Below are 56,756 nucleotides of genomic sequence, written 5' to 3' on the forward strand. Positions count from 1 at the left end.
GCCACCCGCTACGACAAGACAGCCGAGTCCTACCAAGCAGCCATCACCCTCGCAGCGCTCCTGATGTGGGCGTGACATTTGAAGACAACTCCTAGGGCCTTCGGCCGACACTGGCGACCGGCCCTGGGCGACCCCTTAAGGGAATTCTCACCGCTTCCTCATTCGGAGCATATTGTGGGCGCTCGTCGATCAGCGGCACGCTGCTTGTTCGTGTACCTCTCTGCTCCCCCGCACGGAAACGTGCCCACACCTGCCTGGCACTCCGGCATCTCGCTCCTGGACGGCTGGCTGCCGCTGACGCTCCAGATCGTCGCCGGCGTACTGCTCGTCCTCGTCATCGGTTGGCGCACCCGGCGTTGGCGACTGGTCTGGTTGCCCGTCGCCGCCGCCGTCGGACTCCTCGCCGCCCTCCTGGCCATGTGGTACGTGAACGCCAACGCGCTCGCCACCGACCCGGCGCCCGCCTCGCTGTGGGTGTGGATCGGGGTCACCGCGGCGGCGCTGGCCGTCGCCGTGTTGGGTTGGCGCAGCGCACGGTGGTGGCGTCGCCTGTTGTCGGTGCCGGTGATCCCGATGGGCCTGCTGTGCACGGGACTGGTGCTGAACCAGTGGGTGGGCTACTTCCCGACCGTGCAGGAGGCGTGGTCGCAGATCAGCGCCGGACCGCTGCCCGACCAGGTCGACGCGTCACAGTTGAGCGCCCTGCAGAACAAGGGCGGCACGATGACCACCGGTCGCGTGGTGGGGGTCAACGTCCCCGACACCGCCAGTCACTTCACGCACCGCGAGGAGTACGTGTACCTGCCGCCCGCCTGGTTCGAGGGGGCGCACCATCCGCGCCTGCCGGTGCTGATGATGGTCGGCGGTGAGTTCAACACGCCCGCCGACTGGATCCGCACCGGGGGCGCGATCTCCACCATCGACTCCTACGCCAAGGCCCACCGCGGCCAGGCACCCATCCTGGTGTTCGCCGACTCCGGGGGCAGCTTCAACAACGACACCGAGTGCGTCAACGGCCCGCGCGGCAACGCGGCCGACCACCTCACCAAGGACGTCCGGCCCTATGTCGTCTCGCACTTCGGGGCCTCGCCCGCCGCGGCCGACTGGGGCGTCGTCGGCTTCTCCATGGGCGGTACCTGCGCGGTCGATCTCGCGGTCCTGCACCCGGAGCTGTTCGGCAGCTTCGAGGACATCGCGGGGGACGAGGGCCCCATCGTCGGCACCAAGCAACTGACCATCAAGGAGCTGTACGGCGGCAGTACGGCGGCCTGGGCGCGGTTCGACCCGCTGACCGTGCTGGCGCACCACCCGCGCTACGTCGGCACCGCCGGCTGGTTCGACAACAGCAGCTCCGGCGGTCCCGGCGGACGGGGCGGCTGGGGTGGCAACGGCCCGGGTGGGCATGGCGGCAACGGTGGGCGGCAGGGCGGCCACCAAGGGCACCCGCACGGTCACGGCGGCAGCATGACCCGCCCGGGCCCGGTGGGCTTCGGCGGGCGCGACATCCCCGGCGACGGCATGGGCAACCAGACGGCCGACGCGCAGAAGCTCTGCGCAGCCGCCGCCAAGAAGGGCATCTCCTGCACCCTGCACGCCCAACCCGGCGGCCACACCTGGCAGTTGGCCTCCGCCGCCTTCTCCGACGCGCTGCCCTGGCTCGCCGAGCGCGTCCACACCCCGACCGCGTCCGCCCACACCTGACCGACCCGGTTGTCCCACCGCGGACAACGCGACACCGCCCCCGCCCGTGAACGCACGGGCGGGGGCGGTTGCCTGTCACAGGCGCCCTAACGAACCGGGGCGCACCGGTAGAGCGTCTGGGCGCCGCCGCCCTCTCGGGCAAGGGTGGCCGACGGTGCCTGCGCGCCCCCGTACGCCGAGGCCGGGACGCGGGTGCAGTCGGACCGTACCCAGGCGGTGATCCGGCCGGTCGGCGTCGTGCCGTTGCCGCTCCCGCCGCCGAACATCGCGCCCGTGCCGCGACCTTGGCCCAGCAGGACGTAGCGGACCTGGCCCGCGTTGACCAGTTGCCGGAAGCCGGCCTCGGTGGGGAACGGGACCTGGCCGCTGAAGCCGCCCAGGGCGAGGACATGGGCGCCCGCGGCGAGGATGTACGGGGACGCGCTGCTCCAGCCGTTGGTGGCGAAGGCGTACTCGGCCGAGCCCTGGTGGGCGGTGGTGTACGCGAGCAACGTGCGCTGTTCCGCGGTGAGTTGACCGTCGGACTCGCCGAACCCGCCCTTCGGGTGCCCACCGCGCGACGACTTCCCCGTCCCGTGGCCGCCGCCGTCCGTGCCGGACGGGCCGACCGCGCCCATCCCGGAGGAGCCGTACGCCGGGTTGAAGACCTGCACCGCCCAGGCACTCGGCGCGAGCAGCACCGCGGCGAGCGACACACCGATCCCGGCCAGGGCCAGTCGCCCGCCGCGCCGGGGGTCGCCGGGCCGGGCGAGGGCCAGCAGGACGACGGCGGCCAGCCCCAACGCGCCCACCGCCGGCGCCAACCACGGCAGGAACGACGGGAATTCGCCGGCGAGGTACGCGCCCCACGCCGCCGTCGCGGCGACCGCGCCGGGCAGCGCCCAGGCGCGCCGCCCACCGGTCCGGTACGCCCGCCACAGCGTCGTCAGGCCGCCGCCGGTCAGCGCGGCGAGCGGCACCGCGATCACGCCCATGTAGTACGTGTGCCCGCCGACGCTGCCCGCGCTGAAGACCAGGAAGTACGTGACCAGCCAGGTGCCCCAGAGGACGAGGCCGGCCCGGAGGCGGTCCGTGCGCGGCCGGCCGCGGCGCCAGAGGAGGCCGCAGACGAGGGCGACGGCGGCGAACGGGTAGAGCCAGCCGGTCTGTGACGCCAGCGAGGGGCCGAACATCTTCGACCAACCGTCCTGGCTCCGGCCGCCCCCGAAGCCGTTGTGGCCGCCGGTGCTGCTGTGTCCGTTGGCTCCGAAGTGATGGGCCGCACCGGGCAGTTGGGCGGTGCCGGGCGTCGCGGCGGCGGACGACGCCGCGCCATCACCGTGCCCCTGCCCCTTCCCCCTGCCGTGGCTCCCGGTGGGACCGTCGCCATGGCCCTGGTCATGACCCCCGTGATGGCCGCCCCCGCCCCGGGTCGCGCTGATGCTGCCGGTGGAGGCGGCGCTGATGCCCAGCGACGAGAAGCGGTTGAGGAAGTTGTAGCCGACCACCATGCTGAACGCGGAGTTGTTGGTGGTGCCGTCGACGTAGGGACGGTCCTTGGCCGGGGTGAGGGCGACGACCACCATCCACGAGGCCGAGACGGCGCACATCACCACCGTGGAGATCCCCAGCCGCGCCAGTCGCCTGCGCAACGGGACCGGCGCCGAGAGCAGGTACACCACGGCGAGTGCGGGCAGGACCGCCCACGCCTCCAACATCTTCGACTGGAAGCCGATGCCGACCCAGACGCCGGCCAGCACCAGGGGGCGCAACCGGCCGGATTCCGCGGCCCGTTGGGTGGCTTCGGCGGCGAGCAGCACGCACAGCGTGAACAGCGGGTCCTCGACGGAGGTGCGGAACAGCCCCACCGCCACGGGCGTCAACAGGAACGCGACGGCCGCGAGCAGCGCCGCCTTCTCGCCGGCCCATTGGCGCACCACCCGATACAGCACCAGCAGGCTCGCCACCCCCTCCAACACCTGAGGGAGCGTCACCGCCCAGGGGTGGAAGCCGAATATCCGGGCCGAAAGGGCCTGCGGCCAGAGGAATCCCGGGAGTTTATCGAGGGTGATGGAATTGCCCGGGTCGAAGGAACCGTAGAAGAACGCCCGCCAGCTCTCCGTCATACTGCGCGCGGCGTTGGCGTAGAAGGTGTGGTAATGGCTGTGGTTGATCCCCCACGCGTAGAGCACGGCGGCAAGCACGGCGATGACCAGGAGTGCCGGGCGCGCGTACGCAGGCTGACCCACCGGTGATCGCCAGGGCGCGCGGCGGTCGGTGCCGCCGGTGGGGACGGTTCTGTCGAGGATCGTGGTAGCCATGCGCAGAAGTCTTCGGCATGTTCGCGGGCCCCTACGCCGCAGTCGGCCTTTTCAAGGAATTTCTCACCGGATGCGGGGAAACCCTTTACCGACCTGATTCCGCCTTTAATCCGCACGGCGCGATTCATTACCCGTGCCGAAGGCCGCCGGACTCATCGCGCACTTCGGCCCCTCGGGGCCCATGCGTTCCCCTACCGTGGGCCCATGACGCTGCTGCACGTTCGTGATCACGGGGGCGACGGCCCGGAGTTGGTGCTGTTGCACGGTGCGGGCCGGTCGCACGCGGACTGGGACGCCGTCGCCGCGGAGCTCACCGCGGGGCACCGGGTCCTCGCCCTCGACCTTCCCGGGCACGGCCGTTCCCCCGAGGTCTCCCCGTGGACGATGCCCGCCGTGGTGCACAGCATCGCCGAGACCCTGGCGGCGCACGGCGTCTCGGCGCCGGTCATGGTGGGGACCTCGCTCGGCGGGCTGGTCGCGGTCGAGTACGCGCGGGCCCATGACGACGTTGTCCGCGCCGCCGTGAACCTGGACGGCTTCTGGTGGGGCCGGCCCGGCGAGTACCCCGGCGCCGAACGGGTCGGGGAACTGCTCCGGGCGGCCACCGGGGTCGTCGCCCCGCCCGAGTACCTCGCGGACGAGGTCGCCCACGCCGCCCGGTACGGGATTCCCGCGGACCGTGCGGAGGCCGCCGCCCGTGCGGCAGCGCGACCGATGCCCGGCGGCGGTTGGCAGACGCTGCCCGAACGGCCGGCGGCACAGCAGATGTTCGACGAGCTGGACCGGCTCGGCGCGCTCGGCGTCACGGCCTGGCTGGCGGGGGTGACCCGCCCGCTGCTGCTGGTGCGGGCCGGCCGGCCGCACGGGCCGACGCCGGTGGCGGGGTGGTTCGCCGAACTGACCGAACGCTTCGCGCGCGGACTCGCCGCGGAACTGGCCGAACTGGCCCGCGTCCGGTCGACGATCAGCGTCGCCCGGGTCGAGGCCGGTCACGCCATGGTCCTGGAGGCCCCGGAAGCGGTGGCGACGTTGGTCGCCGGCTTCGTCCGGGACCTGCCCGCCTGATCCACCCGGCGCCGAGGTACGCCGCCGGCACCACAGCGGGACACGCCAACGGGCCGGCCCGACACCCTCGGTGTCGAGCCGGCCCGTGGGGAACGGGAAGTGGGTCAGTCCGTCCCGGACTCCATAGCGGCGCGGTCCAGCAGCTCGTCGGCGTCGGACGCCGCGCCACGGGAGGCGATCGCCTGGGCGCCGCCCTCCGGCATGGTGCCGATCAACCCGGTCGCGGCCGCCTGGGCGGCGCCGATGGCGGGGTTGGCGGTGCCGATCAGGCCGATGCCGGCGTACTGCTCCAACTTGGCGCGCGAGTCGGCGATGTCGAGGTTGCGCATGGTGAGCTGGCCGATCCGGTCCACCGGGCCGAACGCCGAGTCCTCGGTGCGCTCCATGGACAGCTTGTCCGGGTGGTAGCTGAACGCGGGACCGGTCGTGTCGAGGATCGAGTAGTCCTCGCCGCGCCGCAGCCGCAGCGTGACCTCGCCGGTGACGGCCGCGCCGACCCAGCGCTGGAGCGACTCGCGGACCATCAGGGCCTGCGGGTCCAGCCACCGGCCCTCGTACATCAGCCGACCCAGGCGCCGCCCCTCGTTGTGGTACTGGGCGAGGGTGTCCTCGTTGTGGATCGCGTTGACCAGGCGCTCGTAGGCCGCGTGCAGCAGGGCCATGCCGGGCGCCTCGTAGATACCGCGGCTCTTGGCCTCGATGATCCGGTTCTCGATCTGGTCCGACATGCCCATGCCGTGCCGACCGCCGATGGCGTTGGCCTCCATGACCAGGTCGACGGCGGAGGCGAACTCCTTGCCGTTGATCGTCACCGGGCGGCCCTGGTCGAAGCCGATCGTCACGTCCTCGGGGAGGATCTCGACCGCGGGGTCCCAGAACCGCACGCCCATGATCGGCTCGACGGTCTCCACGCCGGTGTCCAGGTGCTCCAGCGTCTTGGCCTCGTGGGTGGCGCCCCAGATGTTGGCGTCGGTGGAGTACGCCTTCTCCGTGCTGTCGCGGTAGGGCAGGTCGTGGGCGAGCAGCCACTCCGACATTTCCTTGCGGCCGCCGAGCTCGGTCACGAAGTCCGCGTCGAGCCAGGGCTTGTAGATCCGCAGCTTGGGGTTGGCGAGCAGGCCGTAGCGGTAGAACCGCTCGATGTCGTTGCCCTTGAAGGTCGAGCCGTCGCCCCAGATCTGCACGTTGTCCTCAAGCATCGCCCGCACCAGGAGCGTGCCGGTGACCGCGCGGCCGAGCGGCGTGGTGTTGAAGTACACCCGGCCGCCCGAGCGGATGTGGAACGCCCCGCAGGTGAGCGCCGCCAGACCCTCCTCGACCAGCGCCGCGCGGCAGTCGACCAGGCGCGCGATCTCGGCACCGTAGGTCTTCGCGCGGCCGGGCACCGAGGCGATGTCGGGCTCGTCGTACTGGCCGATGTCGGCGGTGTAGGTGCACGGGATGGCGCCCTTGTCGCGCATCCACGCGACGGCGACCGAGGTGTCGAGGCCGCCCGAGAAGGCGATTCCGACGCGCTCGCCGCCGGGGAGAGAGGTGAGGACCTTAGACATGGGAAGAGTATGCATCATCTCGCATGGTCATGCAATCCGGGTTCGGGGCCGGTGTCTGGGCGGGGTGTCCCGGCGGTGTCTGTGGGGGAGTCCGCGCGGTGTCGTGTGGCGCCCGTCGGCGTGCCGGAACCGCGGCTCGGGCCGTCACCGTGGGCCGGGATCGTGCCGGTCGGTCCCGCGTGCGGTCAGTCGGTCTGCGCTCGCGTCAGCGCGGCGAACGCCGGCCTACGGGCCCCGTGCCCGGTTGCCCGCTCGTAGGCGTGGCCGACCCGCAGCACCTGGAGGTCGGCCCGGTGACGGCCGACGATCTGCAGGCCCACCGGCAGCCCGCCGGCGGTGAAGCCGGCCGGCACCGACAGCGCGGGATTGCCGGCCGCGCTCACGAAGTAGCAGGACCGCATCCAGTCCAGATAGGTCTCCTGCGCGACCCCGTCGATCTCCGTCGGGTACTCCGCCGACGCGTCGAACGGCGCGACCTGGCTGACCGGGAGCAGCAGCACGTCATAGCGCGCGAAGAACTCCCGCACCCGGTGGTACAGCGCGGTGTGCAGCGCCTCGGCCCTTCCGACGTCCGGACCGGAGAGCCGCCGTCCGCACGCCACGTTCCACCGCAGCGCCGGCTTGACCAGTTCGGGGCTGCGGTCCACCAGTCCGCCCAGCGCCCGCTCGAACTGCCAGGCGCGCAGCGTGCGGAACACCTCCTCCGCGCCGGCGAAGTCCGGGCAGTCCTCCGCGACCAGGCAGCCGAGCCGCTCGAACACCGGCACTTGGGCGGCCACCGCCTCCCGCACCTCGGGGTCGACCGGCACCGCGCCGCCGAGGTCCGGCGACCAGGCGACCCGCAGCCCGGTGAGGTCGCTCGACAGCGGCCCGGCGAACGAGGAGCCCGGCTCGGACAGCGCGATCGGGCTGCGGTCGTCCGGGCCCGCCAGCACCGACAGGGCCAGCGCGGTGTCCGCCACGGTGCGCCCCATCGGCCCCTGCACGGTCATCGTCGACCAGGCCGCCTCGCCCGGCCAGCTCGGCACCCGGCCCGGCGAGGGGCGCAGCCCGACGACGTTGCAGAACGCGGCCGGATTGCGCAGCGAGCCGCCCATGTCGCTGCCGTCGGCCAGGGACTGGAGACCGCAGGCCAGCGCCGCGGCCGCGCCCCCGCTGCTGCCGCCCGCGGAGCGCGTCGGGTCGTAGGGGTTGCGGGTGGCCCCGAAAACGGGGTTGAAGGTGTGTGAACCTGCCCCGAACTCCGGCACGTTGGTCTTGCCGAGGGTGATCGCGCCGGCCGCCCGCAGTCGTTCGACCACCAGGTCGTCGTCGTCCGGCACGTGCTCGGCCAGCGCCGGGGAGCCGAAGGTGGTGCGGATGCCGGCCGTGAGGTGGGTGTCCTTGTGCGCCATCGGCAGCCCGTGCAGCGGCCCGACCTCCTCGCCGCGGGCCAGTCGCTCGTCGGCCGCCCTCGCCTCCGCCATGGCCCGGTCCGGCACCAACGTGACGATCGCGTTGACCACCGGGTTGAGCCGTTCGATCCGGTCCAGGTGGGCCCGGAGCAGTTCCCGGGCGCTGACGTCCCCGCGCCGCAGGGCCGCGGCCTGCTCCAGCGCGCTCAACAGACAGAGTTCTTCGGTCACATGGGGTCCATGCCCGGAGCCTGGGGTTTCGACACGGAACCCGGCGCACGCCTTGGCGATCGCCCCAGGGTCCGCTCCGACGCCGGCGGCGGCACCAACGTCATCAAGAGGCTGCCGGTGGCGGTCACACCGGCCTGACCGGCATCCGGCCGGCCCCCTCTCCCCGCTCCGGCTTCCGCGCCAGGCACGTACCGACCCTTCGCCCGCCACCGCCGCCGCCCGCGTCGCCGACGGTCTGCTCCAGCCGCGCGGTGACGACGAACCCGGCCCGACCCAGCAGCTCCGCGATCCGTTCCAACGGCAGCCGATGGGACTCGTAGGACACCGGATGGCCGCCGTACGCATGCGTCGGACGACGACGCTCGTGGTTGCCCACATGACCGGCCAGCATCATCTGACCGCCGGGCGCCAGGGTGCGATGGAACTCGGCGAACACCGTCGGTAGCGCCTCGGGCGGCGTGTGGTGGGTCGAGTAGTACGCCAGGAGGCCGCCCAGTCCGTCGTCCGGGAGCGGCAGCGCGGTCATCGACCCCACGGCGAACCCCACGCCCGGATGGGCCCGCCGCGCCAACTCGACCATCCCCGCCGACAGATCGACACCGAACGCGGGCACCCCCAACCCCACGAGATGCGCGGTCACATGACCCGGCCCACACCCCAGATCCGCGACCGGACCACGCTCGCCCGACCGCACGAACTCGGCGAACGCGCCGAGCACCGCGCGGGACACCGGGTCCAACTCCACCGGCTTCTTGACCACTTCGGCGTAAGCACCGGCAATGCTGTCGTACGACTCCCGGACCGCGGCGAGATAGTCAGGCTCAACCATGCCGGCGACTCTAGGCGACGCCGCGTGATTCCGAAGGAGGCCGGCGTCGAACCGAGTCCGGTCGAGCCGCATCAGGTCCGGTCGAATCGAGTCCGCACGGGTGCGCCCGCACTCAGCGGGGCCACTTCTCCGGCGTGCTGCTGGTCGTCACCTGACAGACCGCGGGACGGCCGGGGGAGGGGGAGCGGCCCTCGGCCACGACCCGGATGCCGTCGAGCAGGATCCGACACGTGGCGACCGTGTCCCCCTCGGGCTCGACCTCCACCCACGCCAACTCCCCGGTGTTGACCAGCACGTGCTCGCTCCACGGCAGCGGAGTGCGGCCGAGCCGCTCGATGTGGTGGGCGCGCTCGAAGCTGTCCGGGTTGTAGCGGTAGCGCACGGTGGTGGCGTGACCACCGCCGCCGACGGCACCGGCCTGGTACGTCAGGGCCCAGGCATTCCCACCGCGCACCCGCTTGAGCCATTCGGTGTTGTTCTTGAGCCACACCCCGCCGCCGATCATCAGGCAGGCCACGACGAGCCCACCGAGCACGAGGTAGGCGGTGCCGTGGGAGGTGCGACGCGGCTGAGAGGGCATGGCTGCCGGGCTTTCTGTCGTGCTGACTCGTGTCGGTTCGTGCGGACCGCTGGTTGGCGGGGTTGCTGCTGTCGACCAAGACGCGAGGGCCGCCGGCACGGTTGATGTGGCGCGCCTCACACGCCTGTGAGCCGGGGTGGGCGGGCAGACCGCGTGGAGGCCCGAGGCGTCACCCCGATCCCAGCACCTCCCGGATCACGTGCCGGGCGTTCTGTGTCATCGCGGGGTTGGTCGTCCGGTAATACGGTAGCGCGACCAGTGCCTGGGACAGGGTCCGCGCCCGGCCGCGCAGCCAGGTCGCGTCGTCCACGCCCAGCGCACCGCGGAAGGTGTCCCTGCCGTCACCCACCGGCAGCAGATTCCACGCAGGGAACAGATCACAGGCCGGATCGCCCACTCCCAGGCACCCGAAGTCGATCACCGAAGCCAGCCTGCCGCCGTCCACCAGCAGGTTGCCCGGCATCAGATCGGCGTGCAGCCACACCGGCGGCTCGTCCCGGTCCGGGGCGCGCACCGCCTCGTCCCAGACCGCCAGCGCGGCATCGCAGTCGACGCCCTCCTGCGGGATCCCGCGAAGCTCCTCGATCGCCGCACGGGTCGACGCATCGAGCGAGGCGAGCGGCCCGCCGCGGTGGGCCGTCGGCGCCCCGGGCAAGGCGACGCTCCGCATCGCCGTCACGAACGCGGCCAGCTCCTCGCCCAGCCCCGCGGGCTCGGTCAACGCCCCCGCCCGAGGAACCTCCCCGGCCAGCCACCGGTACACCGACCACGGCCATGGATACCCCGCCGCGGGCTCCCCGGCCCCCAACACCTCCGGGACCGCCACCGGCAGCAGGGGCGCCAGGCGCGGCAACCACTCCCGCTCCCGCAACACGTCCCCGGCACCGCCCCGCACCAGCGGCAGCCGCACGACCATGCCGTCGCCCAGCCGGTACATCGCATTGACCGTGCCCCCGGACGGAATCCGCTGCACCGCCAACCCCGCCCACTGCGGGAACTGCCCGGCGACCAACCGCCGTACCAGTCCGGCATCGATCGGAAACATGCCGGGATGCATCTGTGCTCCGCTCATGGAGCGCCATCCGATCGCCACCCGCCCCAGGCGTCAACCTCATTTCCGCACGGCGGTAGCCGTCGCCACCACTCGAACCCCCGTCCCCGGTCGGGCCGTTGGGAGCAACAACCCGACATGCCCCGGACCGTCGGCCCGCACGATCACCCTCGACCCGGCACCGGTGACGGTGATCCGGGCGCCGCGGGGAAAGACGCTGGCCGGCAGCGAAAGGCGGGTCCAGGCGCGGCGCGTGGTGCGGTCGGTGGTCAGGGTGAGGGCGTAGGTCCGGCTGGCCGGATTGTAGGACTCGGTGCCCGGGACGCCCGCCACGGCCGGCGCGTACGGGGCGAAGGCCGGCTCCTTTCCGGGGGCGGGGTGGCCGTTGGCGTCGTAGGCGCAGTAGCCGCCGCCATCCGCGGCGCGGCAGTCGTACCACAGCGCCCAGCCCGTGGAAAAGCCTTCCATGGAGCTCACTTGACGTCGTATCAGCTCGGCGTTACCGGGGGTGTGGGCCTGCGGTGGCCCCCATTCGCCGACCAGCACGGGCATCCGGTGGGCGGTGGGGTAGCCGCCGATGGCGGCCTCGTAGTTCTCGATGAAGCGGCCCGACGGGTTCCAGTCGGCACCCGACTCCACGGCGGTGTCGTAGTAGTGCGGGGCGTAGCCCAGGCGGGCCGCGCCGTGCCGCGGGTCGGCGAAACCGGGCAGGCTGGTGGGAACGCCCTGGCCGACCAGGACCGTGGGTTCGACGAAGAGCCAGGCATCGGGGTCGGCGGAGCGGACGGCGCCGACCAACCGCCGGTACATGTCGGCCAGTCGGCCGCGCTCCAGGGCGGCGGAGGCGGCGATCTGGTCGTCGGGGTCGGTCGGATCCCCGGGAACCGGTCCGAACGGCTCGTTGAACAGGTCGTACCCCAGCAGGGACCGGTGCGCGCGCAGCACCGTCGCCACCTTGACGTACGCGGCGGCCTGGGCCGCGCGCAGATCGCGGTCGTCGTAGAGGTGGGTGAAGGCGGCCTGTACGGCGGGTTGGAAGTACTCCGAGAACCAGTCATCGGGGTTGGGCTTGAAGGGCAGCCCGTCGGTGCGGGTGGCCCAGGCCGGCATGCCGTTGTGCCCGAACGCCGGCCCGAAGACGTCCTGGTGCCAGTCGATCAGCACCAGCACCCGATGGCGGTCGGCCCACCCCAACACCCGCCCCAGATAGCGCAGATAGCCGGCGTCGTACCGCCCCCGACGCGGTTCGACCCGCTCCCACCCGATGTTGAGCCGCACCAGGCCGAAGCCGTCCCGCGCCAGTTGGGCCAGATGTGCCTCCGTCACCGTGTCGGTCTTGCCGAGGTTGAGGCCCCGTAACCGCAGCACGCGCCCGTGCCGGTCGGTGAAGAGCGTGCGGCCGTCCGGCGCGGTGATGCTGCCGGTGGGCACGGACCAGTCCGCCGCGCGGCCCTGCGACGGAGTAGCCGCCCCGGTGGCCGTGTTCGCCGCCGCGTCCGTTGTCGTGGCTGCCGTCCGCCCCGCGGCCGGGGCGCCCGCCGGCACGGCGGCGACCAGTGCCACACCGAAAGCGACGGACATGACGGCGCGAACCATGCGCATAACTGCCTCCCGGTACCGCTGATGTGACGATCCATCCGCTCGGCGGCCGGCTCGCCGCCGCTCGGATTCTGCGCCACGGACGTCGCGGAAGGAAGCCATGTGAAGCGTGTGGGGAAGGTCGACGGACCCTCAACGGCGTTGTGGTGAGCGCAAGTTGACCGCTTCGTCGCCGTCAGTCGTTCGGCAGGATCACCGCGCGGCCGTTGATGGTGCCGGCGTGCAGTCGTTCGTAGGCGAGCGGTGCCTCGTCCAGTGGGAACGTCTCCGTGTGCACGGACACCGCGCCGGTGCGGGCCAGTGCCAGCACCTCCAGCAACTCGCCGCGGCTGCCCCAGTAGGGCGCGCTGACCGACGCGTCGTGGGGCAGGCGGCCGAAGCCGACCGGCAGGGCGCCCCCGCCGATGCCGACGATGCTGATGTCCGCCTCGACCGCGGCGACCGCCCCGGCCGTCGTCACGGTGGGCGCCGCCCCGACGAAGTCGAAGACCGCCTCCGCCCCGATCCCGCCGGTGAGTTCGCGCACCGCGCCCGCGGCCCCGGCATCGGACCGGACGGCCTCGTGCGCGCCGACCTCGCGGGCCAGTCGCAGCTTCTCGTCGTTCACGTCGAGCGCGACGACGCGGGCCGGGGTCAGGGCGCGCAGCAACTGGATCGCGACGTGCCCGAGGCCGCCGGCGCCGATGACCACCGCGGTGGACCCCGGCACCAGCTTCGGCAGCGCGCGCTTGATCGCGTGGTACGGCGTGAGCCCCGCATCGGTCAGCGGAACCGCCGCGACGGGGTCGAGCCCGTCGAGCGGCACCAGATGCCGCGGATCGTCCACGAGCAGGTACTCCGCGATCGCGCCCGGCGCGCCGAGCCCCGGCGGACGGATGCCGAGCGTGTCGGCGCGCAGGCAGTAATTCTCCTTGCCCTCCGCACACTTGGCGCAGGTGCCGCAGCCCCACGCGCCGTACACGGCGACGGCCTCGCCCTCCTGCACGGCCGTCACGCCCGCGCCGACGGCGGCGACCGTCCCGACGCCCTCGTGGCCCAGCGTGAGCGGCAGGTCGAAGGGAAGCCCCCCCGGCGGGCCGGTTCATCACGGTGAAGTCGGAGTGGCACACGCCGGCGGCGGTGACCTTGAGCAGGACCTGACCGGGGCCGGGCTCGGGGTCGGGGACCTGCACCACCTCGGGCGGCGCGCCGACGGTGCGGAACTGGAGGGCTTTCATGCGGGCTGCCTTTCTCGCGGGGAAGGGAGAGGCGGGCGGGTTCGTGAGGCCGAACGTGCCGGTCCTCAGGGGGAGTTGGCCATATGGGCGGCCGCCGCCTCGCTGGCCAGGGCGTCGTAGGCGCGCTCCACGAGGCGGGGGAGGTCACCGGCGGCCGTGTCGGCGGCGTGCGCCCAGGCGCTCAGGGCGGCGCTGAGCACGCCGGCGGCCGTCTCGACGACCACGACCGGGCGCACGTCCCGCGCGTCGGTGCCGAGCCGCTCGGCGAGGATTCGGACGGACTCCTGGTGCGCGTCGACCCGGATGCGTGCGTACGCGGCGAACAGCGCGGGCTCGCGGTCGACCAGCGCGAGCAGGCGCCGCGTCCTCGGCTGGAGGTGCCAACCGGGGCTCTCCCCGTCGGCGAGCCAGGCGCCGATCGCCCGGCGGTAGGCCAGCAGCGGCGGTTCGTCGGCCGGGCGGGCGCGCAACAGGGCGTTGATCCGGTCGCCGTCGCCGCGGACGAAGTCGAGGGCGGCGTCCTCCTTGCCGACGAAGTACCGGCTGAAGGTGCGGCGCGTCACCTCGGCGCGGTCCGCGATCGCCTCCACCGTCGTGCCGGCGAGGCCGTGTTCGAGGATCAGCTCCAGTGCCGCGGTGGCCAGGGACTCACGGGCCTGCCGCTCCTTGCGTTGCCGGCGGTCCCTGTGCTGCCGGCGGTCCTCCGTGGGGGCGTCGGCAGCGTCGGCGGGATTCCGCAGTGCCGCCATACCGTCCACGCTACACCCGTAATGTCCCGAGGGGACATGTGTCTCAGAGAGGGACGGATCGCCGGCTACGGGTCGCCGGTGGCGCCTGGGCCTCCGCCCGCGCGAGCCGGTCGGCCACCGTGCCGCAGGCGATCCGGGCCACGGGCGTGCACCTCGCCACCGTCGCCGGCCCGGTCTCCCCGCTGGACCCCGACCGGATCGCCGAACAGTGCGTACGGCTCGCCCGGCAACCCGCCGATCAGTGGGAGGACGACGTGCTGTTCGACGGCGTGACCGTGAAGTAGGGGGTAGGGGGCAGGGGCAACACGGTGGGTGAGCAGGCGGGCGAAGTGCCTGGGGCAGGCGCCGGCTGCGGCCGGAGCTGGGAGGATCCAGGCATGCCACTCGTTGACGTCTCACCCGGAATCTCCCTCGCCTACGACACGTTCGGCGACCCGTCCGACCCGACTGTCCTGCTCGTGATGGGGTTCGGCTCCCAGCTGATCGCCTGGCACGAGGACCTCTGCCGGGCCTTGGCCGACCGCGGCCGCCATGTGATCCGCTACGACAACCGTGACTGCGGGCTGTCCACCACGTTCGACGATGACCCCGTCGACGTGGGCCGGTTCATTGCCGCCGTGGGCTCGGGAGACCTCACCGCCGCCCGCGCGATGGTGCCGTACACGCTGACGGACATGGCCACCGACGGCCTGGACCTGCTCACCGCGCTCGGCATCGACCGCGCGCATGTGGTCGGGTCCTCGATGGGCGGAATGATCGCCCAACGGATGGCCCTCACCCAGCCGGCCCGGGTGCTCACCCTGACGTCCATGATGTCCGCGACCGGCGAACCGGAGTACGGCGGGACCAGCCCCGAGTCCCAGGCGGTGCTCCTGGGGCCGAGGCCGAGCGACCGGGAGGGGTACATCGCCTCGGCGGAGCGCGAACTGGTGTGGTGCTCCAGGCGCTATGGCGATCCTGCGCTCCTCCGCGAGTTGGCCGCCGCCAGCTACGACCGCGCGTACTACCCGGCCGGGGTCGGGCGTCAACTCGGGGCGATGATCCTCGACGGCTCGCGCGCCGAGGCGCTCCGGGCGCTCCGGGTGCCGACCCTGGTGATCCACGGCCTGGACGACACGCTGATCGCGCCGAGCGGTGGCGAACGCACCGCGGAACTGGTGCCCGGAGCGAAGCTCATGCTGGTCCCCGACATGGGACACGACCGTCCGCGCGCACTCTGGCCCCAGCTCCTCGACGCCCTACAGGCACACACCGAGCGAATCGAATGATCCCAACATCGCCTGCTGGCCGGGTAGTTGAGATGCGGCAGGCGCGGTAGGCGTAACGGAACGCCCGGCGCGTTGCCGTCGGCGGGCGGAAAAACCAGGAGCCTGGCGGCCGGCGGGCGTGATGGGATGTCGCACCATGCGACCGATGCAGCACCCGTTCCGCGACGGAAGCGACCACCGCGATCTCCTGGCCAGGATGGAGCGGAACCTGGCCGAACACGCCTGCTATCTGCACCGGGAGACTGCCGGTGCGACCGTCACGGAGACCGACGACCTCCTGGTCGCCGACAGCGGCCTCGACGACGACACCTTCAACGTCGTCGCCGGGGCCCGCTTCACCCCCGACGAGGCCCAGGCACGGATCGACCGCACCCTCCGGACCGTTGCCGCCACCGGCCGCCGCTTTTCCTGGTGGGTGGGACCCGCCTCCGCACCCGAGGACCTGGCCGACCGCCTGGCGGTCGCCGGCCTGCCGCCCGCCGAACGCGAGACGGCCATGTGGGCCGAACCGACCGACGCGCTACCGCGGCCGGCGGCCGACGGGTTGGAGATCCGCCCGGTGACCACGGCGGACGAACTCGCCGACTTCGCCACGGTCCTGGCCGCCAACTGGGACCCGCCCGCGGCCACCGTCCGCCGCTTCTTCGCCCGTGCCGCACCACGGGCCCTGGCCGCCGACTGCCCGGCCCGCTATCTGGTCGGCTACGCGGCGGGCCGCCCGGTCTGCTCGGCTGAGGTCTTCCTGCACGCCCAAGTCGCCGGGATCTACAACATCTGCACCCTGGCCGCCCACCGCCGACGCGGCTACGGCGGGGCCCTCACCCTCGCCGCCCTGCACACCGCCCGCAGTCGGGGCCACCGCATCGCGGTGCTCCAGGCGTCCGAGGAGGGCGAACCGGTATACCGCCGCCTGGGGTTCCACCCCTGCGGCCAGTTCACCGAACACGCCATCGGTACCCCCTGAGACCTCACACCATCCCCATGGCGGCGCCGACTTCCCCCCCCGCACCCTGACCGCTTCCTACCGGTCATGGAACGTCGTGGTCGTCTCCAGTGCCGCGCGCGGGGTGGAGATCCGGTTCACCGGAGCGGCCTCGTCGGCGTAGCCGAAGGAGACCCCGACGAGCAACTTGCCCTCGTTGACGCCCAGTTCGCCGCGCACCGTGTCGGCGTAGAAGCTCAGCAATCCCTGCGGGCAACTGTCCACGCCGTACGCGGTCATGGCCAGCAGCAGCGTCTGGAGGTAGCCGCCGACGTCTGCCGCCAGGCGCGCGTCGGCGCGGTCCGCGACGAAGAGGAAGGCGACGTGCGGGGCGCCGTAGAACCCCAGGCTCTCGGCGTCATAGGCCGCGCGCGCCGCGTGGTCGTCGCGGTCGATGCCCAGCGCGCCGTAGAGCCGGCCGCCGAACTCGCCGCGTCGTGCCCGCTGCACCGGCAGGTACCCGGCGTCGTCGTACGGGAAGTCGACGGAGGTGCGGTGCGCGGCGTGGGCGGCCTGAAGCGCATCCGCCAGGCGAGCGCGCGGCGCGCCGCTGACCACCTCCACCCGCCACGGCTGAGTGTTGGAGTTGGACGGTGCGGCGCCGGCCAGCGAGAAGACCGTCCGCAGCGTTTCCTGGGGCACAGGGTCCGGGCGGAACGCGCGTACGGCGCGCCGCCCGCGGATCAACTTCTCCGCATGGCTGGCCAGTTGGGTGTGACCGGACGGTCTCATGGAGCACTCCTCGATGGCGTGAAGGGCGGGGAGGGGCGTCGGTAAACGGGATCGTTTACTGCTGGTCGTGGGTGCGACTCTAACCGCCCATCGCGACGTAAGTAAACGCGGACGTATACTTCGGGCATGGGTGCGGAGGCAGGCGCGGAGAAGGCGACGACGCAACGGCGGGGTCAGGGGGCGCGGGAGCGCATCCTGACCGCCGCCGCGCGGTTGTTCGCGGAGCAGGGGATCACCGCGACCGGCATGGAGCAGGTCGCGGCGGAGGCGCCGGTCTCCAAGCGCACCCTCTACCTTCACTTCCGGACCAAGAGCGATCTCGTGCTCGCCCATCTGCGGGCGCTCGCCGAGTCGGGGAGCACGTTGGCGGGCGTGCTCACCCTTGAGGGCCTCGATCCGCGGGAGCGGATCCTCCGGCTCTTCGATCCGCCCGTCACGGACGCGGCCGTGGCGCGCGGGTGCCCGTTCATCGATGCCGCGGCCGAGTTCCCCGACCCGGAGAGCCCGATCCACGCCTACGCCCGGGAACAGAAGCTCCTGATGGTGCGTCTGGTGGCGGCCCTGGTAACGGAGTTGGGCTGCGAGGAACCCGATGCGCTCGCCGAGCAACTGGTCACCCTCGCGGACGGGGCGGCCAGTCGCGCCATGGTGCTGAACGAGGCGGATTACGGTCGGCATGCGCGGGCGGCTGCGGAGACCCTCCTCGCGCACGCCTCGCCGGGGACGGGGTGACCGCATCCGCCCCGGGCGGATCGGGTGGATCAGTAGGCGCGCGCCACCACCGCGACATTGCCCGGCTGGTCGTCGCGTTCGGGGACGGACCCGTCCGCGGCGACCAGACACCGCACGGACACCCCCTGCTCGGCCAGTTCCGCCTCGCCCTCCGGGCCCAGCGCGGCCCAGGGGATGCGCGCCCACCCGGTGCTCGCGGCCGCCACCGCCTCCGCGAGTGTCGACACCTCGACGGTGCGCCGCTCGCGCCGCTCGCGTGACTGGGCCAGCAGCAACGCCTGGTCGTCCGCGAGGACTTGGGGCAGCAGCCCGGGCAGCGCCTCGATCGCCGTCGGCTCCTTGCTGCCCGCGATGCGGCGGACCAGCACGGCGGTGCCGCTCGCCACATCGCGGGGCCCGACCTCGATCCGTACCGGTACGCCCTTGAGCTCCCAGTCGACCGCCCGCCGGCCGAACGGCAGGTCGGCGCGGTCGTCGACATGGACGCGGACGCCGGCCGCGGTCAACCGGCGGCCGATCTCGCGGACCTCGGCCAACACCGCGTCGTCGCCCTTGACGGCGACCACCACCGCCTGGATCGGCGCCAGGCGGGGCGGGATGCGCAGGCCGTCGTCGTCGCCGTGCATCATCACCAACGAGCCGATCATGCGTGTGGTCGAGCCCCAGGAGGTCTGCCAGACATACTCCTGCCGGCCGTCCCGCGACAGGTACCGGGTGTGGAACGCCTTGGCGAAGTTCTGGCCCAGCTCGTGACTGGTGCCCAGTTGCAGCGCCTTGCCGTCGCCCATCATGCCTTCCAGGGTGAGCGTGTTGATCGCGCCGGCGAACCGCTCCCTGGCCGTCTTGCGTCCCGGCAGGACGTCCATGGCGAGGACGTGCGTCATGAAGTCGGCATACACGTCCCGGTGGATGTGCGCGGCGTAGCGCCGGGCGTCCTCGTGGGTGGCGTGTGCGGTGTGGCCCTCCTGCCACAGGAACTCCGTCGTGCGGAGGAACACCCGCGGGCGCAGCTCCCAACGCACCACGTTCGCCCACTGGTTGATGAGCAGCGGCAGATCGCGGTAGCTCTGCACCCACTTGGCGAAGTAGTCGTTGACGATCGTCTCGGAGGTGGGGCGGACGACGACGGGCTCTTCCAGCTCCTTGCCGCCACCGTGCGTGACGACGGCGAGCTCCGGAGCGAAGCCCTCGACGTGCTCGGCCTCCTTCGTCAGATACGACTGGGGGATGAGGAGCGGGAAGTACGCGTTGGAGGCGCCCGCAGCCTTGATCCGGGAGTCCAACTCCTGCTGCATCCGCTCCCACAGGCCGTACCCGTACGGTCGGATGACCATGGTGCCGCGCACCGGCCCGTTCTCGGCCAGTTCGGCCTTGTTGACCAGGTCCTGGTACCAGCGCGGGAAGTCGTCCGCCCGGGGGGTGAGCACGGGTGTCTTTGCCATGGCCGGCAGAGTAGGGGCCGGGCCCGGCCGGTGCGAGCCAATTACTCCGGTGGGCGGCACCGCCGTCGCCCGGCCCCTCCGCTCCGTCGTCGGGGCGCGGCTCAGCGCATGTCGGCCGGGCGTTCCGTGCCGGCGAACGGGAAGCGGCGGCGGAAGTCGTCGGCGGCGTCCTCAAGGGTGCAGAAGGTGACGCCGTCGTGGCCGCCGACGTAGTCGATGAACCGTTCCAGCATGAGCAGGACCTGCGGGCGCCCGCTGACGTCGGGGTGGAGGGTGACGGGGACGACGGCGTAGTCGAGCTCGCGGTGCACCCAGTCGAACTGGTCGCGCCAGGTCTGTTCCAACTCGCGCGGGCTGACGAAGCCGTGGCTGTTGTGGGCGTGCTTGTTGAACATCATCGGTGGGAGGTCGTCCACGTACCAGTTGCCGCAGAACTCCACCAGGTCGACCTCGGTGCCGTGCACCAGCGGCTTCATCCAGTCTTTGGCGTCCCGCGAGTAGTCGATCTTCGTCCAGCGGTCGCCGACGCGGGCGTAGAAGGGCGTGAAGTCCCGGTAGTTCTGGCTGTGGTCGTAGGAGAAACCGTACTTGTGCAGGAGTTCCGCGGTGTGCGGAGACATCTCCCACCACGGCGCCACATAGCCGCGCGGGCGGCGGCCGGTGTACTCCTCGATCAACTCGACGCACTTGGCCAGGACGTCCTCCTCCTGACGGGGCGTCATCGCGATCGGGTTCTCGTGCGAGTAGCCGTGCGCGCCGACCTCGTGGCCCGCCTCGACGATCATCCGGGTCTGCTCGGGGAAGGTCTCTATCGAGTGGCCGGGGACGAACCAACTGGTGCGGATGTCATAGCGCCTGAAGAGCGTGAGCATGCGGGGGATGCCGATCTCGCCGGCGAAGACGCCGCGCTGGATGTCGTTGGGGGAGTCCGCACCGCCGTACGAGCCGAGCCAGCCGGCGACGGCATCGACGTCGACGCCCAGGCAGATCCTGATGTCCTTGGTCATGTGGGGTCCTTTCGGCGGCGGCGTCAACGGCCGCTCTGGAAGGGTGAGTTGGGTGGGCGATGGGCGGGCTGGAGTCAGGGGAGGGCGTTGAGGGCGCGGTCATCGCGTCGGGGACCAGGACGACGCCGAGCATCCCGGCGACGACGGCGCAGCCGGCGATGCCCATCAGGGCACGCATCACGGTGTTGACGCGTCCGCCGCGCGCCCGCCAACGGTCCGACAGTCAGCCGCCGCAGAGCTCCCCGACGAAGCCGGCACCGAAGATCACCAACGTGGACCAGCCGATGGTCTGGATCTTGCAGCCCTTGGTCTCCGCGAGGTACAGCGGGCCCCAGGTGAGCAGCCCGTAGAAGACGCCGTTGAAGCCCATCCAGCCCAGACACATCGCCCAGAACGCCCGGTGTCGCAGATACGGCAGCAGGCTCGTGCGCCGGTCGGTGGGGGCGGCGGTGTCCTCCTCGGCGTGCGCCCGCGCGATGTACTCGGCCTCGGCGCAGTTGACGCGGGGGTGGCCGGCGGGGTGGTTGCGGATGTACCGGGCGGCGAACAGGCCGACCGCTACGGTGGCGGCGCCGACGACGACGAAGCTGATCCGCCAACTGCCGGTCCAGGCAATGAGCGTGGAGAGGGTGATGCCGCCGACGGCCGCGCCGAGCGGGGCGCCGCCGCCCAGCAGCACCGCGCCCCGGCCGCGTTCCCGGGCCGGCAGCCACTGCGCGTTGAGCTTGCCGCCGGCCGGCATCACCGGGGACTCGGCCGCGCCCAACAGCAGCCGGAAGCCCAGCAACGAGCCCATGCCGGAGGCGGCCGCGGTCGACGTAGCTGAGGGCCACGATCCCGAGCAGAGCAGGAACATCGTCCAGCGGGTCCGGGTGGGGCGGGAGCCGTGCGGTGCGGTGCCGGTGGCGGCCTTTCTGGCCGTGAACATACTCATGCCAAGCCTCGATTCGCCTGGTCGGCAGGGGAGTTGCACGCGCTGTGGGAGCGGATCCGCGTTTGGTATACCAAAGAATGGAGGTGTCCCCGGGCCACGTCAAGCGTTTGGTATACCGTGACCCCTCCGAGACGCGGAGGCGTCGCAGACCTGGAGGGAACGTGGACCGGACCGAATCGGGCGCGCGGAAGACGGAGGCCGCTCCCACCCACTCGTTGTGGCTGCGCGATCAGGTCCTGGACGAGCTGCGCGACCGGATCGCCACCGGGCGGCTCCGGCCCGGCGACCGGCTGGTGGAGCGCGATCTGGCCGAGGACTTCGGCGTCTCCCGCGCCCCGGTCCGCGAGGCGATCCGCATCCTGCTCAACGAGGGCGTGCTGGAGGCCCTTTCGCCGCGCCGCATCGTCGTCAAGGAGATGTCCCGGCGCGACGTGGAGAACCTCTTCGACATGCGCGAGGCACTGGAGGTGCTCGCCACCCGCCGCGCCGCCGAACGTGCAACCCAGGAGGGGCTCGACGAACTCGCCCACCTCCTGGAGGACGCCCGCCTGGCCACCCTGACCGGCCGCGCCGAGCGCATCAACCGGGCCAACCTCGCCTACCACCACCGGATCGTGGAACTCGCCGACAACGAGTTGCTCGCCGCCACACTGGAGTCCCTTGAGGGACGGCTGCGTTGGCTCTTCCAGCAGATCGACGACCCGGTCGCCCTGCACGAGGAGCACCGCGCCCTGACCCTGGCCATCGCCTCGCGCGACACCGAGGCGGCGGCCGACGCCTCGCTGCGCCACGTCCGCCACTACCGGGCGGTCGCCCTGCGCCTGCTGTTCAGGGAGGGCGAGGAGTAGGAGGCGTGGGCGACGGGGAGTGTGGGACGAGTCGACGAGTGCGGACGGGCGAGGAGTTCGGGGGAGCCGCCGGGGTGACGGTGAGTGTCTGCGCCGCTTCGGCGTCCGCCCGCGGCACAGTGGTGGCATGAGTGCAGACGACAGGCAGACGTTGGCCCAGGGGCGCGTGGCGACCAGGCTTCCGGCCCAGGATCTGGCGCGGGCGCGGCGCTTCTACTCCGAGCGGCTCGGACTGGAGCCCGTCGACGAGCGGCCCGGTGGGCTGCTCTACCGCTGCGGCGGGACGGAGTTCGTCGTGTTCCGCTCGGCCGGTGCGTCCCCCGGCACCTTCACCCAGATGAGCTGGGAGGTCGACGACATCGACCGCGTGGTGTCCGAACTCAGGCGGCGCGGGGTGGTGTTCGAGGACGTCGAGCTGCCCGGGACGCTGGGTGGCGGGCGGACGCGGAACGGCATCGCCGAGGTCGAGGGGCACTACCCGAGCAAGGGGGCGCGGGGCGAGCGCGGTGCCTGGTTCCGCGACAGCGAGGGGAACATGCTGGGCATCGGACAGCCGGTCTTCTGAACCGGTGCGTGTCCCGACCAGGCACCCCGTGGGGTGGCCGGCCTGGCGTGACGTACCGTCAAGTCAGCCCTTCGGGCCGTGCGTTCCCGTCATCAGGGCGGCGAGGTCGTCGGGGGCGAGGAAGGACGGCGGGGGCGGCGGCCCCCACGTCAGCAACCCCTTGGCCCCCTCCAGGACTTCGGGCGTCCACAGTTGGTCCTCGACGATGCAGTCCATGTCGGAGTAGAACTCGCTGAAGTTGCCGGCCGGGTCCTTGAGGTACCAGAAGAAGTTGGAACCGGCGTAGTGCCGGCCCATGCCCCAGACATGCCGTTCGGGATGGTCCGCCAACAGTGCGGCGGCGCCCCGGCCGACCTCGTCGAGGTCGTCGACCTGCCAGGAGGTGTGGTGCAGGAAGGTGACCGGGGCGGCCAGCACGAGGATGTTGTGGTGGTCGGTGGAGCAGCGCAGGAACGCCCCGCGGTCTTCGAGGTAGTCCGACGCCTTGAGGCCGAGCCCGTCGCGGAAGAACGCGGTCGTGCCGTCGAAGTCGGCGGTGCCGAGGACCGCATGGCCCAGTTTGCGCGGCCGGACCGGACCGGTGCGCCGCACGGCGGGGGCGCGGGTGTCGACGCGCTCGTCGCGCCCGGGGCCGTTGTAGCCGGTGGCCGGTGTGGGCGGCTGCGCCAGTCGTCCGGTGACCTCAAGGACGGCCCGCAGACCGGTCGCCGTGTCGTGGGCGGTCAGGGTGGCGCCCTCGGCGCGACCGGCGATGCCCAGGCGGCGCAGCCGGGAGGCGGCCGCGGCCAGGTCGTCGGGGGTGTCCGCGCCGATCCGGACCTCGACGAGGCGGCGGGTCGGCGCCGGCACGATGTGCAACTGGCGGCCGGCGTCCCGGGTAGCGAACCAGCCGTCGCCCTCGGGGGAGAGGCCGAACTCGGCGTAGAAGGCGGCCGTCTCGGCGACGTTCGGGACCCCCATGGTGACGGAGATCAGACGGTGCAGTGCCATGCGCACTCCTCCTGCAAGGGCGGCTGGTCAGGCCGTGCGGGCCGGACGCGTCCCGCTGCTGCCCCGATCGCGCCGCCGGGACCACGCCTCGGGTCGGCCGGCGCTCCGGATCGTCACCCAGCCTCACACCGGCGCCGGCGCAGGTAAAGGGAGCCTCGCCGACGCCGACGCCGACGCCGACGCCGGCGCCCCGACGCACGCGGCGGCCGGACGGCGCGTCCGCCGGGAAGCCGTCCGCCAACTCGCCTGACCGTGCGCCGAAGTGGTGACCGGCCCCGCCCTGCGGGGAAGGCCGGTGAGCGCGCGCGGTGGTCCCGCCGGCCACGGATGCCGGCCGGCCGCACGCCAGGGCCGGCTACCGAACCGCCGGGTCCGCCGCGTACGCTCGTCGGTCGGGTGGCGGACGTACGGGGGAGTACACATGGGATACCACCGCAACAACTGGCGGCAGGTCGCCGACCTCGCCGCGCCGTTCGTTCCCGGCGGTCGCGAGCTGATGAGCGCCGTGGACGTGGTGCACGGGGTCAGCGACAGCGTCGGCCGGGACCGGCTCCATTACGTCCAGGGCGGTCACCCGGTGGTCGAGTTGCCCTGGCAGCCGCCCGGCCCGCCCCCAACCACCAGCGCGCCGACGAGATCGGCCGCCAGGCATGGAACGCGCTGTTCGCCGACGAACAGCGCCACGGCGCCCGTTCACTGCTCGACCAGGTCGGCAACCTGCTGGTGCCGCTGCCACCCACCGAACTCGACCTGGTCATCCGCCGGTTCGGCACCCAGGGCCTGGACCGTTGGGACTCCCTCGCCCACGTCGAGGACGAGCACGGCCGGCCCGCCTACGACTGGCGGCGCCAGCAGGAGCTCTTCACCTGGCTCCTCCGCTCGGTCAGCCCCTACGCCGCGATGCTGATCGGCGCCGGCATGCCGTGCAGCCAACCCGTCTACGACGCCGGATGTGACTGCGCGGACCACGGTTGGGTCCTGCCGGAGGGCCCGTTCGCGCAGGTGGACGGCGCCTATGTCACCGAGAACTGGCAGTGGGTCTCGGCCGCGACCGAGGCGATGTCCTGGCAGGACATGGACCAGGGCCGCTTCGGCACCTGTTGGCTGCTGACCAGCATGCAGGGCGTGCTCCAGGCCAACCCGCAGTACGCCCCGCGGCACCTCTGCCTGGAGGCCAACGGCACCGTGACCGTCACCCTCTACGACCAGGGCAACCCGGTCGCCCTCACCGTGGTGCCGGACCTGCCGTACGGTCACGGCGGCCTCTGGGGCGCCAAGGGCCATACCGCGGACGCCCGTTACGCGGAGACCTGGCCGGGCTACTTCGAGAAGGCCGCGGCCCAACTGTTCGGCAACTACCCCGACGTCGCCCAGGGCGGCCCCGTAGACGTCGCGCTCGCCACGCTCACCGGCCGCCAGGTACAGCGACTGGACCTCGCCTCGCCCTGGCTCGCCCGGGAGATGGCCGACCGGAAGGCGCGCGGCCAGGCACTCGTCGCCGCCACCTACGGCACCAGCGACCGCGATGAGATCGCCGGCGGCCGACTGGCCGCCAACCACGCCTACTTCATCAAGGACGTGGACCCGACGCGCGGCCGGATCTGTCTGGGAAACCCGTGGGGCGACGGTGCCACCAGGCAGATGTGGGAGTGCTGGCTGACGCTGCCGGAGGTCGGCTCGTACGTGGCGCTGATCGACGCCGTCGACACCTGGTGACCCCCGCCGCACGCCCGCACCGCAGCCGACCGCCCACCGGGCGGACCGCCGTCCCGATCGGGTACGCGGTCCGCCGCGGGGCCGGGCGCCCCGGCCCCGCCGCCGGACGACGCCGCTAACGCTGGATCAGCGCGCGGGCCGCCTGGGCGATGTGGGACCGGGAAATGCCGGCCGCGTCGAGGAGTTCGCCGGTGGTGCCGGAGCCCGGGAGGTTGGTGACGGCGAGGTGGGTGAAGGCCGGGTGGTTGCCACTGGCGGCGAGCGCCGACAGCACGGCCTCCCCGACGCCGCCCTCGGGGTGGTGGTCCTCGACGACGACGAGCGCGCCGGTGTCCTGGGCGGCCCGGGCGAGGGCGGCGACGTCGAGCGGCTTGACCGAGTACAGGTCGATGACGCGGGCCTGGACGCCGTCGGCGGCGAGGTGTTCGGCGGCCGCCAGGCATTCGTGCAGGGTCACGCCGGCGCCGATCAGGGTGACGTGGTCGTGCTCGCCCTCGCGCAGGGTCTTGGAGCCGCCGACCGGGAACGCTTCGTCGCCGTCGTAGAGGACGGGGTAGCCGCCGCGGGTGGCGCGCAGGTAGGAGATGCCGTCGAGCTCGGCCATGGCGGCGGTCAGGGCGGCCGCGGAGGTGGCGTCGCTGGGGTAGAGGACGGTGGAGCCGTGGACGGCGCGCATCATCGACAGGTCCTCCAGGCCCATTTGGGAGGGCCCGTCGGCGCCGATCTCGACGCCGCAGTGGGTTCCGCACAGTGCCATGGTGATCTGGGAGACGGCGGCCATGCGGATGAAGTCGTGGGCGCGGGTGAGGAAGGCGGCGAAGGTGGTGGCGTAGGGGCGGTAGCCGCGGACGGCCATGCCGACGGCGCTGGCGATCATCTGCTGTTCGGCGATGTAGGTCTGGAAGTACCGCTCGGGGTGGACCTTCTCGAAGTCCTCGGCGTGCGTGGAGTTGCCGACCTCGGCGTCCAGGGCGACGACCTCCGGGCGGGCGCCGAGGGCGGCCAGGGCGCGTCCGAAGGCGACGCGGGTGGCGACCTTGTCGCCGACGTCGAAGCGGGGCAGTTCCACGGGGCCGGCGTCCGGGACGGATACGGGCGCGGCGGCGGGCGGTTGGGGGCCGCGCACGCGCAGGTGCCGGACGCCGCCCAGTTCGGCGACGGCCCGCTCGGCCAGGTCCTCGGGCAGTGCCTTGCCGTGCCACCCCTCCTTGTCGGCCACCTCGGCGACGCCGCGGCCCTTGACGGTCCTGGCGATGACGACGGTGGGTGCCTGGCCGTCGGCGGCGGTGGTCAGCGCCTCGTCGATCGCCGGCAGGTCGTGCCCGTCGATCACGAGCGCGCGGCAGCCGAACGCCTCGACACGGCGGGCGTAGGCGGCGGTGTCCCACTCCAACTCGGTGGGGCCGCGCTGTCCCAGGCGGTTGACGTCGATGACGGCGGTGAAGTTGGTGAGCTCGTGGTGGCCGGCCTTGTCGAGGGCCTCCCACACCGACCCCTCGGACATCTCACTGTCCCCGCACAGCACCCACACCCGGTAGGGCTGCCTGTCCAGGTCCCGGCCGGCCAGCGCGATGCCGACGCCGTAGCCGATGCCCTGGCCCAGCGAACCGGTGGCCACGTCGACCCAGGGCAGCACGGGGGTGGGGTGGCCCTGGAGTCGGTGGTCGAAGCGGCGGTACGTCGTCAGCAACTCCTCGTCGCCGACCACGCCGACCGCCTTGAACATCGCGTACAGCAGGGGAGAGGCGTGTCCCTTGGAGAAGACCAGGTGGTCGCCGGCGGGGTTGTCGGGCGCGTCCCAGTCGTAGTGCAGGTGGCGGGTCATCAGGACCGCCATCAGGTCGGCCGCGGACAGGCTCGACGTGGGGTGCCCGGAACCCGCCGCGGTGCTGGCGCGCACCGAGTCCACGCGCAGTTGCTGCGCGAGTTCGAAGACCTGGGGCAGGTCGCTTTCGGGCCCGAGCGTGATGGTCTGCGCTGCGGTCATGGTGGTGGGGGCCTTTCGTGGACGGTGGGTCGGGGCGCCGGGTGCGGGCCGCCGGTTTTCGGACTGGCCGAGCACCGCCGGGAAGGCTATCCGCCCATTTGTCCGGTAATGCGGAGTGTGGCGGCCGTGGGCGATGCGTTCGAACGCCGCGGCGACCGCCCCGCCCGGGCACGTGGTCAGGATCACGTCGGGGTGCACCGGGCGGTCGGAATGCCCGGACCGCCAGTCAGGTTGGCTTCTACACGCAACCCATGCGTGCCTTCTTCTTGACTGGTACCTACGAGGAGTCCCCGTGACCGTCCCCGCGTCGCCCGCCTCCCGCGCGGCCGAGATCCTGTCCCGCCCCGTCGCGCTCAACGGCCTGACCGTCCCGAATCGCATCGCGATGGCGCCGATGACGCGCATGTTCTCCCCGAACGGCGTCGCCGGCGAGGACGTGCGGTCGTACTACGCCCGCCGCGCCGCCGCGGGCGTGGGGCTGATCATCACCGAAGGGACCTACGTCGGCCACGAGTCCGCCGGGAACAGCGACCGGGTGCCGCGCTTCCACGGCGACGAGCAGCTCGCCGGCTGGGCGAAGGTCGCCGCGGCCGTCCACGAGGCGGGCGGCACGATCGTGCCGCAGCTCTGGCACATCGGCACGGTCCGCAAGGAGGGCGAGCCGCCCTTCGCCGCCGCCCCCTCCGTCGGCCCCTCCGGCCTCCGCGTCGACGGCACCGAGGGCGGCAAGACGATGACCCGGCGCGACCTGGACGACGTCATCGGCGCCTTCGCCGAGGCCGCCGCGGCCGCCGAGCGCATCGGCTTCGACGGCATCGAACTGCACGGCGCCCACGGCTACCTCATCGACCAGTTCCTCTGGGCCGGCACCAACCGCCGTACCGACGCCTACGGCGGCGACCCGGTGGCCCGCACGAAGTTCGCGGCCGAGATCGTGGCCGCGGTCCGCGAGTCCGTCTCGCCCGAATTCCCGGTGATCTTCCGCTACTCGCAGTGGAAGCAGGAGGCCTACGACGCCAAGTTGGCCGACACCCCGGAGGAGTTGGAGGCGATCCTGACCCCGCTGGCCGCCGCCGGCGTCGACGCCTTCCACGCCTCCACCCGCCGCTACTGGCTCCCCGAGTTCGAGGGCTCGGACCTCAACCTCGCGGGCTGGACCAAGAAGCTCACCGGCCGGCCCACCCTCACCGTCGGCTCGGTCGGCCTCGACGGCGACTTCGTCCGCGCCTTCCAGGGCGACGGGGCCCCGGTCCAGGGCATCGACAACCTCCTCGACCGCCTGGAGCGCGACGAGTTCGACCTGGTCGCCGTCGGCCGGGCCCTCCTCCAGGACCCGGAGTGGGCCGCCAAGGTCCTGGCCGACCGCTCCGCGGAGCTCCAGCCCTACGACGCGGCCGCGCTGAAGACGCTGAGCTGAGGCGCACGGGCTGACGGGGGCGCCGCGCCAACTGGGCGGCGCCCCGCGGCCCTACGGGTGGGCGGGCTCCGGGCCGTCCGGCGCGGCGCCGGCGACCTCCGCGCGGCCCGTCGCCACCCGCAGCGTTACCGCGGCCGCAACGCCCGCCACCAGTCCCCAGACCAACGCGGCCGGGACACCCTCGGCGAAGCCGCTCAGGAGGCGCAGCGGATCGCCAGGCATCTCCACCGCGCCGCGGACCACCCGCAGCAACTCGCTCGCCAGCAGCCCGAGCACGGTCGCACAGACCCCGCCCATCACCATCGCCGGCACGGTGGCCCGGGTGAGCAGCCCGGGCAGTCGCCGCAGCGCCCACCACACCACGACGAGCAGCAGCACGTCCGCGCCGCGGTCCAACAGCCAGGCCCCGAACGCCCCGTCGACCGGCCCCGACCACGCACCGAACAGCAGCCACTGGCGCAGCAGATCGCCCGGTTCCGACAACACCCCGACGCTCGGGGAAACCGACTGGAGCGCGGCGGCGACCGACTGCCGGGAGACGACCACCACGGCCAACGCGACCACCGCGGTCCCGACGGTCGCCGACAGGCGCGCGGCGCGCGTCGGAACGACCTCCCGCGGCAGCGGGCCGGCACCGTTGGCCGTCAGCCGCGCCACGAGCACGGTCGCCGCCGCGGCGACCAACGCCGTCACCACCAGAACCTCCCGCCCGGAGGCGATCACCCCCGCCAGGCGCGGCAGGAAACGGAAACTGCCGCGCCCCCCTGAGGCGATCCACCACGGTGCGGACACCGTCACCGCCAGCGTTCCGGCCACCAGTCCCCAGGCCCACAGCGCCCACAGCGCCGCCGACGTCCGACCGCGCTCCGGCGGCAGCCTGCGGAGCAGGAACAGCGCCCCCAACGAGAACAAGACCAGGACCGCGCCGAACCGGATCTGCTGCCCGGTCGCCTCCAACGCCGCATAGCTCGCACCGTCGGTCCCGGCCGCGTCCCCGCCCGCCATCGCGTTGCCGAACCGGGCCGCGCCGAGCGGGTCGTACGCCCAGGGCAGGAGCCAGCTCTGGAGTTGCGCGACGGTCTGGCCGTCGACCACGTTGGTGGCGCCTGGCAGCTGCAACGCGTGCACGCTCGCCCCCGCCCACCACAGCAGCGCCGTGAGCAGCAGCCCACCGGCCACCGCCGGTATCGCCGCACGTCGGTACGTCATGAACTGCCCCCCGCGTTCTTCGCGTATGTCTTGAACATTGCCCAGGGGGACATTACGGGACGCCGATCACATACGGATCACGACCGGTGCCGGCCCGCACCCCTCACGACGGTGAGGACGCCGCTCATCGACACCGCCCCTCAACAACCGCCGCACCCAGCGGCGTTCAAGGCCCCCATCTGTGACCTTCCTCCCTCCGCGACCTCCACCGAGTGGCAGTCGCCGCCGCCCGGCGGGTGGTTGACTACGCCGCATGAATCTCGCGCGAGCGCTCCCGGGCGGCAGGTCATGACTGTTGATGACGCGCCCTGGGAACCCCACTCCCCCCAACCGATCGGCGCCGCGCCGCCGCTCGACCCCGAACTGAGCGCCGTGCTGGCGGAGTTGGGGGACGAGGTGAGGACTCCGCTCACCCCGGAGAACCTCGCCGCCAGACAACAGCAGGACGCCGCGGCCCGCCCCAGGCCGACCCTCCGGGACCTCCGGGCCGACGGCCGCTTCGAGGTGGCGGAGCTGCGCGTGCCGGGAGCGCCGGGCGGCCCGGACCTCACGCTGGTCAGCGCGCGGCCCGCCGGGATCGCCGGGCCGCTGCCGGCGCTCTACTACCTGCACGGCGGCGGAATGATCAGCGGCGACGCCTGGTCCGTGCTCCCACGGCTGCTGCGCAACGTGGCGCTCCCGCTCGAACTGGCCGTCCTCTCCGTCGAGTACAGGCTGGCGCCGCAGACGCGGTACCCCGGACCGGTGGAGGACTGCTACGCGGGACTCGCCTGGGCCGCCTCGCACGCGACACGCCTGGGCATCGACGCCCACCGCATCATCGTCGGCGGCAAGAGCGCCGGCGGCGGACTGGCCGCGGCGCTCGCCCTGCTCACCCGCGACCGGGGCGGCCCCACACCGATCGGCCAACTCCTCGTCTGCCCGATGCTCGACGACCGCAACACCACCTACTCCAGCCACCAGATGGCCGGTATCGACCTCTGGGACCGCACCTCCAACGCCACTGCCTGGCAGGCGCTGTTGGGCGACCGGTACGGCGCCGCGGACCTCCCGCCCTACGCCGCACCCGCCCGCGCCACCGACCTGTCCGGACTGCCCCCGACCTACATCGAGGTCGGATCGGTCGAGACCTTCCGGGACGAGGGCGTGGCCTACGCCAACGCCCTCTGGCGGGCCGGTGGCCAGGCCGAACTGCATGTCTGGCCCGGAGCCTGCCACGGCTACGACACCCTCGCCCCACGGGCGGCCCTCAGCCAGGACGCCCAGCACGCCCGCACCCGCTGGCTCCGCCGCCTCCTCGCCCCGTCCGACACCAACGGGCCACTTGCCACCCCGTAGTTGGCCGAAGCCACCCTCAACAGGGCACCCCCGGATGTACGAGGATGTTCGGTCATTGCTGTGCATGCACCCGTAAATCCAATAAAGGAGCTTCCATGGCCAGAAACCCAGGTAAGTGGAGACTTGCGGCCGCACTCGGTGTGCTCGCCACGACCGCCCTGCTCCCGCCGTCCCCCGCACAGGCCGCGACGGACGGCGGACACCAGGCCACCCAGGCATCGCTCAACGCCCTCCAGGCAATCGGCGGCCCGGGTGCCGGGCTCTACGCCGGGGACCCGTCCGGTTCCTGGAGCCTCCACGTGGGCACCGGCACCACCGACGCCAACCGGCCCGTCCAGCCCACCGACCACTACCGCATCGGCAGCCAGACCAAGACCTTCACCGCCGTCGCGGTGTTGCAACTGGTGGACGACGGCAAGGTCGACCTCGACACGGCGATCGAGCACTACCTGCCCGGCGTGGTCGACGGCAACGGCTACGACGGCAACACCATCACCGTCCGCCAACTCCTCCAACACACCAGCGGCATCCCGACCAACGTCCCCAACCCCCAGGCCGATCCGGACGGCACCTACACCCTGGCCGCGTTGGTGCGCGACGGACTGAGCCACCGCCCGGCCTTCCCGCCGGGCACCTCCTTCCAGTACAGCAACACCAACTTCGAGATCCTCGGCATGCTCGTCGAGAAGGTCACCGGCACGCCGGTCGGTCAGGTGATCACGAGCCGGATCATCGAACCGCTCGGCCTGACCGACACCCGCTTCCCCGAGCCCGGCGACCGCACCCTGGCCGACCCCTACGTACACGGCTACCGCGGCATCCGCGTCGGGCCGTTCTTCTACTGGCAGGACGCCACCACCCTCCTGGAGCCGTCCCTCTTCCACAGCGCGGGCGCGATGACCTCCACCGAGCGGGACATGGCCACCTTCTTCCAGGCACTCGTCGACGGCAAGCTCGTCTCCCGGGCCAGCCTGGCGCAGATGGAGACCCCGGGCGCCCACGCCCCGTACGGCCTGGGCCTGGACCGGCTGCCCTTGCCCTGCGGCGGGGTGGCCTTCGGACACAACGGCGGCGTGCCCGGCTACCTGTCGTTCTCCGCGGCAACCCCCGACGGCCGGCACGTGGCGGTCATGACCAACTCCATGGTCCAACTCAACGCCCAGGCGGCGATCGACAAGATGACCGCCGCGGCCTCCTCGGCCCTCTGCGAGAACCGCTGACGATGATCCACGGGCCGGGGCGCCGACGGCGTTGACCGCGTCCCGGCCCCTCGGGCGCCGGCTCCACCGAGCGCGGCCATCCCGCGGCTCCGCGCCGAGCCGCCCCGCCCGACGTGCCCGACGGTCCTGCTCTCGGCGGCCCGCCCCGTGCGGGGCCGCGAGCGGCACCACGTCGAGCTGGCCGAACACCAACGGCGTTGGGTGGAAGGGGTGGTGGACGGTCGGTTCGAGGAGGTCGACTCGGGACACTTCATCCAGGCCGAGCGGCCGGAGGTCGTCGCGGAGCGGGTCGGACGCCTTCTCGGCCGCGGGCCGGCCGGACGGCCCGGGGCGCCGGTCTGACGCGCGCGCCCACTCACCGGGTAGCGTGAGGGCGACCGACCGTAGGCGTCACGGGCCGCGTACCGGCAGGCGGGCGGCCCGTTCCCCTCATGACGGGGTGGGGGCGTTCGGCCCCGACCCAGGAGGAGCGCGGCACCATGGACATCGGCATCGGACTCCCCGGACTGCGCCCCGACCCGGGCCTGTCCCTCGTGGACTGGGCCCGGCGCGCCGAGGAACGCGGCTTCGCCTCGCTCGGCTCCACCGACCGCCTGGTCTACGACAACTACGAGCCGTTGACCGCACTGGCCGTCGCCGCCGGAGCCACCGCCCGGGTGCGCCTGACCACCACCATCCTGCTGGCCCCGCAGCGCGCCAACCACGCGCTGTTCGCCAAGTCCGCCGCCACACTCGACCGGTTGTCCGGCGGCCGACTGGTGTTGGGCCTGGCACCGGGCGCCCGGGAGGACGACTACCGCACGGGCGGCGTCGACTTCCATCGTCGCGGCAGGCTCTTCGACGCCCTGCTGTTCGGCGGGTTCACCCGGCCCACCCTGCGGCGCATGGTCACCTACGGAGAGGGCTGGATCGGCGGGGCGCAGGGCGTGGAGAAATTCCGCTCCCTGGTCCCGGCGGTCCGACAGGCATGGCGGGACGCCGGCCGGGCGGGCGTGCCCCGCCTGGTGGGGACCGCCCACTTCGCGCTGGGCCCGGACGCGCCGCAACGCCTCCACGACAGCCTCACCAACTACTACACCTCGGGCACCTTCACCACGGAGAGCATCGAGGCGGGCCTGTCCAGTCCCGAGGCGGTGGCCAACGAGGTCGCCGCCTATGCCGAAGCGGGCTGCGACGAACTCATCCTCTTGCCGCACGGCGGCGGCCTGGAACAGGTGGACCTGCTGGCGGACGCGGTGGGTTGGTGAGCCGTGGCGATCGGCGGCTCGGCGGCGCAGCGCCTGTCAGTGGCATCGTGGCAGTCAGCGGCGTAGCGCCTCGAAGGCGTCCCGTGCCGCGGCCCCGATGGCCAGGTCGATGTCCGGAGCCAGGCTGGCCCGGCGATCGGAGCGGGTGAGCGCGACCATCGCGATCCGGTGGCCGGACTCGGCCTCCACCACGCCGATCTCGTGCCGCAGGTGGAGGAAGGTCCCCGTCTTGCCGCTGACGCGGACCGTGTCCGTGCGCAGCTCGCTCGACAGGCGCTGGGTGAAGACCTGAAGGCCCATCATCCGGCGCAGTTCGGCGGTCGCGTCGGGGTGCGCGATCTCGTCCCGCCACACGCGTTGCAGCAGGTCGGCGAGGGCCGTGGCGGTGCCCAGGTTGGCGTGGGCCGGGTCGAGGGTCTCGATGGTGTGGTGGCCCGAGCGGTCGTCGCGGATGGCCAGTTCCAGGGCGAGGGAGAAGTCGTTGCCGGCGGCACCGGCGGCACACTCGTACATGCGGTTGAGCCGGTGCCGGACACGGATGTCCGCACACCCCCAGGCACGCAGCCGGGCGTCGACGTCCGCCACCGGCACCAGCCCGAACAACGCGTCGGCGCTGGCGCTGTCGCTCACCGACAGCATCATGAACAACAGGTCGCCGACGGCCGCGGTGACCGGGTACCGGAACGCCGCCAGGCCGGTGGGCCCGACACTGCTGGTGGTCGGATCGATGGTGATCGGCCGGGCCGCGTCGAGCTCTCCGGCCGCGATCCGGTCCAAGGCAACCAGGGCCAGCGGCACCTTCACCACCGAGGCGAGCGGCACCGGTGCGTCGACGTCGAAGCCGAGCTGCGCGCCGGTGTCGATGTCCCGGGCCAGGAACGACCCGCGGACGCCCAGGCTTTCCCAGTCCGCGGCGATCGCCTCGGCGACGTCGCGCAGCCAACCACCGCTGGCGACGCACGTCGCCCGCTCCACCGCGTCGGCGCTCATCCGCGCGCCGCCAGGAGCGCCGGGGCGTGCTCGCCCGCAGCCGCGTCACGCACCCCGGCCGGACCGGGCGGCGCGGCGCCGACCGCGGCCGCCAACTGCGCGACCAGCCAGCCCGGCACCTCGGCCGCATCCGCCCGCCGCCGCGCGGCCCCCGGATCGTAGCCGCGGTGCAGCGACGCGTCGCCCAATGCGGCCCAGTCGGCGCCGTGTTGACGCGCGAACGGTTCGGTGCACAGCAGCGTCGCCCGCCCGGCGAGCGTCTCGGCCAGCGCGGTCGCCAGCGATCCGGCCGGCCGGATCAACCCCTCCGGCAGTCCGGCCCGCGCGGCCGCCCGACCCAGCCGGTCCCGCAGGTACGGGACGTGATCCTCCGCCGTGGTGAGGATCGGCACGGAGGCCGGTCGCGCGTCTGCCCGTTCGCCCGCAGCGCGACGCCCGCGCGCGGGGCGCAGATCCTCCAGGTGGATCACCCGACGACGGGCCCGAGTCCGAGCCGCTGCCTGGCCGGGCAAGGGCCCCTCCAAGGCATCCGAAGACACCTCCGGCGACGGTGCGGAGGCCAGACCGAGCGGCACCCGAAGGGCCGCGTTCCCCGGGGGAACCCGCAACAGCGCGTACGCCAGGGTCCCGTCGGCCAGGCCCGACACCCGCTCGTCCGGCGGGAGTTCGTGGACGCCGAGCGGCAGCTCGTGCTCGGTGCCGGCGCGGATGACCCGGGCCAGGGCCGCCGGTCCGCAGTCCGCGGGCACGCCGACCGCGCGTATCGCCGACTGCCTGGCCGACCGGGCGACCTGCCGCAGTCGTTGCGCCCGGTCCAGCACGTCCTTGGCGTACGGCAGCAGGAGCAGCCCGAAGTCGGTGACGGCGACCTGCCGCCGCGAGCGGTCGAACAGCACGTCGCCGAAGTGGGTCTCCAACGTCTTGATGCGACGGCTCAGGAGCGGTTGGGCGATGCCGAGCCGGTCGGCCGCGCGCGAGAAGCTGGCCTCGTCGACGGCCGCCACGTACGCCTCAAGGTGTGCGAGCAGGTCCATCCAGCAGTCATATCAATATGTTCTGAGGCGTTCAATATTCACTCTTGGACATGAGCGGTGGGTGACTGTTTCGCTGACTCCCGTCACAGTCGGTCCCGGCACGCTCGCCGGGCCGGCCCCGCCTGACGACGACGATCACGGGAGAACTCTGCGCATGCCCAACGCCACCCCTCTGCCCCGCCGCGGCCTCCTCAGGGCCGGCCTCGCCGCCTCCGCCGCCGTCCTCGCCACCAGCGCCACCGCCTCCGCAACCGCCGCCTCGACAACCACCGTGCCGGGCAGTCAACTACCAGGCGCCACCCGCGAATTGCGTGCGCTGGAGCGAAAGTACGGCGCACGTCTCGGCGTGTACGCCCGCAACATGAGCACCGGACAGGCTGTGTCCCACCGGGCGCAGGAGCGGTTCGCCATGTGCTCGACGTTCAAGGCGTTCGCCGCGGCGGCCGTGCTGCGCGATCACGGTCACTGCGCCCCGTTGGACAAGGTGATCCACTACCCGCCGGCCGACATCCTGCCCTACTCCCCGATCACCGAGCGGCACGTCGACACCGGCATGACGGTCGGCGACCTGTGCGCGGCGGCGATCCAGCACAGCGACAACGCGGCCGGCAACCTCCTGCTCCGCCAACTCGGCGGCCCGCCCGGCCTCACCCGGTTCTTCCGCTCGCTGGGCGACCCGGCGAGCCGCCTGGACCGCTGGGAACCCGAGCTCAACACCGCCATTCCCGGCGACCTCCGCGACACCACCACACCGGAGGCGTACGGCAACGGCTTCGCGCGCCTGACCGTGGGCCGGGCCCTGAACGACGCCCAACGCGACCGGTTCATCGCCTGGTTGAAGGGCAACACCACCGGCGACGAGCGGATCCGCGCCGGAGTGCCGGACGGCTGGGTCGTCGCGGACAAGACGGGTACCGGCGACTACGGGGTCGCCAACGACATCGGCGTTGCCTGGACGACGAAGCGGACGCCCCTCGTGCTGATCGTGCTGTCGTCGAAGACCACCCAGGACGCACCGACGAACAACGCGCTGATCGCCGACGCGGCGCGCGTCCTCGCCCGAACCCTCGCCCCGGGCGAATAGCGCCCGGCCCCGCACACCGCACCCTGCTGACCGCCGGGGCCCGCCCCGCCCCTCGCCGGAGGCGGCGGGGGCGGGGCGGGACGGCGAGCGGTGGTTTGCGCGCGCCCGCCCGGCGGCTCGTCCCACCCGAACCGGGCACCGCGCGCCACGGCACTACACGCGGCAACCGCCGGCGGGCAGTTCCGCGATCGCCGAGGGGGCGGCGTGGGGGATGCCCCAGCGGGTGTGGGCGAGGTGCGCCGCCCGTCTCGCCTGCCGGTGGCCCTCTTCGCCCCAACCGAGGAGTGCGGCCGCCTGTTCGGGGGTGACGAGCAGTCGCGCGAAGGTGCGCCCGGTGGCCGGGTCCTCGGCGACCGGGGCGACCGCCGTGACCCTGGCGGTCAGCCGCAGTCGGGCGTACGAGTCGGCGCCACCGTCTGCCGTGCCGGTGGTGTCGTGCACCCAGCCGAGGCGTAGCGGCTCGTCGATCGTGACCCGGGCCTCCTCCACGGCTTCGCGCCGCAGGGTCTCCTCGGGGGACGCGTCGGTCCGCTCGACCCGTCCGCCTGGCAGCGCCGGAAGTCGGTTGCCGGGGTCGATCACCAGGACCACTCGGCCGTCCGGCACGAACAACCAGCCCCATGCCTGGCGCACTTCCAGGTCGGCCGGCATCGGATCGTCGCGCAGGGGAAGCCGGTGCCCGGCCCGCGGCCGGACCCGTACGTCGTACCGGTCCAGCGGCGGCGGCTCCCCGACGTGTCGGCCGCCCTCCAGGTGTGCGGTCGTCCCGGAGACCCGGGCCCGCAGGGCGACCAGTGCGATCCGCGCGTCGACGGGGATCATCCGATGCTCCACCTGCGTGGAGTCGACGAACTCGAAGCCGGCCAACTCGTCTTCGGGCACGCGCAGGGAGGCGATCACCTCTTCGCTGAGGGTGCCGCCGTCGAGGATGTAACGGATCTCGCCAGGCAGTTGCAGGCCGGCGTCGACGTCGGGGTGGTCCGGGGGCAGCCAGTGGACGGCGAGGAGCCGCCCCGGGGCGCGTGCGAGGCCGAGTTCCTCGCCGATCTCGCGTCGGCAGGCTTGCGCGGGGCTCTCGCCGGACTCGCCGGCACCGCCCGGTAGCAGCCACTGCTCGCGGTAGGTCGGCTTGACCAGCAGCACACGACCGAGCGGGTCGGTGAAGAGCGCGGTGGCGGACATCCAGACGGCGTGGCGGGAACGGGCGTGTGCGGCCACCGACATGCGCGGTGTGGGTAGGCCCGGAGGGACGGTGTCGCGATGGGGGTTCATCGGTCTCCTTCAGCCGTGCCGATAGTGCGTTGGTTCGCGTGGCTGTGGGTGTGGCTGCGCGGGGCGCTCTGTGGGAAGTCGCCGGAACCGCGTGCGGGGCGGGGCGCCCGGCCTGGCGTACAGGTCTCGGTCACGGGAAGACCTGCTTGTTGTCGGTGCCGGTGTTCTCGGTCGCGTCGGAGGTGACCTGGTACGACAGGAGTTGCTGGAACAGGCCCGGTGCGTGGGCGAGTTGGTGGTAGGTGCCCTCCTGGACGACGGTGCCCTCGTCGAGGACGACGATCCGGTCGGCCACGGCCACGTTGGTGATGCGGTGGGTCACCAGCAGCACCACGCGGTCCTGTGCCAGGTCCCGCAGACGTTGGAAGATGCGGTATTCGGCCCGGGGGTCCAGGTTGGCGGTCGGCTCGTCCAGTACCAACAAGCCTGCCTGGCGGAAGAACGCCCGCCCGAGGGCGATCCGTTGCCACTGGCCGCCGCTGAGTTCCTCCCCGTTGAGCCACTCGCGGGCCAGGAGGGTGTCCAGACCGGCTCCCAGCTTGTCGACGACCTCGTCGGCCCCGGCGGCCGCGCACGCCTCGCGCACCGCGACGTCGCCACGGGGCGAGGGCTGCCCGAGGGTGATGTTCTCGCGGACCGTCAGCGGCCAGTGCGCGTAGTCCTGTGGTACCAGGGCGACTTGTTGCCACAGAGCCTGCGGGTCGGCGTCGCCGGTGGGGACACCGTCCCACAGCACCTGGCCGTCCGTGGGCAGGTACAGACCGCTGGCCAGCTTCGACAGTGTTGACTTGCCCGACCCGTTGAAGCCGACCAGGGCGGTGACCTCGCCTCGGCGCAGGGTGAGCGAGACGTCGGAGAGCGCGTTGCTGCCCTTGCCTGCGTAGCGGTGGGAGACGGCCCTGAGCTCGATCTCCCGTGGCGGCCGGGGCCGGACCGCACCGCGGGACATGCGGAATCCGCCCGCCTTGTCCAAGAAGCCGCTCCAGTCATCCATGTAAAGGCCCGTGCGCACGGCTCGTGCCCCGATGGCGACCAGTCCGCGGACCGACTGCCCGACCGTCTGGAGGGCGAAGACCGCCGTCCCCGCGTGCCCCACGCTGATGTGGCCGGTCGCGAGCAGCCACACGACCGCGGCCCACACCACGGCCGATCCCAGGCCGCCGCAGAGCGAGCCGGTCAGGGACATGCGGGCGCTCTTGTCGGCCGCGGCCCGGTCCTCGCGGTTGATCCGGGCGACCGTCTGCCGGTACCGGTCGGACAGGAAGGCGGCCATGGTGCCGGCCCGGATCTGATCGGCGGCCTCCCGCGTGAAGATGTGCCACCGCAGCACCGACAGCATGCGGGCGTCGCCGTTGCTGCGCAGATTGGCCAAGTACCGCACCCGCGCGGCGCTGACCTGCGCCACGGCCTGCGGCAGACTGGCCGCCACCAGGAGCGGCAGCAGCGCCCAGTGCACCCCGGCCAGCACGATCGCCCCGGCGAGGAACGACGCCGCCGAGGCGATCAGGTCCTGCCCCTCGTTGATCAGGTCCCCGGTGACCTGCGCCCCGCGGTCGGCGGCCTCCCGGTCGCGGTTGAAGTCGGGCTCGTCGTAGGCGGACAGCTCCACCTCCGCGCAGCCGGTGAGCAGCATCTGTTCGGCCTCGCGCGACATCAGCGGACCGAGCCGGGAGGAGAGCCAGGTGACGGTGATCCCCAACAGCGCACGCACTCCGGCAGCACCGGCGAGGAGGGCCACCGACGGCCAGGCGTGCAGCAGCCGTTGGTAGACGTCCCCACTGGTCAACAGCGCGGTCAGGGTGCCGCTGATCGCGACCAGCCCCAGGGCCTGCATCACACCGGTGGCCCCTTGGCACAGCAGCAGCCCGACGGTCGCCGCGCGGTCGACCCGCCAGGCGAGCGCCAGTGACCGACGCACCAACTGCGGTAGCCGTTTGGCCATGTCGCTCATCCGGATGGCACGACCGGCCGCCTCCCGGCTGCCGGTCAGGTCCACGTACCGCATCTCCGCCCCCGAACCACCCGTCGCCACGGCGGTGTTGGGCGAAGCGGCGGCATGAGGGCCGTTGTCTGACGCGTCGTTGGCAGAGCTCGACGACGGCGAAGTGGTGCGCGGTTTGGGGATGTTGGCGGCGGACGCGTCGGTGGGCTCGTTCATGCCGACCACCCCGTATCCGGCAGGGCCGAGCGGAACGCGCCGGTGGCACGGCGGGTGCGCGGAGGGACGATGCCTCGGCCCTGGAAGGGCGCGTGCTGATCGGGGGCGGCGGGAAGGGGAGCGGTCGCACAAGGGGGGAGCGGGTACACGGCGGCCTCCAGTCGCGAGCGTTGGGGGGTGTCGGCATGCCCAACGAGAGGACCGGGAATTTCGAACTCACGTATTTCGGACGCGGTGCGAGCCCCGCGAGGAAGCGAAAAGACGTTCGTGCTGGGCGCATCGACCCTTACCGGCTGCGGGTCGCCGCGGGGGCGTTCATGGCCGAAACGCCGGCGTTCGCGCTTCCGGGCCCGGCTCGGTCACCGTCTGGGCGGGTTCCGTGTCGCGTGCCAGAGTGGGGGCATGACGGCGGCGGGCGGGGCGCGGGCAGCGGTGGACGAGGTCGAGGCGTTGGCGGCGGATGCCCTGCGGTGGTTGTCGGGGTGCGCGCGGCAGGTCGGGGGCGGCGGGCTGGCCTGGGCCGCGACGCCTTCCGGAGACGAGCCCGACCCCGCCCTCTACGGCGGCACGGCCGGAATCGTTCCCGTACTCCTGGAAGCGCGGCGGCACTTCGGCGACGACCGCTACGGTGACGCCGCCCTGCGCGCCGCCCGCAGCGTGTCCGCCGCGGTCGAGGAGTGCGAGAACAGCTCCCTCTACGGCGGCCTGGCGGGCCTGGCGTTCGCGCTGCGGGCGGTCGATGACGAACTGGGCGCTCCGGACGCCGCCGGCGCCGCGGATCGGGCGCTGGAGTCGGTGCGCGCCCGGTTCGACGGGACGCGCTGGGGCGACTGGTTCGATCTGATCGGCGGCAACGCCGGCATCGGCCTGGGCGCGCTCGCGGCCGGCGACCTCGACCTGGCCGTGCGCGCGCTGGAGCCCTATCTGCGTACGGCAGAACGGAGTTCGGGGATCGAGGCCGCCCAGTGGGAGTCGCGCACGGGGTGGTCCTGGCGGTACCACCACATGTCGCACGGCACGCTCGGCATCGCCTACGCGCTGGTCCGCGTCGGCCGGGCCGCCGGCCGCCCCGATCTGATCGAGCTGGCGCGGGCGGGCGTGGCCGGCGTCGTGGCGCGCAACGAAGCCGGCCCGGCCGGCTTCCTCGTCCCGCACTCCGATCCGCAGCAACGCCATGCGCTCATCGAACGCTACAGCTACGGCTGGTGTCACGGCCCGGCCGGCGACGCCCAGCTCTTCCGGCTGCTCCGGGACGCGCTCGACGAGCCCGGCTGGCAGGCCCTGGCCGACCGCTGCTGGCGCACCATCACCCACTCCGGCCTGCCGCGCCGACTGCGGCCCGGCTTCTGGGACAACAACGGCCGGTGCTGCGGCACCGCCGGCGTCCTGGCGCTGGCCTGCGACCGGCTGGTCGAGCAGGGCGACCGCCCGGACTTCGCGCGCCGACTGGTCACGGACATCGCCTCGCGCGCGACCTGGGACGCGGCCGGCGCCCGGTGGTCGAACCTCGACCCCCGAGCGACCCCGAACTCCCTTCAACCCAGGACCGGTTGGGCGGCGGGCAACGCCGGCATCGTCCGGGAACTGCTGCGCTTCGTCCGGATCAGCCGGGGCGGTGATCCGGCATACGCGGTGACCTGGCCGGACCAGCCCGCGGTGAGCCGGGCAGGGGAGAAGCGGACGCCGCCGGACCAGGCGCCGCGGGTGGCCACCCGGCAGGCACGCGTCAGACGGGCAGCCGGGCGAGCCAGTCGAGCAGGATCCGGTTGAGCTCCTCGGGACGTTCCTGTTGGATCCAGTGGCCGCAGCCGTCGAGGAGGTGCGACGAGATCAGGCCGGGCATCGTGGTGGGGAACGCCTCGATCGCGTCGGCCAGCCAGGTGGTGGAGGCGTCCGCGCCGCCGCCGACGAAGAGCGACGGTTGGGTGATCGGGGCGCCGTCGTAGTCGGCCAGTTCCTCCCAGTCGCGGTCCATGTTGCGGTAGCGGTTCAGGGCTCCGGTCAGGCCGGTCCGCTCGAACTCCGCGGCGTAGGCGTCGAGTTCGGCCTCGTCTAGCCAGGACGGCAGTCGGTCGGTCGGGAAGCGGTCGCGCATCCTCCCGCCGGGGCTCACGAAGTGGGGGTCGGGCGCGCCCGGCGCCGGCATGGTGTCACCGGACAGGGCGGTGTAGAGACCCGCGAGCCAGCCGCGCACATCGGGCTCGATCTCGGACTCGGCGCGGCCCGGCTGCTGGAAGTAGGAGACGTAGAACTCCTCCTCGCCGCCGAGCCGTCCGAAGACCTCGCTGGGGCGCGGTCCGCCGCGCGGGGCGTAGGGCACGCTGAGCAGGCCGACCGCGCGGAAGACCTCGGGCCTGACCAGCGCGGAGGCCGCGGCGATGTTGGCGCCCCAGTCGTGGCCGACGATCGCCGCGGTCCGCTCGCCCAGGGCGTCCACCACCGCGGCGCTGTCCGCGACCAGGTCGAGCATCCGGTACGCGTCCACCGCCGCGGGCCGGGAGGAGCGCCCGTAGCCGCGGACGTCGATGGCCACCGCGCGGTAGCCGGCCGCGGCCAGGGCGGGGAGTTGGTGGCGCCAGGAGTACCAGGACTCCGGGAACCCGTGCACGAGGACGACCAATGGCCCGGTGCCCTGCTCCACCAGGTGGATCCGGCCGGCGGGGGTGGGCACCAGGCGGTGGGTGAGGTCGGTGCTGGGCGTCTGTGGCATGGGTCCTCCCGAGTGCGGTACGTCCGGCGGCGATCGTCCGACGGACGGCACCCCGATCGCGAATGTCGTTGCCGGTTTGGCAACTTCGGCAACAACCGACTTCGGCAACAACCGATTCCCACGACGACCGATTCCCACGACGAGAGATTCCCACGACGGCCGACTGGCCCTACATCGCGTCAGCGACGGCCGGCCGCACCCACTGGGCCGGCTCCCCGCATGCTTCCCACCCGCCGGTGCCTGGTTGACTCTCCCACGAGGGGAGAGTCGAAGGTGGGGCGCATGCACGTCGACGACGAGATGTCGTGGAACATCGGGGAGATCGCGCGGAGGACCGGACTGTCGGTGAAGCTCATCCGGCACTGGTCCGACGTGGGGGTGGTGCCGCCCGCCGGGCGGACCGCCGCCGGGTACCGCGTCTACGACTCGGCGTCGCTGGCCCGCCTGGAACTGGCCCGGACCCTACGGGACCTCGGACTGGGACTGGCGCAGATCCGCGACGTCCTCGACCGCGAGCAGAGCCTGACGGAGGTGGCCGCGGCCCATGTCGACGCGCTGGAGGCGCAGATCCGCGTGCTGCGCGGGCAGCAGGCGGTGCTGCGCTCCGTCACCCGCCGAACCACCACCGTCGAAGGACTCGCCGTCATGACCCGAGCCGCCCGCCTGTCCGCCGCCGAACGCCGCACGCTCATCGCGGAGTTCGTGACCGAGACGCTCACGGACCTGGACGTACCGGCCTACCGTCGCGGACTGCTGGCCGCCACCCCGGACCTGCCCGACAACCCCACCGACGCCCAGGTCGATGCCTGGATCGAACTCGGCGAACTGGTCGCGGATCCGGACCTGCGGGCCGGAATGCGGCGCATGGCCCGCTACGCCGCCGAGCACGCCCCGGGCGAGCACGACGAACGCACGCTGCGCGACGCCCGGCGGCTCACCGACGACTGGACGCGGCGGGTGAACACCGCGATACGGGACGGGATCGCGCCGGACTCGCCCGCCGCCGAGCAGGTGGTCGCCGACATCGTCACCGCCTGGATCCCCACCCAGGCAGGCACCCGCGACGCCGTGCACGGCGACGACGCACCCGCCCGTCGGGTGTTGTCGGAGCAGTTGGAGACCGCCTCGGACCCCAAGGTCGAGCGGTACTGGCAGTTGACGTGCGTCATCAACGACTGGCCGGTCCGACCGGACATGGCGGCGCCCGGCGACTGGCTGAGGACCGCGCTGCGCGCCAACCCCGCGCCCGGCGCGCGGGCCGAGGAGCTCGGCGCCCTGTACGACGCCGGCGCCGATGCCTGGCGGCCCGCCGGCGTACTCGACGCGTGCGAACGGACGTTGGGTGCCGTGGCGGAGCTTGTCCGCGCGGTCGGTCCCGACCAGTTGGACCTGCCGACGCCCTGTGCGGACTGGGACGTGCGCGCCCTGCTCGCCCACCTGGTCTGGGAGAACCTGATGTGGGCCGGACTGGCCGCCGGCACCCCGCGCTCCGATGCCGGCGCCGACCACCTCGGCGAGGACCCCCTCGCGGCGTTCCAGGCCGCCGCACGGAGCGCGCTGGCCGCCTTCCGCCGCCCCGGGATGCTCGACCGGCGCTACGGCCCGGCGCCCGGTCGGCGGATCGTCGAGCAACTCGTCATCGAAATGCTGGTGCACGGCTGGGACTTGGCCGCGGCCGTCGGACAACCGCGGGACCTCGTCCCGGACCTCGCCCAGGCGGCCCTGCCGGTGGTGCGGGAGGTCTACGGTGGGTTGCCGCGGACGGCGGGTGGGTCCTTCGGCCCGTCCCGGTCGGTGGCCGACGGCGCGCCCGCCCTCGACCACCTCGCCGGCCAGCTCGGACGCGACGTCAGTCGCTGGTGACCCAGCCCCGCTGCACTTCGGTCCCCGCCGGGCAATACACGTACACCTCACGGAAGTTGGTGAACGGGCCCGCGTTGCGGAAGCTGCCGTCCGAGCAGGCGGCGTTGGCGTACCACGTTGCCTGGCCTATCACGCCGCACTGCACGTGGTAGAAGGGCTGGCCGTTGTTGGCGCCGATGTAGGCGTTGACGCAGTTGAGGGAGCCGGTCGCGGCCGGGGCGGTGGCTGCCTGGGCGGTGCCGGTGCCCGCCGCGAACAGGGCGGCGACGGCGAGGGCGACGGTGGGCAGGAGGGCACGACGCATCGGGGGCATCCGTTCTCTGGGGAGGAGTTGGGAGCGACCCTGGCAGGACGGGCGAGTCGGGACAAGTCAGGTTTCGGGCAAGCCTGTCTGTCTGGCCGCCTCGGGAACGGTTGCCGGGTGCCCGACGGGCCGGCCACCCGTCGGGCACCGTCGCCGTCCGGCTCAGCAGGCGATGCTTCCCCTGCGCAGTGCGTGACCGTCGTCGTTGCTGTCGTCGGCCCAGTACACCGGCTTGGAACCGTTGGCGCAGGCGTCGGATCCGGCCACCGTGAAGCCCTCGTTGTTGAGGTCGGGCATGCCGCTGGGGCGGTCGTAGACCGCGGTGGTGGCGAACCTGCCGGACGCGTCGATCCGCATCGTCCGGTGCTGGCCGTGGCAGGTGTCGTCGCAGACCACCCACAGGCGCGACGCCTGCGGCTCCCACTGGAGTTCCATCACGCCGGCCATGCCGCTCTTGACGGACGCGACGCGGGTGTAGGCACCCGAGTCCTCAAGGACGTATCCGTGGACCATGCCGGTGCCCTCGACGCCGACGAGGAACACGCCACCGGTGTGGGCGCCGTACCGCTTCGGGTCGTAGGCCGCGCCGGTCGACTCGTCCCTGAAGCCGGATGTGGTCAGAAGGGCGTCGGGGACCCACGTGATGCCCTCGAAGCCGAGGTTGGCGCCGACGCGCGGCAGGTCGGGGGTGAGGTTCCATTCCTTGGCGGCGGTCAGCGTGCCGCCCGCACCACCGACGTCGTACTTCAGGACGGACAGGCGGCTGGTCTTGGACGCGTCGGCGTCGCGCTCGCTCGCGACGAACGCGCCGCCCGCGGCACCCGCACCGGTGAGCGTGACACCCTCGCTGTCCGGGCTGCCGGAGCCGCCCGGGAAGTGGAGCGCCTTGCCGGACGTCCACCCGTTGGCGGTGTCCGGCCGCCAGCCGCCGGTACCGTCGGGAACCAGCCGCCAGAGCTTGCCGGAGTTCTGCGCGCCCCACAGCACACCGCGCTCCTGGTAGAGGCCGCTGAGGTCCTCGCCGAAGACGTCGGCGGCATCGGCGGTGGTGACGGAGCCATTGCCGGGCCAAGCCGCCGGTGCGGGGCCGCCGTTGCCGGCCGGGGTGGCGGTGCCGGCGGCCAACGCCCCGTTGTTCCGCGGGTCGTTCGCCGGGGTGGCGTGCGCGGCAGGAGCCAGCAGCGCGCCGACGACCAGCGTCGGGACGACGGCGGCGGTGCAGCGGAAGGCGAGGCGGCGTCGCCGCCGGGAAGCGCGTACTGCGGGCACGGTGTCCGTCCTCCGGAGTGCGATGACAGGGCGACGCGAGACTGCCGGGCCCTGCCGAACGACCGCCGGCGGGTGGGTTGGTGCGCGGTGAACACCTGCCGAATTGCGCCGCGTTGTGGGGAGTCGCGGTGCGCCGCGGAGGGGCGCTCGGGGCGCCCCGACCCGTCCCGATCAGCCCCGGCGGATCGGGCAGCTGTCGGGGCAGCGGAGGGCGAGGTCGCGCTCCGCGTCCTCGGCGTCGGGCGATCCGTGCTCGTCGCACTCCGGCGCCGGAGCCATCAAGACCTCGATGCCGGCCCGGAGATACCGCTCCAGCGTGGCGTCCGGCACCGAGGTCAGGGCGGGGGAGCGGATCTCCGTGCGCATCAGGCTGGTGCCGAGCATCCAGGCCGACAGGAGTTCCGCGCGCAGATCGGCGTCCGCGCCGCCGAGGCGGGCGGCCAGGCGCTTGGAGAACACCTCGGTGAGATCGGCGCGCAACCGCCCCACCGCCTCGTCGCGGCCCGAGGACCGCAGCACGGACAGTACCGGGTGCGGGAAGTCGCCCTCCTTCGGCTGTCCCAGCAACATCGCACAGAACCAGTCGGGGATCGTTTCGACCGGCTCCTGGAGCAGCGGCTCGAACATCTTGCCCGTGCACGCCACGTCGTTGAACAGCGCCTCCTTCGAGCCGAAGTAGCGGTAGACGAGGGCGGCGTCCACGCCCACGTCGCCGGCGATGTCCCGCACGCTGGTGCCCTCGTAGCCGTACTTGCCGAAGCGGAAGGACGCGGCGGCCCTGAGTGCGGTACGCGTGGCCGAGGCCGAGCGCCTGCGGACCACTTCCTTCGACGCCTCGCCGTTTTGCACTCCCGTCACAACCGCACCTCCGTCGTCCGCGGCCCTTCCGCCACCGCCCATATTCCCGGCTGCGGCGACTGTCTCAAAGTCATCGGCCTGATGTCATCGAACGTTGACTTGAGTTCGCGCCACATGTCATACCTAAGTCAGTTCAACGATTGATGACTTGAGTGCTCGCCATGTCAGGGCGGGACCGCGACGCCCGTTCCCGGTCCGCCCGCACGATGCGGCGGCCGAGCGCGTCCGCGCGCACCGCCGCAGTCGTCGCAGGTGGGCACCCCCATGACCGGAAAGTGGTGATCCCCTGTGCCTGCGCAACGCGTTGCCGTGATCGGAACCGGTTACGTCGGACTGACCACCGGTGCCTGCCTCGCCTCCCTCGGCCACCACGTGGTGTGCGCCGACGCCGACCCGCACAAGGTCGCGCGGCTGCGCGAGGCCAAAGTGGACATCCTGGAACCGGACCTCCCCGAGACCGTTCAAGACGGCCTGAACGCCGGCCGGTTGGAATTCACCGGGGACACCGCGGCCGCCGTGACCGGGGCCGAGGTGGCGTTCCTGTGCCTGCCCACGCCCATGGGCGCGGGCGGGGCGGCCGACCTCGCCGCCGTGGAGGCCGTCGCCGACCAGATACGCGAGGTGCTGCCGTCCGGCTGCGTCGTGGTCAACAAGTCGACGGTGCCGGTCGGTACGAGCGAGCGGGTCGCCGCGCTGCTCGGCCGGGCGGACGTGGCGGTGGTGAGCAACCCCGAGTTCCTGCGCGAGGGGCGCGCCGTCCACGACTTCCAGCACCCCGACCGCATCGTGATCGGCGCCGCCGACCCGGACGCCGGGCGGCGCGTGGCCGATCTGTACGCCGACCTGGACGCGCCGCTGGTGCTCACCGATCCGGCCAGCGCCGAACTGACCAAATACGCGGCGAACTTCTTCCTCGCGATGAAGCTGTCCTTCGCCAACAACCTGGCCACCGTCTGCGAGCGCTTCGGTGCCGACATCGACGACGTCACCGAGGGCATCGGGCGCGACCCGCGGATCGGCTCCGCGTTCCTGCGGCCGGGACCCGGCTGGGGCGGCTCCTGCCTGCCCAAGGACACCCACGCCCTGCTCACCGCGTGCGACCAGGCCGGCGTCGACTTCCCGCTGCTGAGCGCCACCATCGAGACCAACGTCAGCCACCAGCGCCAGCTCGTCGAGCGCCTCGCCGCCGCCTGCGGCCGCGCCGACGGCTCGCTGCGCGGCGTGCGGCTCGCCCTGTACGGCCTGACCTTCAAGGCCGGCACCTCCGACCTGCGCGACTCGCCCGCGCTCGCCGTCGCCCGGCTGCTGCGCGAGCGCGGCGCCGAACTCGTCGCGTACGACCCGGCGTTGCGGGAGGAGCAGCCCGACCTGAGCGATCTGGTCGACCTCGTCGACGACCCGGTGCGGGCCGCGGAGGGGGTCGCGGCCTGCGTGGTCCTCACCGAGTGGCCGGAGCTGCGCGAGCTGGACTGGGCGGCGATCGGCGCCCGCATGGCCGGCCACGAGGTCCATGACTTCCGCAACCTGCTGGACGCCGACCGGCTCGCGCGGGCCGGGCTGAGCTGGCAGGGGCTCGGACGCGCGGCGGCGCCGACACGGGTCGCCTGACGTGCGGGGCGACCGGCACCCCGCCGGCGCACCCGCGACGCCCCAGGCTTCCCGCTCCTCTTACCTCAACCACCGAAGAACCTCCTGACGAAAGGTTTTCGACATGCGAGTCCTGTGCACCACCCACGGCAGTCCCTCCCACGGGCGGGCCCAACTCCCCCTGCTGCGCGCCCTCGCCAAGGCCGGGCACGAGGTGCAGGTGGTCACCAATGACGACCTCGCCCCCGTCTTCGCCGCCGACGACGTCCAGGTGACGCCCGCGCTACCGGAGTTCGACCCGACCGCCAGGCTGGGGCCGTACGTCGCCGAGATCCAGAAGATCGAGGACATGGCCGGGCGGATGGCGGAGCTCAGCCGGCTGATGCAGCGCACCCTGGCCGGGCCGAGCATCAAGCCGACCCTGGACATCCTGCTGCCCCTGGCCCGTGACTTCCGCCCCGATGTGGTCCTGCGCGACGGCATGGACATGGCCGCGGTACTCACCGCCGAAACGTTGGGCGTACCGCAACTTCCCACGCCCTCCGGGTTCAGCAACATGATGGACCCCGCCCAGGTGCTCCCCGAGCTCAACAACCGGCGTGCGGAGCTGGGCCTGACCGTGCACGAGGACCCGCTGTCGATCGTCCCGCACGGCCGCGTCGACTACGTGCCGTCCGCCTTCTCCTTCGCCCAGCACCTGCCCAAGTCGTGGGCCTACCGGCAGACCGTGGACGTCGAGCGCCGCGCGGTGCTGCCCGAGTGGGTGGCCGAACTGCCCACGGACCGGCCCCTGGTGTACGCGGCGATCGGCACCGCCCTGCCGATGCTGCACCACCGCAAGGCCGACCAGCCCGCGCCGCTGCCGATGGAGTTCCCGGACCCCACCGAGAGCCTGGGCGCGATACTCGGGGCGGTGGCGGAGCTGGACGACTGCACCGTGGTCGTCTCGACGTCCGGGATCCCGGTCGACACCGAGGGCGTACCGGCCCACGTCCGCGTCGTCGAGCGGGTGCCGCAGCCGCTGTTGCTGGAGTCCGTCGACCTCTTCGTCACCCACGGCGGCTTCAACAGCATCCGCGAGGCGATGCGCACCGGCACGCCGCTGGCGGTGCTGCCGCACTTCGGCGACCAGCACGGCAACGCGGACCGGGTGGAGGCGCTGGGCCTGGGCCGCCACGTCACCGACCGCAGCGCGGCCGGCATCGCCGCCGCCTGCCGGGAGTTGCTCGCCGACCCGGCACCGCGGGCGCGGGCCCGGGCGGCCCGGTTGGCGATGCTGACGCTGCCGGAGATCGAGCACGCCGTCGGCGACCTCGAAGGGATCGCCGGCTGACCGATCGGCCACCGGGCCGGGGCGGTACGGGAGTCAGCTCCCGCCGCCCCGGCCCTCCCGTTTCCGCCACCCGCCACCCTTGAGGACGACACGTGACCTTCTCCGAGACCCAAGAACAGGGCACGGCCGGGGACGCGCCCGCGCGGCTCACCCACCGGCAGATCACCACCGTCATGTCCGGGCTGGCCCTCAGCATGTTCCTGGGTGCACTGGACCAGACAGTGGTCGCCTCCGCGCTCCGGACCATCGCCGACGACCTGCACGGACTGACCGCTCAGGCGTGGGTGACCACCGCGTACCTCATCACCGGCACCCTCGCCACCCCGCTGTACGGCAAGCTCTCCGACATCCACGGCCGCCGGCCCGTCTACCTCGTCGCGATCGGCCTGTTCACGGTCGGCTCGCTGCTGTGCGGGGCCGCCGGGTCGATCTACGAACTCGCCGCGTTCCGCGCCGTCCAGGGCCTCGGCGGCGGTGGCTTGATATCGCTGGCGATGACCATCGTCGCCGACATCACCACCCCGCGCGAACGCGGCCGCTACCAGGGCTACTTCATGGCGGTCTTCGGCGGCGCCAGCATCGTCGGCCCGCTGGTGGGCGGCGCGTTCGCGGACCGGGCCAGCATCTTCGGGCTCGACGGCTGGCGCTGGATCTTCCTGATCAACGTGCCGCTCGCCGCCGTGGCCGCCGTGGCCCTGGTCCGCGTGCTGCGCTTCCCGCACCGAAGGGTGCGGCACCGCCTCGACTACCTCGGCGCGCTCACCCTGGCCGTCGGGCTGGTGCCGCTGCTGACCGTCGCCGAGCAGGGCCGCGCCTGGGGCTGGGGTTCCCCCCAGGCAGTGCTGGCCTATGTGGTCGGCGCGGTGGGCCTGACCGCGTTCGTCGTGGTGGAGCGGCGGATGGGCGAGGCCGCCCTGCTGCCGCAACGCCTGTTCCGGATCCGCACCTTCCGCATCGGCGTCGGGCTGAACTTCGTCTTCGGCATCGGCATGTTCGGCGCGATGACGACCCTGCCGCTCTACCTCCAACTCATCCGCGGCATGAGCCCGATGGGCGCCGGCGTGGCCACCCTGCCCACCGTCGCCGCGAACCTCGTCGTCACGCTGTTGGTGGGCCGACTGGTCGCTCGCACCGGCCGCTTCAAGCTCCCGCTCATGGCCGGATTCGCCTCGCTGGCCGCCGCGTTGCTGGTCTTCGCCACGCTGCGGGTGGACAGTCCGCTGTGGTACGCGATGGTCGGCATGGCCCTGATGGGCGCGGGACTCGGCGCGGCGATGCAGAACCTCACCGCCCTCTCGCAGTCCGAGATACCCCGCACGGAGATGGGTTCGGCCACGGCGACGATCAACTTCTTCCGCTCTAACGGCGGCACGGTCGGCACCGCCGCGTTCCTGTCGCTGCTGTTCGCCACGGCCGCCGGCCAGATCACCGACCGACTGGCCACGGCCGGCCACGAACCGGGCTTCCGCAAACTGCTGTCCCAACCCGACAACGCGCACGCCCTGGTGGGCGTCCTGCGCCCCGGCGGCGGTGTCAACCTGGAGGACTCCGCGTTCCTGCACACCCTCGACCCCGCCGCGGCGCTGCCCTTCCTGGAGGGATACGTCGCCTCGATGCGCCTGGTCTTCCTCGCCGGCGCCGTGGTGACCCTGGCCGCCTTCCTGCTCGCGCTCTGGCGGGTGCCGAACTCCACGCTCTCCGACGAGTAACGGCTCCGGCGTCGACGGCCAGGCACCGGCGGTGGCGGTCGGGTGCGACTGTTGTTTGCCTGCGCACGGGTGCATCCAATCCGCGTTCGGCACACAGGCGTTGCGGTTCCACCGCACCCGGTCACCGTCAGGTTGGCACCGGGCCGGGCCGTTAAACCGACGAGTGTGATGGGCTTTTCGAGGCGGGCGGCGAATAGGTACCGCCGCGGCCATCGCTGATCTTCAAAACCCTGTCCATCCAGGGGTGTTACCGATCCGCACGGCGTCGCTCCGGCGCTGCACCGGCGCACTCACACAGCGCAATCGTGTCGCCCGGGAGTGCGGTGTTGTCGGCGCGCCGGGTTTCACCACCGGGGCGTTGGCAATGCCTTCGACGCCGCGCGGACCGGTCCGCAACCACCGCCGGTTGCGAATCCCCCTGGAGTGCCATGAGCACGGTTGTTGCCCGCCGGGTGTCCGTGTCCGTTCCCTCAGCCCTGATCGCCCCCCTCCTCGTCTTCGTCCTGCTCGACGGGTTCATCCAAGGCAGCGTGGTCTCCCTCCTGCCGGTCATCCGCGACACGTTGCACACCGACACGGCCCAGGCAATGTGGATCACCGCGGCGCAGTTCCTGTCCGCGGCCGTCTGCGTCCCGGCCTTCGGGCGACTGGGAGACCTGCACGGCCACCGCCTGATGCTGCGCGTCGCGCTCGCCTCGATCACCCTCGGCACCGCGCTGTGCGCCCTCGCGCCGACGCTCCCGGTCTTCCTCGCCGGCCGCGTCCTGTGCGGACCGCTCAGCTCCATGCTCCCGCTCTCCGTCGGACTGGTACGGGACCAACTGGACACCGCCGGCAGCCGTCGCGCGCTCAGCCTCCTCGCCGCCGCACTCATCCTCGGAGCCACCACCGGCACCGCCACCGCCGGGCCGCTGTCGTCCCTCTCCGGCGGCGGACGGACGGTGCTGTGGAACCTGGCGGTACTGGCCGCCGCCGGCCTGGGCCTCGCCCTGACCCCGCTCATCGCACGGACCGAGAGACGGGCGAGCGGGCGGATGGACTGGACCGGCGCCGTGCTGCTCGGCCTCGGCCTCACCCTGCTGCTCGGCTCCATCGCCCAGGGCACCGCGCTGGGTTGGCTCTCCCCGACGGTCGTGGGCGGGTTGCTGCTCGCACCGGTGGCCCTCGGCCTGTGGGTGCGCTCCTCCCTGCGCACCCCCCAACCCCTCATCGACGTCCGCGCGATGGCGAGCCGCACCATCGCGCCGGCCTTCGCCTGCGGGTTCGCCGCCGGCGTCGTGGTCCTCGGCGGCCAGGGCGTCACCATCGCCTTCCTCGACGCCGTCCCCGAGAAGGCCGGGTACGGCTTCGGCCTGCCGCACTGGCAGATCGGCCTGTGGATCGCCGTCCCGGCCCTCGTCAGCTTCTGCACCGCCGGCGTATCCGCCGCCGTCGGCAGGCGGTTCGGCTACCGCACCATGCTCACCCTCGCCTTCCTCCTCCTGGCCGCCGGTTTCGCGGTGAAGATGGTGGGATACGCCGTCCTGCCCGTGTGGTACGCCGGCCACATGATCTCGGACGCCGGCGTCGGCCTCGCGATCAGTGGCCTCCCCACCATCATCAGCGAGCGGAGCCCGCGTGACCGGGCGGCGACGTCGACGGCCGTCTACTACAACCTCAAGGAGGTCGGCGGCAGCATCGCCGGCGCCGCCGCGGCGGCGGTCTTCAGCGGCCTCCTCACCGAGACCACGCAGCAACCCTCCCTCACCGCCTACCTGTTGCTGTGGGGGATGTGCGGCGTCACCGCGCTGGCCTCGGCGGCCCTGATCCGCCTCACCCCGCCCCACCACCCCCCGGCGGAGCAGGTCGCCGGCTGATCCGACGCGGACACCGGAGCCGGGGCGGGGCGCCTACGCCGCGCGGAACCGCCCCGGCTCCACCTCCGCGACCAACCCGCCGCCCAGCAACCGGTCCAGGTGCTGCACCGCGGTCCTCCGCTCCACCGGCCGCACGTGCGGCCCTGCGACGTGGGGCCGGTAGACCAGCCGGTGGTCGACGATCTCCTCGACGGTCCGCGGCTCACCGAGGAACGCGAGGAGCGTCGCGTCCCGCCGCTCCACCACGCCGACGTAGGCATCGAGCCGGCGCCGGAACTCCGCGGCCCCCTCGATCACGCCCTTCTGGTGGAACGTGCCGTACCAGCGCGCGTCGATCTCCCGGCACCGCCGCATCGACGCCTCGAAGTCCACCAGGCTGCTGCCGACGTCACCGTAGTAGGGGCCGAACGAGGTCAGATCGATGTCCGCCACGAACAGGAAACCGTCCGGTTCGATCAGGAAGCCGCTGTGGCCCGCGGTGTGGCCCGGGAGGTGCACGACGGTCACGGTCCGCCCGCCGAGGTCGAACACGGCCCCGTCCCCGAACCCCAACGCGTCCGGGCGGCCCTGCACATGGAAGTCGTCCCGCACACTCTCGTCGAAGGCGTCGACCACGTCGGACGGCAGGCCGTACCCGTCGACCAGGGCCCTGCGGTCGCGCAGCGCGTCGAGGTCGCGTTCATGGACGTGGACCGGCACCTGGTAGCCGCCGAGACCGGCGACGTGGTCCTCGTGGGCGTGGCTGACCAGGACGACGTCGGCGGGCGGCGCGGCCCGGACGAGCGACAGCGACGGATCGACGACCAGTATCTGGTCCGTGCCGCGCACGAGCAGCGAGTTGCCGTACGGGTAGGCACCCGAGTTGGCACCGACGAGGACGCTGACCGCGCCGTATTCCGCTGTGGTGTATCCCATGGTGTGCATGGCCCGACTATCGCACCCCCCGGTCCGGCGACCGGCACCGCACGACCAGGGGACGGGTCCACCATGCTGGTGGGGACGGAACACCGCCCATCTGGACGTCACGGAGCGGGTGTTGGGGCACCGGGGCACGTGCCGACCGACGCCGCGTCACACCCAGCGGTGCAGGCCGTTCCCGGTGTCGCCGCTCTCCGTGCCGAGTCCCTGGGAGTCGGGGAGGCGGGCCAGACGGCCGTCGAGGTCCTGGGGCCACTGGGCGCCGGCCTCGGCGTCCATCGTCGTCAGTCGGGAGCGCAGCGGCGGGACCTGCTCGGGGGCGCAGGCCCCGGCGACCGTGGCGTACAGGGCGCGCAGCCGTCGTTGGACCTGCATCGAGGCGTGCCCGAAGTGCCGGATCTCGTCGGTGGCGATGCAGACGTAGTCGGCCCAGGAGCGGGTACGGCGGTGGAACGCGCCCGGTGCGGCCGACGGTTGGCGGGCGGCGAGCCGGGGCGCGATCATCACCAACAGGTCCTCGATGTGGTCCAGGCACTGCACCGCGCGCCCCGGGTCGTTGACGGCCGGGGAGAGCGCCTTGAGCGCGATGTCGACGAGCGCGCGCAGCGCCCCGGCCGGATCGCTGCCCGCGCTGAGGGTGGTGCTGAAGAGCAGATGGCGGGTCAGGTTCCGGCGGCGCCACGGCCTCGCGCCCGGGAACACCAGGAAAAGGGGCGCCTCCTGGGCAACGAAGTCGCCGGTCACCGGGACGAGTTGGATGCGCGCCCCGGTGCGCCGGGCGAGCCGCTCCAGGCCGCGCTCGTCGCAGGCGATGAGGGTCTGGCCGCGCCCGGGCGGGGTGCCGAGCCGGATCACCACGGGATCGGCGTCGGGTCGGGGGCGTGCCGGGGGAGCGGAGGCGGCGGGTGCGTCGGGCCCGTGCTCGGGGTGCGCGCGGTCCACGGCCCGCCGGCCCTCGGCGGCCAGGTAGTGCAGCAACTGGCCTGAGTTCAGTACCCGCGTGACGCGGGTGACGAGCACGAAGAACAGCACGGCGCACACCACGGCGAGCAGCATCGCGAAGAACATGGAGATGACCGGCCGGTAGTCGGCCTGGCTGACGGCGAGCCGCACCGAGATCATCAGGGTGTAGACGAACGTCGCCATGAACGTGCCCATCGCCCAGCGCATCACGGCGTCCTGCTGGAGGATCGGCACCACCCGTACCGACAGTTGCGAGGCGCCGAACTGCATGGCCAGCGTGATCGCGGTGAACACCAGACCGGTCAGCGTGATCATGCCGCCCGCGACGGCCGAGAGCAGCGAGGACATCGAGCCGCTGTCCAGGTGGGCGAAGAAGTTCTCGCCGACCTCGTTCCCGTAGAGGGTGACCTCCCGGTCGACCAGCGGGAACAGCCAGGACAGGACCAGCCCCGCGCCCAGGAGGGTGACCGGCAGCGCCCAGAACCGGGGAGCGCGCAGCCGTTGGCGCGTGAGGAACCACTTCCAGCGACTGCACACCATGCGAGGAATGTACCGATCCGTGATGGTTCGCTGTGCTGTGCCGCACCGAGTGGGCCCGGGTCGGTCAGCTCGCCGACCGGCCAACGGGTCGTCAACTGGTCATCCGTCCGGCCCCGGTGGGTGGGGGAGGGACAGTACCCGGGCGAGGGGGCCCTCCGGTTGGGCGGTGAGGGCGGTCCAGGTGTCGTCGGCCACGACACGGCCGGAGGCGAGCACCGCGATGCGGTCCGCGCGGCGGAGGGTGGCCGGGCGGTGGGCGATCACCAGGGTCGCGCGGTCGGAGGCGCCGGTCGCCAGCGCGCGGGCCAACTCGGCGTCGCCCTCGGCGTCGAGGTGGGCGGTGGTCTCGTCCAGGACCAGGACCCGCGGCTCGGCGAGCAGCGCGCGGGCCAGCGCGATGCGGGCGCG

48 protein-coding genes and 1 pseudogene (1 of these 49 running past the window's edge) are annotated in these 56,756 nt (G+C 72.7%); 22 read left to right on the top strand and 27 right to left on the bottom strand.

Annotated elements, in window-relative coordinates; translation table 11 throughout:
• The first annotated feature begins 240 nt into the window (after positions 1-240).
• Complete coding sequence (locus tag ACIQU6_RS18810; protein ID WP_403482745.1) at positions 241-1,701, top strand: alpha/beta hydrolase; 1,461 nt, start codon at positions 241-243, stop codon at positions 1,699-1,701.
• A gap of 86 nt (positions 1,702-1,787) precedes the next feature.
• On the opposite strand, the gene ACIQU6_RS18815 is transcribed toward ACIQU6_RS18810, so the two are convergent.
• Complete coding sequence (locus ACIQU6_RS18815) at positions 1,788-4,001, bottom strand: ArnT family glycosyltransferase (protein WP_403482746.1); 2,214 nt, start codon at positions 3,999-4,001, stop codon at positions 1,788-1,790.
• 204 nt (positions 4,002-4,205) lie between these two features.
• On the opposite strand from ACIQU6_RS18815, the gene ACIQU6_RS18820 reads away from it, so the two are divergent.
• Positions 4,206-5,066 carry an alpha/beta fold hydrolase gene (locus ACIQU6_RS18820; protein WP_403482747.1) on the top strand — a complete coding sequence of 287 codons (861 nt, stop codon included), beginning with the start codon at positions 4,206-4,208 and terminating at the stop codon, positions 5,064-5,066.
• 104 nt (positions 5,067-5,170) lie between these two features.
• Here ACIQU6_RS18820 and argG read toward each other — a convergent pair whose 3' ends face one another.
• From argG to ACIQU6_RS18860, 8 genes and pseudogenes are all read right to left on the bottom strand, one after another.
• The gene (argG, locus tag ACIQU6_RS18825; protein WP_403482748.1) at positions 5,171-6,616 is read right to left on the bottom strand and encodes an argininosuccinate synthase; all 1,446 of its coding nucleotides are present in this window, start codon (positions 6,614-6,616) and stop codon (positions 5,171-5,173) included.
• Between the two features lie 185 nt (positions 6,617-6,801).
• Complete coding sequence (locus ACIQU6_RS18830; RefSeq protein WP_403482749.1) at positions 6,802-8,241, bottom strand: amidase; 1,440 nt, start codon at positions 8,239-8,241, stop codon at positions 6,802-6,804.
• Between the two features lie 124 nt (positions 8,242-8,365).
• Complete coding sequence (locus ACIQU6_RS18835) at positions 8,366-9,070, bottom strand: class I SAM-dependent methyltransferase (protein ID WP_403482750.1); 705 nt, start codon at positions 9,068-9,070, stop codon at positions 8,366-8,368.
• A gap of 112 nt (positions 9,071-9,182) precedes the next feature.
• Positions 9,183-9,650: a hypothetical protein gene (locus ACIQU6_RS18840; protein WP_403482751.1), complete on the bottom strand. Its 468-nt coding sequence runs from the start codon at positions 9,648-9,650 to the stop codon at positions 9,183-9,185.
• A 169-nt stretch (positions 9,651-9,819) separates the two neighbouring features.
• A complete protein-coding gene (locus ACIQU6_RS18845) occupies positions 9,820-10,722 on the bottom strand; it encodes an aminoglycoside phosphotransferase family protein (RefSeq protein ID WP_403482752.1) in 903 nt (300 codons plus the stop codon).
• Positions 10,723-10,761: 39 nt separating this feature from the next.
• On the bottom strand, positions 10,762-12,282 hold the full coding sequence (locus ACIQU6_RS18850; RefSeq protein ID WP_403482753.1) for a glycoside hydrolase family 5 protein: 1,521 nt from the start codon (positions 12,280-12,282) through the stop codon (positions 10,762-10,764).
• Positions 12,283-12,475: 193 nt separating this feature from the next.
• A pseudogene (locus ACIQU6_RS18855) lies at positions 12,476-13,517 on the bottom strand (NAD(P)-dependent alcohol dehydrogenase).
• 65 nt (positions 13,518-13,582) lie between these two features.
• Positions 13,583-14,266, bottom strand: coding sequence for a TetR family transcriptional regulator (locus tag ACIQU6_RS18860; protein WP_403482754.1), 684 nt, complete (start codon positions 14,264-14,266; stop codon positions 13,583-13,585).
• 38 nt (positions 14,267-14,304) lie between these two features.
• Here ACIQU6_RS18860 and ACIQU6_RS18865 point away from each other — a divergent pair, with 38 nt between their 5' ends.
• The 3 genes from ACIQU6_RS18865 (at position 14,305) to ACIQU6_RS18875 (ending at position 16,498) form a co-directional block, all read left to right on the top strand.
• Positions 14,305-14,550, top strand: a complete 246-nt coding sequence (locus ACIQU6_RS18865; protein WP_403482755.1) for a hypothetical protein — start codon at positions 14,305-14,307, stop codon at positions 14,548-14,550.
• A 93-nt stretch (positions 14,551-14,643) separates the two neighbouring features.
• The gene (locus tag ACIQU6_RS18870; protein ID WP_403482756.1) at positions 14,644-15,534 is read left to right on the top strand and encodes an alpha/beta fold hydrolase; all 891 of its coding nucleotides are present in this window, start codon (positions 14,644-14,646) and stop codon (positions 15,532-15,534) included.
• 196 nt (positions 15,535-15,730) lie between these two features.
• Complete coding sequence (locus ACIQU6_RS18875; protein ID WP_403482848.1) at positions 15,731-16,498, top strand: GNAT family N-acetyltransferase; 768 nt, start codon at positions 15,731-15,733, stop codon at positions 16,496-16,498.
• A 57-nt stretch (positions 16,499-16,555) separates the two neighbouring features.
• On the opposite strand, the gene ACIQU6_RS18880 is transcribed toward ACIQU6_RS18875, so the two are convergent.
• A complete protein-coding gene (locus ACIQU6_RS18880; RefSeq protein WP_403482757.1) occupies positions 16,556-17,248 on the bottom strand; it encodes a nitroreductase in 693 nt (230 codons plus the stop codon).
• Positions 17,249-17,374: 126 nt separating this feature from the next.
• On the opposite strand from ACIQU6_RS18880, the gene ACIQU6_RS18885 reads away from it, so the two are divergent.
• A complete protein-coding gene (locus ACIQU6_RS18885) occupies positions 17,375-17,980 on the top strand; it encodes a TetR/AcrR family transcriptional regulator (protein ID WP_403482758.1) in 606 nt (201 codons plus the stop codon).
• A gap of 29 nt (positions 17,981-18,009) precedes the next feature.
• Here ACIQU6_RS18885 and proS read toward each other — a convergent pair whose 3' ends face one another.
• From proS to ACIQU6_RS18900, 3 genes are all read right to left on the bottom strand, one after another.
• Positions 18,010-19,422: a proline--tRNA ligase gene (gene proS / locus ACIQU6_RS18890; RefSeq protein ID WP_403482759.1), complete on the bottom strand. Its 1,413-nt coding sequence runs from the start codon at positions 19,420-19,422 to the stop codon at positions 18,010-18,012.
• Positions 19,423-19,523: 101 nt separating this feature from the next.
• Positions 19,524-20,429, bottom strand: coding sequence for a polysaccharide deacetylase (locus ACIQU6_RS18895; RefSeq protein WP_403482760.1), 906 nt, complete (start codon positions 20,427-20,429; stop codon positions 19,524-19,526).
• Between the two features lie 223 nt (positions 20,430-20,652).
• Positions 20,653-21,363, bottom strand: a complete 711-nt coding sequence (locus ACIQU6_RS18900) for an MFS transporter (RefSeq protein ID WP_403482761.1) — start codon at positions 21,361-21,363, stop codon at positions 20,653-20,655.
• A 161-nt stretch (positions 21,364-21,524) separates the two neighbouring features.
• Between ACIQU6_RS18900 and ACIQU6_RS18905 the strand changes: the two genes are divergently transcribed.
• The gene (locus ACIQU6_RS18905) at positions 21,525-22,211 is read left to right on the top strand and encodes a GntR family transcriptional regulator (protein WP_403482762.1); all 687 of its coding nucleotides are present in this window, start codon (positions 21,525-21,527) and stop codon (positions 22,209-22,211) included.
• Between the two features lie 127 nt (positions 22,212-22,338).
• Positions 22,339-22,776, top strand: coding sequence for a VOC family protein (locus ACIQU6_RS18910; protein ID WP_403482763.1), 438 nt, complete (start codon positions 22,339-22,341; stop codon positions 22,774-22,776).
• Positions 22,777-22,839: 63 nt separating this feature from the next.
• Here ACIQU6_RS18910 and ACIQU6_RS18915 read toward each other — a convergent pair whose 3' ends face one another.
• Positions 22,840-23,766 carry a VOC family protein gene (locus ACIQU6_RS18915; RefSeq protein ID WP_403482764.1) on the bottom strand — a complete coding sequence of 309 codons (927 nt, stop codon included), beginning with the start codon at positions 23,764-23,766 and terminating at the stop codon, positions 22,840-22,842.
• On the opposite strand from ACIQU6_RS18915, the gene ACIQU6_RS18920 reads away from it, so the two are divergent.
• Together ACIQU6_RS18920 and ACIQU6_RS18925 are read left to right on the top strand one after the other, a co-directional pair.
• Positions 23,765-24,016: a hypothetical protein gene (locus tag ACIQU6_RS18920; protein WP_403482765.1), complete on the top strand. Its 252-nt coding sequence runs from the start codon at positions 23,765-23,767 to the stop codon at positions 24,014-24,016. The two genes, ACIQU6_RS18915 and ACIQU6_RS18920, sit on opposite strands and share 2 nt — an antisense overlap.
• A gap of 473 nt (positions 24,017-24,489) precedes the next feature.
• On the top strand, positions 24,490-25,482 hold the full coding sequence (locus tag ACIQU6_RS18925) for a C2 family cysteine protease (protein WP_403482766.1): 993 nt from the start codon (positions 24,490-24,492) through the stop codon (positions 25,480-25,482).
• Positions 25,483-25,597: 115 nt separating this feature from the next.
• On the opposite strand, the gene ACIQU6_RS18930 is transcribed toward ACIQU6_RS18925, so the two are convergent.
• Positions 25,598-27,469, bottom strand: a complete 1,872-nt coding sequence (locus ACIQU6_RS18930; protein ID WP_403482767.1) for a transketolase — start codon at positions 27,467-27,469, stop codon at positions 25,598-25,600.
• A 292-nt stretch (positions 27,470-27,761) separates the two neighbouring features.
• Here ACIQU6_RS18930 and ACIQU6_RS18935 point away from each other — a divergent pair, with 292 nt between their 5' ends.
• Positions 27,762-28,886, top strand: coding sequence for an NADH:flavin oxidoreductase (locus ACIQU6_RS18935; RefSeq protein WP_403482768.1), 1,125 nt, complete (start codon positions 27,762-27,764; stop codon positions 28,884-28,886).
• A gap of 51 nt (positions 28,887-28,937) precedes the next feature.
• Here ACIQU6_RS18935 and ACIQU6_RS18940 read toward each other — a convergent pair whose 3' ends face one another.
• Positions 28,938-30,095 carry a hypothetical protein gene (locus ACIQU6_RS18940; RefSeq protein ID WP_403482769.1) on the bottom strand — a complete coding sequence of 386 codons (1,158 nt, stop codon included), beginning with the start codon at positions 30,093-30,095 and terminating at the stop codon, positions 28,938-28,940.
• Positions 30,096-30,383: 288 nt separating this feature from the next.
• Here ACIQU6_RS18940 and ACIQU6_RS18945 point away from each other — a divergent pair, with 288 nt between their 5' ends.
• From ACIQU6_RS18945 to ACIQU6_RS18960, 4 genes are all read left to right on the top strand, one after another.
• A complete protein-coding gene (locus tag ACIQU6_RS18945; RefSeq protein WP_403482770.1) occupies positions 30,384-31,433 on the top strand; it encodes an alpha/beta hydrolase in 1,050 nt (349 codons plus the stop codon).
• A gap of 95 nt (positions 31,434-31,528) precedes the next feature.
• Positions 31,529-32,653, top strand: a complete 1,125-nt coding sequence (locus tag ACIQU6_RS18950; RefSeq protein ID WP_403482771.1) for a serine hydrolase domain-containing protein — start codon at positions 31,529-31,531, stop codon at positions 32,651-32,653.
• Positions 32,654-32,800: 147 nt separating this feature from the next.
• A complete protein-coding gene (locus ACIQU6_RS18955) occupies positions 32,801-32,995 on the top strand; it encodes a hypothetical protein (protein WP_403482772.1) in 195 nt (64 codons plus the stop codon).
• 137 nt (positions 32,996-33,132) lie between these two features.
• Entirely contained in the window at positions 33,133-33,900 is a 768-nt protein-coding gene (locus ACIQU6_RS18960; RefSeq protein WP_403482773.1) for an LLM class flavin-dependent oxidoreductase, read from the top strand.
• Between the two features lie 54 nt (positions 33,901-33,954).
• Here ACIQU6_RS18960 and ACIQU6_RS18965 read toward each other — a convergent pair whose 3' ends face one another.
• Together ACIQU6_RS18965 and ACIQU6_RS18970 are read right to left on the bottom strand one after the other, a co-directional pair.
• A complete protein-coding gene (locus ACIQU6_RS18965) occupies positions 33,955-34,890 on the bottom strand; it encodes a serine hydrolase (protein ID WP_403482774.1) in 936 nt (311 codons plus the stop codon).
• A complete protein-coding gene (locus ACIQU6_RS18970; RefSeq protein ID WP_403482775.1) occupies positions 34,887-35,924 on the bottom strand; it encodes a LysR family transcriptional regulator in 1,038 nt (345 codons plus the stop codon). The genes ACIQU6_RS18965 and ACIQU6_RS18970 overlap by 4 nt, the downstream gene beginning before the upstream one ends.
• 154 nt (positions 35,925-36,078) lie before the next feature.
• On the opposite strand from ACIQU6_RS18970, the gene bla reads away from it, so the two are divergent.
• Positions 36,079-37,008 (top strand): class A beta-lactamase, encoded by a 930-nt coding sequence (bla, locus tag ACIQU6_RS18975; RefSeq protein ID WP_403482776.1) that lies wholly within the window; start codon positions 36,079-36,081, stop codon positions 37,006-37,008.
• A 153-nt stretch (positions 37,009-37,161) separates the two neighbouring features.
• Here bla and ACIQU6_RS18980 read toward each other — a convergent pair whose 3' ends face one another.
• Together ACIQU6_RS18980 and ACIQU6_RS18985 are read right to left on the bottom strand one after the other, a co-directional pair.
• Entirely contained in the window at positions 37,162-38,280 is a 1,119-nt protein-coding gene (locus ACIQU6_RS18980; RefSeq protein ID WP_403482777.1) for an NUDIX hydrolase, read from the bottom strand.
• Positions 38,281-38,410: 130 nt separating this feature from the next.
• Positions 38,411-40,285 carry an ABC transporter ATP-binding protein gene (locus ACIQU6_RS18985; protein WP_403482849.1) on the bottom strand — a complete coding sequence of 625 codons (1,875 nt, stop codon included), beginning with the start codon at positions 40,283-40,285 and terminating at the stop codon, positions 38,411-38,413.
• A 555-nt stretch (positions 40,286-40,840) separates the two neighbouring features.
• Between ACIQU6_RS18985 and ACIQU6_RS18990 the strand changes: the two genes are divergently transcribed.
• The gene (locus tag ACIQU6_RS18990; protein ID WP_403482778.1) at positions 40,841-42,208 is read left to right on the top strand and encodes a lanthionine synthetase LanC family protein; all 1,368 of its coding nucleotides are present in this window, start codon (positions 40,841-40,843) and stop codon (positions 42,206-42,208) included.
• On the opposite strand, the gene ACIQU6_RS18995 is transcribed toward ACIQU6_RS18990, so the two are convergent.
• Positions 42,165-43,148, bottom strand: a complete 984-nt coding sequence (locus ACIQU6_RS18995; protein WP_403482779.1) for an alpha/beta fold hydrolase — start codon at positions 43,146-43,148, stop codon at positions 42,165-42,167. The genes ACIQU6_RS18990 and ACIQU6_RS18995 overlap by 44 nt on opposite strands.
• 282 nt (positions 43,149-43,430) lie before the next feature.
• Here ACIQU6_RS18995 and ACIQU6_RS19000 point away from each other — a divergent pair, with 282 nt between their 5' ends.
• Entirely contained in the window at positions 43,431-45,011 is a 1,581-nt protein-coding gene (locus ACIQU6_RS19000; RefSeq protein WP_403482780.1) for a TIGR03086 family metal-binding protein, read from the top strand.
• On the opposite strand, the gene ACIQU6_RS19005 is transcribed toward ACIQU6_RS19000, so the two are convergent.
• The 3 genes from ACIQU6_RS19005 to ACIQU6_RS19015 form a co-directional block, all read right to left on the bottom strand.
• Positions 44,998-45,315: a hypothetical protein gene (locus tag ACIQU6_RS19005; RefSeq protein ID WP_403482781.1), complete on the bottom strand. Its 318-nt coding sequence runs from the start codon at positions 45,313-45,315 to the stop codon at positions 44,998-45,000. The genes ACIQU6_RS19000 and ACIQU6_RS19005 overlap by 14 nt on opposite strands.
• Positions 45,316-45,477: 162 nt before the next feature.
• Positions 45,478-46,584, bottom strand: a complete 1,107-nt coding sequence (locus tag ACIQU6_RS19010) for a hypothetical protein (RefSeq protein ID WP_403482782.1) — start codon at positions 46,582-46,584, stop codon at positions 45,478-45,480.
• A 171-nt stretch (positions 46,585-46,755) separates the two neighbouring features.
• Positions 46,756-47,442 carry a TetR family transcriptional regulator gene (locus ACIQU6_RS19015; protein WP_403482783.1) on the bottom strand — a complete coding sequence of 229 codons (687 nt, stop codon included), beginning with the start codon at positions 47,440-47,442 and terminating at the stop codon, positions 46,756-46,758.
• Positions 47,443-47,751: 309 nt separating this feature from the next.
• Here ACIQU6_RS19015 and ACIQU6_RS19020 point away from each other — a divergent pair, with 309 nt between their 5' ends.
• The 4 genes from ACIQU6_RS19020 (at position 47,752) to ACIQU6_RS19035 (ending at position 53,927) form a co-directional block, all read left to right on the top strand.
• Positions 47,752-49,050 carry a UDP-glucose dehydrogenase family protein gene (locus ACIQU6_RS19020; RefSeq protein ID WP_403482784.1) on the top strand — a complete coding sequence of 433 codons (1,299 nt, stop codon included), beginning with the start codon at positions 47,752-47,754 and terminating at the stop codon, positions 49,048-49,050.
• Positions 49,051-49,153: 103 nt separating this feature from the next.
• Positions 49,154-50,362, top strand: a complete 1,209-nt coding sequence (locus tag ACIQU6_RS19025) for a glycosyltransferase (RefSeq protein WP_403482785.1) — start codon at positions 49,154-49,156, stop codon at positions 50,360-50,362.
• Between the two features lie 92 nt (positions 50,363-50,454).
• Positions 50,455-52,071: an MDR family MFS transporter gene (locus ACIQU6_RS19030; protein WP_403482786.1), complete on the top strand. Its 1,617-nt coding sequence runs from the start codon at positions 50,455-50,457 to the stop codon at positions 52,069-52,071.
• 428 nt (positions 52,072-52,499) lie between these two features.
• Entirely contained in the window at positions 52,500-53,927 is a 1,428-nt protein-coding gene (locus ACIQU6_RS19035) for an MFS transporter (protein ID WP_403482787.1), read from the top strand.
• 33 nt (positions 53,928-53,960) lie between these two features.
• Here ACIQU6_RS19035 and ACIQU6_RS19040 read toward each other — a convergent pair whose 3' ends face one another.
• The 3 genes from ACIQU6_RS19040 to ACIQU6_RS19050 form a co-directional block, all read right to left on the bottom strand.
• Complete coding sequence (locus tag ACIQU6_RS19040) at positions 53,961-54,851, bottom strand: MBL fold metallo-hydrolase (protein WP_403482788.1); 891 nt, start codon at positions 54,849-54,851, stop codon at positions 53,961-53,963.
• Between the two features lie 147 nt (positions 54,852-54,998).
• Positions 54,999-56,348, bottom strand: a complete 1,350-nt coding sequence (locus ACIQU6_RS19045) for a DUF2254 domain-containing protein (RefSeq protein WP_403482789.1) — start codon at positions 56,346-56,348, stop codon at positions 54,999-55,001.
• Between the two features lie 99 nt (positions 56,349-56,447).
• On the bottom strand, positions 56,448-56,756 hold the final stretch of the coding sequence (locus ACIQU6_RS19050) for an ABC transporter ATP-binding protein (protein WP_403482790.1). Its footprint extends 1,467 nt past the window's final position; only the last 309 of its 1,776 coding nucleotides appear in the window; the start codon falls outside the window, past its right edge; its stop codon occupies positions 56,448-56,450.

Origin of the sequence: Streptomyces sp. NPDC090442, from assembly GCF_044769405.1 — a bacterium.
In the GTDB taxonomy this organism is placed as follows: Bacteria; Actinomycetota; Actinomycetes; order Streptomycetales; family Streptomycetaceae; genus Streptomyces.

Excerpts from the sequence above, each read along its gene's own strand:
- ACIQU6_RS18815 (WP_403482746.1), bottom strand. The coding sequence starts at position 4,001 with ATGGCTACCACGATCCTCGACAGAACCGTCCCCACCGGCGGCACCGAC.
- ACIQU6_RS18820 (WP_403482747.1), top strand. The coding sequence starts at position 4,206 with ATGACGCTGCTGCACGTTCGTGATCACGGGGGCGACGGCCCGGAGTTG.
- argG (WP_403482748.1), bottom strand. The coding sequence starts at position 6,616 with ATGTCTAAGGTCCTCACCTCTCTCCCCGGCGGCGAGCGCGTCGGAATC.
- ACIQU6_RS18835 (WP_403482750.1), bottom strand. The coding sequence starts at position 9,070 with ATGGTTGAGCCTGACTATCTCGCCGCGGTCCGGGAGTCGTACGACAGC.
- ACIQU6_RS18840 (WP_403482751.1), bottom strand. The coding sequence starts at position 9,650 with ATGCCCTCTCAGCCGCGTCGCACCTCCCACGGCACCGCCTACCTCGTG.
- ACIQU6_RS18845 (WP_403482752.1), bottom strand. The coding sequence starts at position 10,722 with ATGAGCGGAGCACAGATGCATCCCGGCATGTTTCCGATCGATGCCGGA.
- ACIQU6_RS18850 (WP_403482753.1), bottom strand. The coding sequence starts at position 12,282 with ATGTCCGTCGCTTTCGGTGTGGCACTGGTCGCCGCCGTGCCGGCGGGC.
- ACIQU6_RS18860 (WP_403482754.1), bottom strand. The coding sequence starts at position 14,266 with ATGGCGGCACTGCGGAATCCCGCCGACGCTGCCGACGCCCCCACGGAG.
- ACIQU6_RS18870 (WP_403482756.1), top strand. The coding sequence starts at position 14,644 with ATGCCACTCGTTGACGTCTCACCCGGAATCTCCCTCGCCTACGACACG.
- ACIQU6_RS18875 (WP_403482848.1), top strand. The coding sequence starts at position 15,731 with ATGGAGCGGAACCTGGCCGAACACGCCTGCTATCTGCACCGGGAGACT.
- ACIQU6_RS18880 (WP_403482757.1), bottom strand. The coding sequence starts at position 17,248 with ATGAGACCGTCCGGTCACACCCAACTGGCCAGCCATGCGGAGAAGTTG.
- ACIQU6_RS18885 (WP_403482758.1), top strand. The coding sequence starts at position 17,375 with ATGGGTGCGGAGGCAGGCGCGGAGAAGGCGACGACGCAACGGCGGGGT.
- proS (WP_403482759.1), bottom strand. The coding sequence starts at position 19,422 with ATGGCAAAGACACCCGTGCTCACCCCCCGGGCGGACGACTTCCCGCGC.
- ACIQU6_RS18895 (WP_403482760.1), bottom strand. The coding sequence starts at position 20,429 with ATGACCAAGGACATCAGGATCTGCCTGGGCGTCGACGTCGATGCCGTC.
- ACIQU6_RS18900 (WP_403482761.1), bottom strand. The coding sequence starts at position 21,363 with ATGAGTATGTTCACGGCCAGAAAGGCCGCCACCGGCACCGCACCGCAC.
- ACIQU6_RS18910 (WP_403482763.1), top strand. The coding sequence starts at position 22,339 with ATGAGTGCAGACGACAGGCAGACGTTGGCCCAGGGGCGCGTGGCGACC.
- ACIQU6_RS18920 (WP_403482765.1), top strand. The coding sequence starts at position 23,765 with ATGCGCACTCCTCCTGCAAGGGCGGCTGGTCAGGCCGTGCGGGCCGGA.
- ACIQU6_RS18915 (WP_403482764.1), bottom strand. The coding sequence starts at position 23,766 with ATGGCACTGCACCGTCTGATCTCCGTCACCATGGGGGTCCCGAACGTC.
- ACIQU6_RS18930 (WP_403482767.1), bottom strand. The coding sequence starts at position 27,469 with ATGACCGCAGCGCAGACCATCACGCTCGGGCCCGAAAGCGACCTGCCC.
- ACIQU6_RS18940 (WP_403482769.1), bottom strand. The coding sequence starts at position 30,095 with ATGACGTACCGACGTGCGGCGATACCGGCGGTGGCCGGTGGGCTGCTG.
- ACIQU6_RS18945 (WP_403482770.1), top strand. The coding sequence starts at position 30,384 with ATGACTGTTGATGACGCGCCCTGGGAACCCCACTCCCCCCAACCGATC.
- ACIQU6_RS18950 (WP_403482771.1), top strand. The coding sequence starts at position 31,529 with ATGGCCAGAAACCCAGGTAAGTGGAGACTTGCGGCCGCACTCGGTGTG.
- ACIQU6_RS18960 (WP_403482773.1), top strand. The coding sequence starts at position 33,133 with ATGGACATCGGCATCGGACTCCCCGGACTGCGCCCCGACCCGGGCCTG.
- ACIQU6_RS18965 (WP_403482774.1), bottom strand. The coding sequence starts at position 34,890 with ATGAGCGCCGACGCGGTGGAGCGGGCGACGTGCGTCGCCAGCGGTGGT.
- ACIQU6_RS18970 (WP_403482775.1), bottom strand. The coding sequence starts at position 35,924 with ATGGACCTGCTCGCACACCTTGAGGCGTACGTGGCGGCCGTCGACGAG.
- bla (WP_403482776.1), top strand. The coding sequence starts at position 36,079 with ATGCCCAACGCCACCCCTCTGCCCCGCCGCGGCCTCCTCAGGGCCGGC.
- ACIQU6_RS18980 (WP_403482777.1), bottom strand. The coding sequence starts at position 38,280 with ATGAACCCCCATCGCGACACCGTCCCTCCGGGCCTACCCACACCGCGC.
- ACIQU6_RS18985 (WP_403482849.1), bottom strand. The coding sequence starts at position 40,285 with ATGCGGTACGTGGACCTGACCGGCAGCCGGGAGGCGGCCGGTCGTGCC.
- ACIQU6_RS18990 (WP_403482778.1), top strand. The coding sequence starts at position 40,841 with ATGACGGCGGCGGGCGGGGCGCGGGCAGCGGTGGACGAGGTCGAGGCG.
- ACIQU6_RS18995 (WP_403482779.1), bottom strand. The coding sequence starts at position 43,148 with ATGCCACAGACGCCCAGCACCGACCTCACCCACCGCCTGGTGCCCACC.
- ACIQU6_RS19000 (WP_403482780.1), top strand. The coding sequence starts at position 43,431 with ATGCACGTCGACGACGAGATGTCGTGGAACATCGGGGAGATCGCGCGG.
- ACIQU6_RS19005 (WP_403482781.1), bottom strand. The coding sequence starts at position 45,315 with ATGCGTCGTGCCCTCCTGCCCACCGTCGCCCTCGCCGTCGCCGCCCTG.
- ACIQU6_RS19025 (WP_403482785.1), top strand. The coding sequence starts at position 49,154 with ATGCGAGTCCTGTGCACCACCCACGGCAGTCCCTCCCACGGGCGGGCC.
- ACIQU6_RS19035 (WP_403482787.1), top strand. The coding sequence starts at position 52,500 with ATGAGCACGGTTGTTGCCCGCCGGGTGTCCGTGTCCGTTCCCTCAGCC.
- ACIQU6_RS19040 (WP_403482788.1), bottom strand. The coding sequence starts at position 54,851 with ATGCACACCATGGGATACACCACAGCGGAATACGGCGCGGTCAGCGTC.
- ACIQU6_RS19045 (WP_403482789.1), bottom strand. The coding sequence starts at position 56,348 with ATGGTGTGCAGTCGCTGGAAGTGGTTCCTCACGCGCCAACGGCTGCGC.